We start from the raw sequence: 56,183 nt of genomic DNA, 5'->3' as shown, positions 1-56,183 counted from the left end.
AAATATTTTAAAGTATATTATTCCAAAACTACCAACTGATTATGTAAAAAAACAGCAGATAATTTTGTTTTTACACAAAACTATCTACTGTCCCAATTTATCTTAAGTTTGTTCTTTTTCAGTTATTTGATATTCATAAATAGCTTTTGATATTTGAGCAATTTTTTCTTCAGGATTGTCCAAGTCTTTTGTATAAATTATTAATATATATGGATTTTTATCCAAAACTAATCCTATGTCATGAATATATTCATTACTAGAACCAACTTTATGAGCAACTATATCATAAGGTAGGTATTTATCTATCCTACTATGACAATCTGTTGATTGCAAAACTTTAATTAAATGAGCATAGTTAATATCATCTTTATTATCATATATATGTTTTAAAATTTTAAATTCAGCATTTGGAGTAGTTACATTATCAGAATAGGATATAGGGACATCAAACATATTCCATACTTCTTTCCTTGCTTGAGCATGTCCACCAAAGTAAGAACCTACCATGTTAGTTGCAATATTATCAGAATTAATTATAGATAAATCTAATAAATCCTGAATTTTCATGTTAGGGATGTCGGTTAAATTCTGTAATACTCCAGTACCTTCTTCATAGTATTTGTCTTCATATTTAATAGTAGTATTAAGTAAATTTTTATTTTCTTTGGCTCTTTCATATGTCAGTACATTTAATGAAACTTTATATGTACTTGCAGCTACAAAAATATCATCTTCATTAAAGTTAATATATTCATCAGAATTTAAATCATAATATATAAGTCCTACATTTTCTTTGTCAGTACCTAAATATAATGATATTCTATCTTCTAAATTATATTTATTATTATGTAAAATAGATAGCTTGAACTCATTTGTTAAATCAAGATTTAATAAATCTTTATCAAGTGAAATACCTGTATTTAGTTTTTTAGGGATAAGATATTTTTTAAGAGCTTGTGTATTTATAATAGTTGAAGCAGCATCATCACGAGAATTTTCATAAACATTATTATATAACTTAGTAGTATTATCACTTTTAATACTTTTAAGCTCAGAATTTGAACGAAAAGTATAAATTAAAAGTGTTAGAAGACAAAAAAACAAAATTAGGATTATTAAAAAATGCTTTTTTGTGATTCTCATTTTTCACCCCCTACCTAAAATACTTGTTGTGAAGATTGTATGAAATATAAAAAATAATGTCAATAAGTTTTCGACATGATGGAAAATATTTTATGTAAAAGTAAGCAATATGGGATAAAAGTAATAATTATTTAATAATTAATTTATATTATTAAGTATACGTAGTATAGAAGTTATTTTTAAAAATATAATAAAATTACACTTTATTATACCTCTTGAAAATAAAAAATATAAGTTCTAATATTTACTTACAAACAATAATATTAACTTATAAGATTCAGTTGATTAGTAAATAAGAAGACCTCATTTTATTACATAAAATAATACTAATTATATAAGGAGTGATATTATGAACAGAATTTCAAGTTATTCTTTGAATTTAATTCATAAGATAAGTGAGGCAAAGGAGATTAGTTATTACGAGTTAAAAAAAATTTTTGAAAAATATGAAACTGTAGTGGAGGAGAAATATTATAATAGCTTTAACTTAGATATGGAATTAGCTAGATTAGAACAAAGTGGAGTAGTAACACAAGAAGATGGATTGATAATATTTCAAGGAGCTTAAAAAATATATTATGCTTATTTATAAAAATTATTATTATCAATACAAATGTAGATATTAATGTTAAGGAATAAATAAGAATGCATTAAATTTTCATATAAGTACAAAATACTTAATGAAAGGATGTGTTTAATATGACAAATAAAGAGGGAGCAATCAACCCAATGCAAAAAGGGGAAAGAAGACAAAGGATTCATGGAAATCAAAACAACGTAGGAAATGATAAGAATGAACCAGAATATAAAAATTTTGCAGGAGAACCAATAAAGAAATAAGGCATACTGATTTATTTCTTTATTAAATATGTTTAAATATTATATTAAAATATAAACTAATAAGGCATTGTAAAATAAATAACTAGTCAAAGATTTTTAGGATTTTTTGAACTAGACAAGAAAGTGAAGGCGGTTGATACTACTGTTATTAGCTGCCTTTACTGACACAGTATAGTTCAAAAAAGACAAGAATACTGACTAGTTATTTATTTGGAGATGCTTAAGTAAAAATAATCCATATGAATTTAAGATTTGTGTGGATTATTTTTTGTTTAAGGTATATTAAGTTTATGTATATACTAATGTTGACATTTAATCAATAAATGTTTATATTATGCATAGATATTCGTCTATATAAGGAGGTATATATGGAATCCAAATATGAAATAAATTCAAAAATATTTAAAGCGTTAGGAGATCCTAATAGACTTAAGATAATTGATTTGCTATCTTGTGGTGAAAAGTGTGCATGTGATATATTAGAAAATTTTGAATTTACTCAACCTACATTATCTCATCATATGAAGGTATTAATGGATTGTGGACTAGTTGAATGCAGAAAAGAAGGAACTTGGAATCATTATAAATTAAATACATTAAATTCTAATAAATTAGTTTTATTTTTAATGAATGTAGTTACAGAAACTGAAGATTGTATTTGCAAAGAAAAAGAGTGTATATGTAAAAATAACAGTATAAACTAATACCATTGTTAAGGACAACTGAAAAGAGTATTAGGCATTTTCAAAAAAATAACTAGTCAGCATGCTAGTTTATTTTGGGGGAGATGCCTTTTATTATGTTTAAAAATAGGGAATGTAGAGCATACTTTTAATTAAGTGATTCTTAGGTTCAGGTGGAGTTTGCTTATAAGAATTACTTATCCAGGTACGTAGCAGTGCTTATCTCCACTTTAATAGAAAAGCAGAGAACCCTTGATTTGGCGTGAATCGCTTTCATATAGTGCGATGGGAGTATTAGCAGTGGTAGAAATCGGATAAAAACTTTAGGAGGATCAAAATATGATATCAGATACATCTCGTTTAATAGGCTTTGCATTAGTAGGAGAAATAAGTTTATTATCAATAATTATAGAGATTATAATTATAAATAAAATAAAGAAATAATTTCAAAATTGATACATATTTTTCAAAAAAACATCATATGTTCCAAATATTGATTGACCTATCTATTTTATTCCAATATAGTATATATAGAACTAATAATACTTATTTTGTATAAATATATAATATAGAAGGAGGGAAAGTCATGCTAAATCAAGAAGAAATAAAAAAACTAGACAACATTTTAGCTGCTCATGATTATAGCAAGACATCAGTCATTGCTATTATGCAGGAGGTTCAAAAGGAATATCGTTATCTGCCAGAGGATGCACTATGCTATATTGCAAAGGAACTTAAGATTAGTGAAGCTAAAGTATATAGTGTAGCAACATTTTATGAAAACTTTTCATTAGAACCAAAAGGCAAATATGTAATAAAAATTTGTGATGGAACTGCCTGTCATGTCAGAAAATCAGTTCCTATTTTAGAAGAATTCAGGAAAACACTAGGGCTTTCTGAAACTAAGGTTACAACAGATGATATGATTTTCACAGTAGAAACAGTATCTTGTTTAGGTGCATGTGGACTAGCTCCAGTTTGCACTATAAATGATGTAGTATATCCGACCATGACACCGGATAAAGCAAGTGATTTAATTAAGAAGTTAAAGGAGGAGGCAGCTAATGAGAATTAATACAAGAGAAGAATTGGATTCTATGAGAGAAAAATATAAAGCATCTTTAGGCAAGCAGTACAAGCAAATCTTAATTTGTGCTGGAACCGGCTGTGTGGCAGGTGGGTCTTTGGACATTTATAAAAGACTTCAAGAAATAATAGATGAAAGAGGGCTTAAACTTTCACTGACACTAGAAGAAGAACCACATGATGAGACAGTAGGCTTGAAGAAGAGCGGATGTCATGGCTTTTGCGAGATGGGTCCATTGTTAAAAATCGAACCTATGGGTTGGCTATATATAAAAGTTAAAGTAAGTGACTGCGAAGAAATTATTGAAAAAAGCATAATTGGAGATGAAGTTGTAGAACGTCTGATTTATAAAAATGAAAATAAGAGCTACAGTAAACAGGAAGAAATCCCATTTTATGAAAAACAAACTCGTGTGGCTTTAGAACATTGTGGTCATATTAATGCGGAATCTATTGAAGAATACTTAGCTATGGATGGTTACAATGCTGTTGCTAAAGCACTTTTTGATATGACATCCCAAGATATAGTAAATGAAATATCAGAAGCCTATCTAAGAGGAAGAGGAGGCGGAGGCTTTCCAACTGGAAGGAAATGGGATCAAGTATTAAGACAGGCAGAAACTGAAAAATATATCGTATGTAACGGAGATGAAGGCGATCCAGGTGCCTTTATGGATAGAAGCATGATGGAAGGTGATCCTCACAGAGTAATTGAAGGTATGATTATTGCAGGTATTGCTACTAAGGCTCACTATGGATATATTTATGTTAGAGCAGAATATCCTCTAGCTGTTAAACGCTTACAGATAGCTATCGAACAAGCTATAAAAAAAGGACTTTTAGGCAAGAATATTTTAAATTCAGGTTTTGATTTTGAACTACATATCAACCAAGGAGCAGGAGCATTTGTATGTGGTGAAGGTAGTGCACTAACAGCTTCTATTGAAGGAAATAGAGGCATGCCTAGGGTTAAACCACCGAGAACCGTAGAACAGGGTTTATTCGGTAAACCAACAGTATTGAACAATGTTGAGACATTTTGTAATGTTACATCAATTATTAATAAAGGTGCAAAATGGTACAAGACTATGGGACCTGACAAGAATCATGGAACCAAGGCATTTGCACTTACTGGTAATGTGAATAATACTGGACTTATAGAAGTTCCTATGGGAACAAGTTTAAGAAAGGTTATATTCGATATTGGAGGTGGAGTCAAAGGCGGAGAATTTAAAGCGGTGCAAATTGGTGGACCATCTGGAGGCTGTCTTTGTATTAATGAGAACCATTTAGATTTGAATTTAGATTTTGATTCATTAAAGAAGGTTGGTGCCATGATTGGTAGTGGCGGTCTGGTTGTTATGAATGACAAGAGCTGTATGGTTGAAGTGGCTCGTTTTTTTATGAATTTTACCCAAAACGAATCTTGTGGAAAATGTATACCTTGCAGAGAGGGTACAAAAAGAATGTTAGAAATACTTGATGATATTGTAGAAGGTAGAGGTACTTTAGAACATATTGATATGTTAGAAGAGTTATCCGAGACCATTTCTGCTACCGCTCTTTGTGGACTTGGAAAGACTGCTGCCTCTCCAGTTATAAGTACTTTAAAATACTTTAGAGATGAGTATATCACCCATGTTGTGGATAAAAAATGCCCAGGAGGTGTATGTAAGGCACTAATGTCCTATGAAATTGATAAGGATAAGTGTAGAGGATGTTCAAAATGTGCCAGAATGTGTCCAGTAGGAGCTATTTCAGGAGAAATAAAGAAACCTTATACCATTGACAAATCAAAATGTATTAAATGTGGTGCTTGTATGGATGGTTGTGCTTTCAAAGCAGTCCAATTGGTTTAACAAAGTGAAATATATAAATTAAGCATTTGAATATGCCTTACTGAAAGGATGATGAAAAACTATGTCAAAATATATGATAATTGATGGTAATAGGGTAGAATTCGATAAAGAAAAGAATATTTTGGATTTAGTAAGAAAAGCAGGCATTGATTTACCTACATTTTGTTATTATTCGGATTTGTCCATTTACGGAGCCTGTAGAATGTGTGTGGTTGAAGATGAATGGGGCGGTATTATAGCTTCTTGTTCTACACCACCTAAAGATAAGATGTCAATTAAGACCAATACACCAAAACTTCACAAGCATCGTAAGATGATTTTAGAATTACTTCTAGCGTCTCATTGTAGAGATTGTACCGTATGTGAAAAAAGCGGTAAATGTAGGCTTCAAGAACTAGCAGTACGTTTTGGTTTAAAAAATATTCGATTTAAAAGCACTAATAGTGAAAAGAAATTAGATACTTCATCTAAGGCAATTATTCGTGATCCTAGTAAATGTATTTTATGTGGTGATTGCGTTAGAATGTGTAACGAAGTGCAAAATGTAGGTGCAATTGATTTTGCACACCGCGGTGCTAAGATGGTAGTAAGTCCGGCATTTGGTAAATGCTTAGGAGAAACAGATTGTGTAAACTGCGGACAGTGTGCTAGTGTATGTCCTACAGGTGCAATTATTGTAAAGAGTGATCTTAAGAATGTTTGGAAAGCATTATATAATCCAAAACAAAGAGTTGTAGCACAGGTTGCACCTGCAGTACGTGTGGCATTAGGTGAAGAATTCGGTATGAGACCAGGCGAAAATGTTATGGACAAAATCGCTGCAGCAATGAGAAGAATAGGCTTTGATGAGGTTTATGATACTTCATTAAGTGCTGATCTCACAATTGTTGAAGAATCTAAAGAATTTTTAAAAAAATTAGAAGCAATAGATGGTAAGATTCCATTATTTACTTCTTGCTGTCCGGCCTGGGTGCGATATGCAGAAACAAAACATCCGGAACTGATGTCTTATGTATCCAGTTGTAAATCGCCAATGCAGATGTTTGGAGCTGTTATTAAAGAACATTTTAAGGATAAGGATGCTTCTGATGATAAAGAAACCATATCTGTGGCTGTTATGCCATGTACGGCCAAAAAAGCAGAAGCAGCTAGAGATGAATTTGTACGAGATGGTATCAAGGATGTGGATTATGTAATTACCACAACAGAACTATGTGCGATGATTAAGGAAGTTGGTATCCAGTTTAATAAAATTGAATCAGAATCTCCGGATATGCCTTTTTCTCTATACTCAGGTGCAGGTGTGATTTTCGGTGTTACCGGTGGTGTAACAGAAGCTGTTATCCGTACTGTTGTTGAAGAGAAAACTACGAAAGTATTAAAAAGAATAGAATTTATAGGTGTTCGTGGTATGGAAGGTATAAAAGTATGCGAACTACCAGTAGGAGACAGTATCCTTCGTATTGCAGTAGTAAGTGGACTTGCAAATGCAGAAAGTTTGATTGAGAAAATCAAAAGCGGAGAAGAACATTTTGATTTCGTAGAAGTTATGGCTTGTCCTGGTGGCTGTATATCTGGAGCAGGACAACCATTCGGTTTAAAAGAAGATAAGAATGAAAGGGCAAAAGGACTTTATAAGGTGGATAAGGTTGCACAGATTAAACGAAGCGAAGAAAATCCTATGATGATGTCTTTGTATAGTGGGTTACTAAAAGGACGTTCTAAGGAATTACTTCATGTTCATTATGAACATAGTGAACACTAAAATTAGGTATTATAAATAAATAACTAGTTAAAGATTCTTAGAATTTTTTGACAGTTAGACAAGAAAGTAAAGGCAGTTAATATTATTGTTATTAGCTGTCTTTATCGATGCAGTATAGTACAAAAAGACAAGAATACTGACTAGTTATTTATTTGGAGATGCCTTAAGAAATTTTTAGTTTTAAAGTGAGCTTAAACTTCACTGAAGTTAAGAATATATAATTAAATAAACAGATGCCATATGAAATTTAAGTCATATGGCATTTTTAAATCGATTATCGCGTTTTAGAATATTAAAAGTATTGACAAATGGTATTAATCAATCTACAATGAACAGTGTTCATATAAACTTTATAATTGATTATAGGAGGTGTTATAATTGTCAAGAATAATTGAAAATCCGAAACAACTTATATTAACTAGAGCAAAAGAAATTCTATACAATGAGGGCTATGAAAAGTTTAGCATGAGAACTCTATCTAAAAAATGTGATATTGCCCTTGGTACGATATACAATTATTATCCAACAAAAAAAGAACTTATTATTGAAATGATGACGGATTATTGGAAAGAGCACTTCTATGTACTTGAAGATATAGTAAATTCGGATGATACATTATATATTAAATTGAATGAAATATTTAATAAACTAAGCATTTTTATTAAAACTTTTAAAGAAATATGGCTTAAACCTGAGTTTTACGAAAATCCTGATTACATTAAAAATAGTTTAGAAAAAGAAAATATTTATATGGAAAAATTAGTGAATATGATAGAAAATATTTTACTAAAAGAAGTAAGAAATAATAAAATTAACCTTAAGTTAGATTCCTATGAAACCGCTAAGTTTATATTGATGAATTGTATTACAATGGTGCAGATGCCGATTTTTAAGTATTCATCCTTTGAAATGTTTCTTAGAGAATTACTTTAGTATCATATGCTAATTTTGAATATTAATTTTTGAAATATTGCTTAAAGAATTTTTTTGGTCTTAAATGAACATTGTTCATAACACATTCTTTTATAGAAAAATTTATAGATTTGGAGGTATTATTATGTTAGTTTATGCAATTATGTCTATTACATCAGCACTTATATTTTATACAATCGGTGTATGGAGTGAAAAAAAACAAGGTGAATTAAAAAAATGGCATATGTTGGTATTTTACTTAGGATTAGTATTTGATACTTTAGGAACAACACTCATGAGTAAAATTGTTAAAGGCGGGTTTCAATTTAACTTCCATGGTCTAACAGGTTTATTAGCAATAATTTTAATGCTGTTACATGCACTTTGGGCAACGATCGTTTTAATTAAGAACGATGAAAAAACTAAAGCTAATTTTCACAAATTTAGTATTATTGTATGGGTTATTTGGTTAATACCTTTTATTTCAGGTGCAATTTTTGGTATGTCGCACTAAAATTAGATTTTTTGTTTTACAAGAGTAATTTATTGATACTAAATTAGTTTATTCCAATTACCTTACTTCTACGTTCCATTAAAACTACATCATGCCACATCCCATTATTCATTTTTGCTACTTTTTCTCTTATTCCAATTTCTCTAAAGTCACACTTTTTATGTAATGCTATACTTGTAATGTTTTCGATTATAATACCAGACTGTAAAGTCCAAAATCCATTTTCTTCTGATAGCTTAATTAAATTTTGAAGGAGGATTGTTCCTACACCTTGCCCTTTATATTTTTCAAATAAAGTATTGTTAAATTTTATTATCTTCCTCTAGCTTGTATTAACCAAGTTTAATTCTAACTAACCAATAAAAGTAAATTCTACTGTCCATGAACTCTATATAACAATATCAACACTGTTTTAAAAGATAGCGTAAAAAAATATTTATAAAATGCAACATTTTACCTATTTAAATTGTGTTATAGGTGAAGGGGGAATGATAATGGATAATATTTCATTATCAAGGAACAGATTCACAGTCATTAGAAAATATGACAAGGTATGGATTCAATAAAAGTATGTAATTTCTTATTACATTAGGATATTTGTACATCAATAACTATATAATAAAGCTAATATTTAGGGGGATGATTTTAATGAAAATAACAAAGAGAATTTTAGCTGCTATGTTAGGATTAACAATGCTTATTGCAATACCACAATGTGCATCAGCTAATGTAACTACAGTAGTTAATAATGAAGTAGCTCATATGTCAAAGTTTGTACAGGTATGGGGAAAAGTTGAAGAAAAAAATGATGGAAAAATTCATATTAAAAATTCAAGCAATATAAATAATGATATGATACTAAATATATCACACGAAACTATAATAATTGATGCAGTTAGTGGATTACCAGTTCCACTTAAGGACATAAATTTGAATGAAGATATTTATGCTTATATTAGTCCAGTAATGACACTAAGCTTACCACCTATGAGTAATGCCAAGGCTATTATTGTAAATATACCACAAGACTTTAAAGTTCCTAATTATATTGAGGTTCAGTCTATAAATCAAAATTATGATGGAAGTATAACTGTTAAAAGTGATGATGGACTTGTAGAGGCAACTTTAGATCGAAATACAAATGTATTTCCATATTTAACAAAAAATATTGTAACTATCGATAATATTAAAATAGGATCAACTTTATTCTTATGGGGTAAAGAAGAAAAAGGTAAAATGCAAACTATGGAAAATACTAAAAAGATAAAGGTAGAAAAGAGTTTAATTATGCCTTATGGTTATAGTGCATTAATTAAAGCGTCAGTTAATAATGTAAATATAGATGGAAAAGATATTTATTTAACATCAAAAGAAGTTCCTTTTATGCAAGAAAAAACATTAATGGTTCCTCTAAAAGTAGTTGCAGAAGCATGTGGATATAATGTTAGCTTAAATAACAAAAGAGGTGTAGCTACAATGACAAAAGAAGGATCAAAAACTTATAGTGTTACCATTAATAGTGATATGATAAATTTAGAAGATACTAATTGTTATTTAAGAAACAAAACAATATTAAAAAATAATACTATTTTTGTAAGTGCAGATTTATTTAATTTAGCTCAAAATGCAAAAGTAGTAGTGGAATAATTAAAATTAGCAAGGTATGTATGTCGCTGTTAATGCAAACATAAGAGTTGCACAAGGGGCAAAGCATAGCTTAAACAAATCACTTCAAATATCCTTTAGAGGAGGTGCGGTAACAGGTCCATCAATACATGATCTTATTAAGCTATTTAGTACAATAACATTGGTGCTTGCAACTATATTTGTTAATTATGGATTAATTAGATAATTATTTTGATAGGGGAGCTAGAGATAGCTTCTCTTTTTTTGTTATATTTTAAATATTAAATTGACAATGTATCTCTACAGTTGTAGAATGGGAATATATTCTACAACTGTAGAGAGGAGGTTTAATATGAATAAAATTCCTAAAATATCTGATTCAGAATGGGAAGTTATGAAAATTGTTTGGGATAGAGCTTCAGTCACGTCTAAGGATATTGTTAAAGAATTAAAATTATCAATGAATTGGAAAGAAACTACTATTTATACACTTATTAAAAGATTAGTTGATAAAAATATAATTGGCATTAAGAAAGATTCATCTCCCAATATCTGTTATCCGTTAGTGTCTCAAAAGGAATGTAGAATGGAAGAAAGAATGTCTTTCATAAAAAAAGTATATAATGGTTCCTTAAATTTAATGTTGGCAAACTTAATTGAGGAACAGGAATTGACTGATGAAGATATTGAAGATCTTAAATGCATTCTTGAGAAACGGAGCAATAAGAGGAGGTAACAGGATGTATGAAATTTTTGCTGTTTTTAAGTGGGTGATTGAAGCATCAATAATGGGCAGTGTATTGGTATGTGCTATTCTTCCAATTAGATGGGCTTTAAGTCGAAAATTTAATGTTAATTGGCAATATTATATATGGTTTTTATTATTGATAAGATTAATAATGCCATATGCACCACAAAGTCAATTAAGTATTTTCAATCTGCTTCCTACAACTATAGGAAGTTCTGATTATAATTCTCAAAATGATAATGGAAATAAAATTGAAAGTAGTAACAATAAAGAAAAAACTGTTTTTAATACTACATTACAGAAACAAGATACAATTGAAAATACGGAAGAGAATATAAAAACATTTAAAGGACTTTATCAGTTAATGTATAGAAATATAAACTTAAATTTTGCTATTGTAATAGCTTGGATTTTAGGTTTTTTGATATTTCTAATATGTATGATTATTTCTAATTTGCGTTTTGGGATAAGAATAAAAAAGAATTTCAAATATGCTGATAGTAACATTAATGAGTTATTTAATGAGTGTAAAGTGATTATGGAAGTTCACAGAAATATTCCTGTTTTGCTTACTAAAGAAGTATATAGTCCATGTCTTTTAGGATTTATTAGACCAAAGTTATTACTGCCATGTCACTTACAGCATAAAATTAGCAATGCGGAATTAAAATGTATACTACTTCATGAGATGGCTCATTATAAGCGAAAAGATATTTGTGTTAATTGGATTGTTGCAATAGTAAAAGCATTACACTGGTTTAATCCACTTATCTGGTATGGCTTTTATAAAATGCATCAGGATTGTGAAATTGCTTGTGATGCCTATGCGTTATCACACATAGATCCAGAAAAACGAATAGAATATGGACATACTATTATTCATTTATTAAAATTAGTTTCAGTTTATAAATTTACCCCTGGAACAACAGCAGTTGTATCAAAATATGATAAATTAGAGATTAAAAGGAGGATTATTATGATTTCAATTTTTAAAAAGACATCTTTCAAAAGTGTAGCAATAGCAGTTGCTATTATTACAGCAATAGGTTTCACAGGACTTACAAATGCTAAGAAAGTTTTGGCCACTAGCGGTGATGATTTAGAAAATTTACAGTCACAAAAAGCTTTTTTACAAAAAGATAAGGAAGATACAGTAAAATTATGGGCTGAAGCATTAGGAACAAGAGATGGATCTTTTAGATATGCAATTCTTTCAAATGATTTAAAACAAACAGAATATGAGAAATATAGTGAAATGAACTGGGTAGTTGGAGGTTCAAGTCCTTGGGTTGTGAGTTATAAAATAAATGAAAAAAATAAAATAGATGACAAAACTTATGAATATGAAATCGAGTATAGTATGAGCGATTCAACTAAAACACTATATAATAGTCATGAAAATGTAACTGTACAAGAAATTGGTGGTAATTGGTTTGTTATAAATCATGATGATTATGATTACCTACCTGAAGTAACTGAAAGTAATGATTCAAAGTTTTCAACAGTTCAACCTAGATTAGCAGAAAATTCTTTATTAACTGATGATAAACAATGTGCAGCAAAATTATGGGCTGAAGCATTAAAAGAAAGAAATGGATCTTTTAGATATTCAATTCTTTCAAATGATTTAAAACAAACAGAATATGAGAAATATAGTAAAATGAACTGGATAATTGGAGGTTCAAGTCCTTGGATTTTAAACTATAAAATAAATGAAAAAAATAAAATAGATGATAAAACTTATGAATACGAAATTGAGTATAGTATGACAGATTCTACTAAAGCCATATATATTAGTTATGAAAATATAACTGTACAAAAAAACTTTGGTAATTGGTTTGTTATAAATCATGACAATTATGAGCATATGCCAGAAGTAAATGAAAATATGAATTAATAGGATATTCATTTTTATAATTCAATACCTAAAAAACCATATTACAACTTAAATAATTTTAATGAAAAGTCTCTGTTTTAAAACCGTGTTGATATTGTTACATATTGTTCAGAGTGCTAAAGAATTGGACTTAAGAACATCTAAATGAATATAGTCCCATTCCAGCTTGTTCCAAAAACAAGTTTTGGACAAGCGATTAATGTGACAATATTCAAGGAAACTCGACTTACATTCGTTCGCTGAGTAAGTTCGAGAAACAAAATATAAAATTTTGAATCTCACTTAAGAGTTCTAAAAGTCGAATTCTAATGCACACTTCACAAAAATGTAACAATATCAACACTATATTAAAACAGAGCGAATGAAAAATTAGTAGCCTCTAATTTAGTGATACCCTCCCTTTATAGTAGACAGTTAAAATAATAAAACTGTTTCAATGAAGGGAGTATTTTTTATGGGGATAAAAGGAAAAGTTAAGAGTAATATAAATATACCGGTAGTAAAAATAGATGTACTATAAGAATGTTTTTAAATATATACCCATAATTTTCTGTATTAAGAATAATTTTACTATAAAAATTAAATGTGTTAAACTAAACCTTAATGAATGGAATTCTTATCTAAATTTTAATTTTTATAATTAATTAAATAATAATCTAATTGTACATTTACGCAATATTAGGGGGGGATTATAAATGAAAAGAAAAATTATTGCTGGATTAGTTTTAACTTTAGTTTTTTCATATTTCAGTTCTATACAGGCTTTAGCCATTGAAAAAGATTCATCATCTAATCAAACTGTAACTCAAGTAAATAAAGCTGAAGAGCCTTTATCAATGACAGAGACTATAAAGCAGCAAGCTCAATTGCTAGTTAATAAATATGGCACAACAAGTGTTCAATATGCTGTTATTGATTCAGGGAAAATTGTATTGTCAGATAATGCTGGTGTTTATAATAAGGCAGAAAATAGATCACTTACAAAGGATAATATGTATGGTATTGGTTCTATGAGTAAAATGTTTGTGGCAGCTTCGGTTATGAAATTAGTAGACGAAGGTAAAATTGATCTTGATACGCCAGTTGTTAATTATATACCAAAATTTAAGATGGCTGATGAGCGTTATAAACAAATTACTCCAAGAATGCTTATTAACCACTCTTCAGGTCTTATGGGAACAACTTTTAACAATACTTTTTTGCTTAATGATAATGATACAATAGGCTATGATAAGCTTCTTTCTGAACTCTCTACTCAAAGATTAAAAGCAGATCCAGGTGAGTTTTCTGTTTATTGCAATGATGGTTTTACACTTGCTCAATTACTTGTTGAACAAGTTAGTTGTATGGATTTTACAACCTATATACACGAAAATTTTACTAAGCCATTAGAGCTTTCTAATACAAAGACACCACGTGATACTTTTGATAGGACAAGTATATCGAAAGCTTATAATGCATCAGACAAAAAAGAACTACCTGTTGAAAATGTAAATATTATTGGTACTGGTGGTATTTATTCTACGGCAGAAGATCTTTGTCAATTTACACGTATTTTTACTGATACTAATAATAGCATTTTATCAAAAAAATCTATTGAGGCAATGGCTCAAAAAGAGTATGAAAAAGGGATATATAATAAATCAGAGGATAATATTCAAGGCTATGGACTTGGTTGGGATAGTGTGAATTGTTTTCCATTTAATCGATATGGAATAACTGCTTTAGCTAAAGGTGGAGATACATTTGCTTATCATGGTAATATGATTACCTTGCCACAATATGGTTTATCAGTTGCAGTTATCTCTTCTGGTGGATCAAGCAGTTATGATCAGGCTTTTGGTACAAGTATTTTATTACAAGTTCTAAAAGAGAAAGGTATTATTTCTAAAATACTTCCAGATGTAACACTACCAGAATCCAAAACTGCTCAGATGCCCAAAGAGCTTACTAAATATTCAGGATTATACAATGCAGGAAATATAATGGCAAATAGTACAGTTGATCCTAATGGAACCTTAACTCTTAGCATAGTAGGGACATCAAAAAGCAGTGATCAAGTTTTTACTTATACTGATGATGGATATTTCACTTCAGCAGATGGCGATTGTAAATGCAAATTTGTTGAAGAAAAAAATGGGGTTACTTATTTAGAAAGAAGAGCATATATAACTTATGATGGACTACCACAGACTGTTATTTGGGATTACAATTTACAGAAAGTAGATTCAAATCCACTTAGTGATAATTTAAAAGCAGCATGGGAATCACGCAAAAATAAAGACTACTATGTGTTAAATGAAAAATATACATCTGAAACCTATATGAAGTTTTTTAATGCTCGTCATATTACTTTAAATGATGAAGCTCCTGGTTACTTAATGGGGCATAAAATTGTAAATGAAAATGAAGCAAAAGCTATTACTAAAATACCAGGGACAATAGGTCGTGACTTATTTGATTATAATTTTTATACAGAAAATGGTGTAGAATATCTTAAAACAGGTTCTAACATTGCAGTAAGTTCTGATGCAGTTCCAGCTTTAAGTAAAGATTTAGCTACAGTTACAATTGCACAAGATGGATATGCAAAATGGTACACCGTATCATCTGAAATGGCTGATAAAACTATGAAAGTAGAACTTCCTATAAATGGTGCATTTGCTGTTTATGATGCAAATGGTTCATGTGTTAATTATAGTTATATAAGTGGTGAAAATAGTATTTCCTTAGCAGATGGATACCATGTTGTATTTATGGGAGACAAGGGTGCTGTATTTAATGTTAGTTTTAAATAAACTAAAGTAAATTTAAGAATTATTCAATATTTAAGTTTTGTGTTTAAAGTTTAGGCTATGTTTTAAAACCGTGTTGATATTGTTACATATTGTTCAGTGGGCTAAAGAATTAAACTTAAGAACATCTAAATGAGTATGGTCCCATTCCAGCTTGCTCCAAAGACAATCTTCGGACAAGCAATTAATGTGACAATACTCATTAAGAATTCTAAAAGTTAAATTCTAATGCCCACTTAACAAAAATGTAACAATATCAACACTATTCTAAAACATAGCCAAAGTTTAATATAAAGTAAAGGTGCTGTTTTAAAGCATAGCTAAAATAAAAAACACCTATACATAAGTATAGGTGTTTATATGGTTGCGGGGGCAGGACTTGAACCTACGACCTTCGGGTTATGAGCCCGACGAGCTACCAACTGCTCCACCCCGCGTTAATATATTTATAATTTTGCCTAGGGTCTTAATATACCTTAATAAACCAAAAAAGTCAAGAAATTAAACTAATTAGTTTTTAAATAGAGGTATTTAATAAAAAAAGTAATTGTAACTATGAATATGAGTTGATGTTGTAAGTGATATCATAAGGCATAATCAATTAAATAATAAGTCCATCTGTCAAGCCTATTTTTTATTAGGCTGTGTCAGCAGATTGTTCTAATAGCACCACTATGAGACCAATCTAATTCCTTGCCTAATGAAAAATAATCATGACATTTTGGACTTGTTATTTTCTTTCATATGCCTAAATGAAAAATTATACAAATTTATTAAGCGTGAATTCCCCCAAAGGGATGAAATGTAGAAAAAGAAATAAGAATAATAAATTAAAATATAGTTATAATGTTGGGTAGATAAGTATTTAGTATTATATCAAATGTTACAACTAGAATATTGAGGTAGGAGGAAATAAGTATGAATTTTAATCATATTGATTTAGATAATTGGGAACGTAAAGAGTATTTTGATTATTATATTAATATTGTTAAATGCAAATATAATCTAAATACTAATATAGACATTACTGAACTTTTATTAAAAGTAAAAAATAAAAAAATAAGATTTTATCCTACATTTATATATATAATTACTAAGGCAATAAATCAAAATAAGGAATTTAGAATAAGTTTTGATAAAGATGATATATTAGGGTATTGGGATTATATTAATCCATCTTATACTATATTTCATAATGATGATAAAACTTTCTCTGATATATGGACAGAATATAACGAAGATTTTTCTGTATTTTATAGAGCTGCTATTATGGATTTGGAAAAATACAAAGATATAAAGGGTATTAAGGCAAAACCCAATACCCCTAAAAACTTTTGTCCAATTTCTTCAATTCCTTGGCTTAGCTTTACTGGGTATGGAATTGATACTTATAGTGAGTCAAAAATGCTTTTTCCAACTATTTTATTTGGGAAGTATTTTAAGGAAAATAATAAAGTAATGCTCCCTTTTTCCATATTTGTAAATCATGCAGTGGCGGATGGTTATCATACTTGCAAGCTTATAAATGATATTCAACAGATATCGTTTAATACTGAAGAATGGATGAATATATAAGGCATATTAGGCATATTCAAAAAAATAACAAGTCAATATGATAGTCTATTTCGTGTCATGCTGCGTCAGTAGAATGGCCATTCTACTTCCTTGCCTGACGCAAAATATACATCGCATCTTGGACTTGTTATTTTCTTTCATGTGCCTTAAAATAAATACAGCATAATAAAAATTTAACGCTTTGTTTTAATATCAACACTCTGTTAAAACATAGCCAAATTAAAAAATAATTAAATTAAAATAGAGTCTTCCAAAATAGAAATTAAATCTCTATTTTAAGGAAGGTTCTTATTACATACTTTCACAATATTTTGCTATAGCATTAGCTACTTTCATCCCACTATTTACAGCTCCCTGCATCCAACCATGTGTTAGAGAAGTATGCTCTCCAGCGAAATATACGCTATTGTTATATTCAGGTTTTATCATTGCATATGAGAAAAGATTTTGTTGATTAGGCATGAAATAGCAAAATGCTCCCAAAGATCCCTTTTCATTATTCCACTCAACAGTTCTAAAATCTTTCACTATTGAATCAAGATATCCATTTGGAAGGTCATGAACAGCCTCAACCTGTCTTTTTATTTCTTCAATACGTGTTTTGTCGTCTAAATTGCCTAAACGTATTGCGTCTTGATTAAGATTGTAGGATGCTAAAAGAACTCCAGCATCATCATTTAAATTGTATTTTTTATTTTTATTAGAAATTTTCTTGTTTTCCATATGATTAGTATTAACGCGAATATTATCATTAGGATACCATATACTTGTGATTGGCAAATCTGTAAAAGAACCTCCTCCTATTATTTTATCATCTCCTTTTTCCCAGAAACGTTCATTACACATAAAAATAGTTTTTTGAGATGCTGTATAATTGACTTCTTTTATTGCCTGCATTTTTTCAGTACTAAACATAGGATATACACTTACATTACGCAAACTGGAAAAAGGAATTGTGCAAATAACAAAGTCAAAGGTTTGGTGAGAAGTTTTTGAAGAGTTTTCATTTGTATATTCAAGTGAAATTTTATTATTTTCTTTAAATATACTAGTTACTGTTTGTCCATTTTCCCAACTTACTTTTCCTACATCTTCTTTTTCAATATTATAGTATTCTTTTGGTCTTTTTGACATTAAAGAATTATAAAAAGAAAGTGGTAGGTTAACTGCTCCATCAATTATTTCATATCTATAAGCAGAATCTACGCTATAGTCTTCCTGCAAACTTTCAAAATAACTATTATAATAAAAAGAACCTAAGAAAGGAGAAACGCTTGAGATTAGTTCTATAGCTCCTTCACTTAAACCCATTTTTTCAAGTACTTCTCGTATACTTAGATTGCCAAAATATTTAATTGGCGTTGAATATTGTTTTTTAATTTGTAATAGCTCTTTTCTTATGTCTGGACTTATTTTTAATAAATTACTTCCTAGTGCATAATCAATGAGTTCTGGCCAGGGTGTATTTTTTTCCCACGATGTTAGATTAAAGTCAGGATAAATTTTTTCCATTACACTTTTACCTTCAGAATCATTTTTTGCACGCTTATTTCTTACATAGATAAATGCATTTTCATTTGTTTGAATAAAAGGTCTTGTTTTTAAATCAAAAAGATTTATATAATGCCATGTAGTTTCATGACTTATAGGTATGCGCATAGCTCCAAGCTCACCATAAAATCTTTTATCCTTATCAAAGTAATGAGTATAAACTCTACCTCCAATACGTTTTTCCTGCATTTCAAAGATTGTAATATCAAAGCCAAGTTTTCTAAGCTCAAAAGCAGAAGATAATCCTGCAAGACCACCGCCTATTATACCAACCTTAAGTCCTTTACAACTTATTGGAGAGGCAATTGTTGTAATATCCTTTGGTGGACTAAGTAGCTCTACTATATTATTAAAATCTTCAATATGATTTGCTTTTTCTAGAGCAATCTTTAACATATTATGCCTGTCTTCATCAGTTGGATTAATTGGTTGTATATATTTAATTTCTTTAGGCAAATGAATTCAACTCCTTTTGAATAAGAATGATTATAATTATGATTGCAAATTAAGTATATAATCCATAATAAGTATATTATTTAAAGCATAATAAAAGACCAGCCAAAAGAATGTCTTTTATTGGTACTCTAATTATGAGCAAATTATATTTTTCGCAAGTTTTCAATAATCACTTTCTAAGGAATATTATCAAAACAAAATTACAGAAAATATTTTCTTTGATAGCATTATATTCTATAATTGAGATATAATTTTTAAAATGTATATAAATTGTATTTATTTTAATCGGGGTCGCATTAGCTCAATTATTAAGTTTAAAGAAGCATAGGTGACAGTAACCATCGAAAGTGCATATCCCTAATTATTAAATCTAAAATTTGGAGGTTACAATGATTAAACACGAAAAAAATAACCAAGAAGTAAACTATCTTCATATAATGATGTTATTTATATTTAGTGCGATATTTATATGGTCTTTAATAAGTCCTAAAGATTTATTTACATGGTTTCTAGAAGCATTACCTGTCATTATAGGTCTAATAGTAATATTGGCTACTTACAATAGTTTTAGACTAACTAACTTAGTTTACGTTTTTATACTAGTACATGCTATTATTTTGCTTATAGGTGCACATTATACATATGCAGAAATGCCTTTTTTTAATTGGTTAAGAGATTATCTGAATCTTTCTAGAAATTATTATGATCGTTTAGGTCATTTTGCACAGGGATTTGTTCCTGCAATGATAAGTAGAGAAATATTGTTGCGTAAGTCATCACTAAAAAGAGGTAAATTATTATTTTTTCTAATTATTTGTATTTGCCTAGCAATAAGTGCATCATACGAATTAATAGAATGGGTAGTAGCAGAAGCTACTGGTAGTGCGGCAGATGCTTTTTTAGGAACCCAGGGAGATGTTTGGGATACGCAATGGGATATGTTTTTTGCTTTATTAGGTGCAATTTGTTCATTATTAGGGCTTTCAAGGCTTCATGATTCATTTTTATACAGAGCTATGCTTTAAAATAGTGTTGATATTATAAACCATTATAACTATGAATATCTATGAGAAATAATTAAGTTACATAAAAAAATAACAGACTAGTAGATTGGTCTGTTATTTTTTCATAGATTTAAATTATATTTAGCTGAATTTTATATAGTATTTGATAGAAAAGAAAGAGAAATTTCAAGTAATGTTATAAGAAAATTTATTGGATACAGAATAATATGTTATAATAGCCTATATTTGTATTAAATAAAAATGTTAATAAACAGAAAGGATGTATTTAAATTGTCTGGAGCAGGAATATCTCATAACATTATAGTTAATATGTATACTAAAAAACCTGAAATTAATGAAAATGGTGATATGGTATTTAAAAAAAATGGTTTGTTTTTACTTTGTGGAATACTTTTGGTTTTAATATTTTCGCTGTGTGCTGTCTTTATGGATTATTATGTTGTTGAAATTATGGAGGAAAATAATATAAATAAGGACATGCTAGACACCTTATATATTTGCGGCTATTCTTTAACAGCATTATTTATGCTAATTGGAATGAAACTAATTATAATGTTTTTTAAGTGTAAAATAATTGTTTCCAAAGATGCAATCACGTCAAAAAAGATATTTTCAAGCAAAACTATAAAATTACTTGATATAGAAATGATTACATTTTCTAATGCAAAAGGTCTTGTTTTTAAAAGCTGTGATTCTAAAATTGCTTTTGGGAATTTCACCATAGGATTAATTGAAATGCTAAAATTTATAGAGGCGAATACACTTAAATACAAGTGTGAAACAGCTATACTTAAAGCTAAAAAAATGTTAAGTAACAACAGAATATTTTATTAATAACCTAAGAACTAAAGGATGGATTTGACTAATGATAGGATTTATAATAACTTTTGTTTTAACAATAATAGTACTTAGTATCATATGCTTAGATATTAGTAAGAAGGTATCTTTGTTACATAAAAGTTTCATGAACATATATTTTATTTTTGCCCCACATATTGTTTTGTTAGGGTACTTTTTTAGCGAACATACTAAATTTGGACAAGATAAAGTTATATGCAAATGGATTATTTTAACTGAAATAATTCTTTTAATTTTTTATATTTGGATGAAGGTAAATATAGTTGCAAATACCCAAAAGGGAATTGTAAATCTTAGATTAAGGGTAATGATAGGTGGAAGAAGTCTTGTTCTCTATGGACTATATGTAGCATTTATTCAAAGCATAATATACATAATTATCTTTAGGGTAATACACGATAACGCTATCTTTAATAATGTTTTTGTAATAGACAGCATTATTACGGGATTAAATATTATTGTGTTACTTACAAATGGGATGCTAAGAATCTTATGTACTTCAAGAAGGCTAAATATAATAAAAAGACTTATAATAGCTTTTTGGGTTTTCATTCCGATTGTAAATATTTTCATAATGTTATATGCTTGTCATATTGCAAGAATAGAGTACGATCATGAGTGTTATAAAGTAATTAATAATGAAGCACGTGTTGATTCACAGATATGTAAAACAAAATATCCTCTTGTGTTAGTTCATGGCGTTGGATTTAGAGATTTAAAATATATTAATTATTGGGGAAGAATACCTAAGGAACTAATTCGTAATGGTGCAACGGTTTATTATGGAAACCAAGAAGCTTGGGGAACAGTTGCGTATAATGCACAGGATATTAAAAATAAAATTCTTGATATTGTAAAAGAAACAGGGGCTGAAAAAGTAAATATTATTGCACACTCAAAAGGTGGATTAGATGCACGTTATATGATTAGTAAGTTAGATATGGGGAATTATGTTGCATCGCTAACAATGATTTCATCACCACATAGAGGATGTAAATTTGTTGATATTGCTTGTAATATACCTGATAGGATTTATAAAGCTATTGCAAGGTCATTTGATAAATATTATAGAGTATTGGGTGATAAAAATCCTGATTTTTATACGGCGAGTAGGCAATTTTCCACTAATCATAGTAAAAAATTTAATAAAGAAGTAAAAGATGTAGAGCAAGTCTACTATCAAAGTTATGCAACAGTAGTAAGAAACATGTTTAGTGATTATGTAGTGACTATTCCTTATATTTTAGTGAAGTTAACAGAAGGCGAAAATGATGGCTTAGTAGCCATTGATTCTGCTAAATGGGGAGAATTCAAAGGTGTGTTGAAAAATAAGCATAGACGAGGAATCTCTCATGGAGATATTATAGATTTAAGAAGAGATGATTATAAAGGCTTTGATGTAATAGAAAAATATGTAGAGATTGTATCAGAACTTAAAAATAAAGGATACTAGATTAGATATTTTAATTTATTTAAATAAAGGCTCTGTCTTAAAAACGTGTTGATAGAGCCTAAATAAAAGATGATTCAACATGTTATAGTATAAATATAATGTTTTTATATAGTGATAAAAGGGGTGAGATTATGAAAACGATTATTAATTCAGGAATTGTAGTACAATCTTATAATAATAATATAGTTTGTGTTAGAATAGACGGGAAAGAAAAGATATTGTTTTCTAAAGGAATTGGGTTTGGTAGGAGATTTGGAGATAAGATTGAAGAAGGAACAGAGGTAGAAAGAGTATTTGTTATTGAAGATGAAGATAATTTAAAAAACTTTAAACAAGTAATCGAAAAAGTTGATGAAGACTTTTTTAATGTATGCGAAAAAATAATAACTTCAATATCAGAAGAATTAAATGAGGAGTTAAATGAAAGGATTCATATAGGATTAACAGATCATTTAAATTTTGCTGTAAAAAGAATTGCGAATAAGGAGATAATTGAAAATCCATTCCTTATGGAAATCAAAGTGCTTTATCAAACAGAATATATGTTAGCAAAAAAAGCAGCAAAGATATTAAAAGATGAGATAAATGTAATAATACCAGATGGAGAAATTGGATTGATAGCATTGCATATTCATTCTGCTAGAAACTCAGGAATGTTATCTAACACAATTAAGAATGCTTATTTAAGTAATATGATAATTGAATATGTAGAAAAAAAGCTAAAAATAAAAATAGACAAAAATTCTCTGGATTATGCAAGATTTGTGACTCATATAAGATTTGCAATTAAGAGAATGTTAATAGATTCTCCGGTTAAAAATGATTTTATATGGGAAATAAAATGTAAATATAAGTTATCGTATAGTATAGCAAAAGATGTATCTAAAGTATTAGGCGAAAGATTGGAAAAAAAAGTATCTAAAGATGAAATTGCATATTTAGCAATGCATATAGAAAGATTTAGAATGGCTACTATTAAAAAGAATTAAATAAAATCTATTTTATAACAGAAGTCAGCGTAATATAAAAAACAAGAAATTTTTAAAATAGTTATTGATTACGATTACAAAACATGGTATTATAAATATATAGAATATATAGAAAATATAGGGAATAATTAATTGGCGTGTAACCGATCAAATTCGAGCATTAGCTGAAAAGGATAACATTTATTTGTCCTTTTCAGCTTTTTTTGTGCAAAAATTTAATTAACAACTATGAAATGCATTTAAGGATATTAAAAATCCTTAAAATAAATTAAAAAAATTAAGGGGGAACTTTATTATGATGAAGTATCTACAAAAATTAGGGAAATCTTTAATGCTTCCAGTAGCTTGTTTACCAGCTGCAAGTATTTTGCTTGGTATTGGTTACTGGATGGACCCTACTGGATGGGGAGTAAATAACGTGGCTGCAGCTTTCTTAATAAAAGCTGGTAAGGCACTACTTGACCATATGGGAATTTTATTTGCAATCGGTGTAGGTGTTGGGATGTCTGATGACAACGATGGTACAGCAGGACTTGCAGGACTTGTTTCATGGCTTATGATTACAGTTTTATTAGCTCCAGACGCTGTAGCAATGTTTAAACATATTGATGTCTCAGCAGTACCAGCAGCTTTTAGTCATATTGAAACACAATTTATTGGTATTTTAGCAGGTCTCATTGGTTCTAGTTGCTATAATAAATTTAAAAATACTAAATTACCAGATGCTTTAGGATTCTTTAGTGGAAAAAGAAGTGTTGCTATAGTAACAGCAGGAGAATCACTTATTGCAGCTATAATATTATTTTTTGTATGGCCTTTTGTTTATGGAGGATTAGTAGCTTTCGGTAAATCAATTATTTCTACAGGTGCTATTGGTGCTGGTATATATGCATTCTTTAATAGATTATTAATACCAACTGGCCTTCACCATGCACTTAATTCAGTATTCTGGTTTGATGTAGCTGGAATTAATGAAATTGCTAATTTCTGGTCACCAAATGGAACAAAAGGTGTAACTGGTATGTATTTGACTGGATTCTTCCCAGTAATGATGTTTGGTTTACCAGCAGGTGCATTAGCTATGTATCATACAGCTAAAGACAAAAAGAAGAAAATAGCCTATGGTTTATTAGTATCAGTAGCAATATCTTCTTTCTTTACTGGTGTTACAGAACCATTAGAATTTGCATTTATGTTCTTAGCTCCAGGTCTATATGTAGTCCATGCTGTTTTAACAGGTATTTCTGTTGCTGTATGTGCAATGTTGCCAGTAAGGGCAGGATTTAATTTCAGTGCAGGTTTTGTAGATTGGTTATTAAGCTTTAAGGCTCCTATGGCTTTAAATGGACTTTTGATAATTCCAATTGGTTTAGCATTCGCTATTATTTATTATGTAGTATTCCGTTTTGTAATTACAAAATTTAATTTAAAGACACCAGGTAGAGAAGATGATGATGACGAAAGTGAAGAAATGAATGTAATACTTGCAAATAATGATTTTACACAAGTAGCTTCTATTATATTAAAGGGTGTTGGAGGAAAAGAAAACGTAATGTCTATTGATAATTGTGTAACTAGATTACGTTTAGAAATTAAAGATCAAGCACAAGTAAATGAAAAAGTTATTAAATCTGCAGGAATATCTGGGATAATTAGACCGGGTAAAAATAGTTTGCAAGTTATTGTGGGAACACAAGTACAATTCGTAGCAGATGAATTTAAAAAAATGTGCAAGTAAAGGAAAGTAAATGCATAGTTTAGGAACTTATATTTATATAGGAGTTGCATATAATAGAATGAATTTAGATAGATATATAGAATGTTATGATATGGAATATTGTGATGAATGGTAGCTTTTTTAAAAGTCAAAGGGGATATGTTTTTTAGATGCTTTTTGGATAAGAAGAAATAAAGAAGAGAGCTATGAAAAAAGTCATATTAGATTTACCAATTCTGTTAGAGATGACTTACTGACAAAAGAATATTTTATATTTAAGTAAAGAATAAAGGCAATAAGCATTATAAAGTAAAATGTTTATTGTCTTTTGATTTTGCCTTTAATTATTAAAATTTATAACAATAAAAAATAGAAGAGTATAAATATACAATTTAAGTTAGCCAATTAAAAGCAATTATTGATTAATCGTTATTAAATAATTATGCCATATAGATATGAAAAATTTGGCTTTTGAAAAGTTATAACTGATTATATAGATATTGAAACAAAGATATATTTGATAAGGATGATCTTTATGTTGGAGCTTGAAAGAATAAAAGAAAAAATTAGTTGCTTATGATGAATGAGAAGCTAAAAGTTTATTAATGATTATTTATATAGGACTTGACACTGCACTGAATGAAAATGGTGGACAAAAGGTTATGGAAGAAATATTAAGAGATTTATTTAGTATATATAAAGAAATTCCAGATAAAAGATAATTTAATTAACACAAATGATAATAAATTATTAATTATTGAGGAATTATATATTTATAAGTATTTAACAAAAAAAACATTATTGAATTTATCAGAATGTTAACATCTTGCCAACTATTATCGAAATATGATAAAATATTAATTAATTTGTTGTATTTTTACGATTTATCGGGAAAAATATTAATATACTAAAAAATTAGCATATTAATATATGATTTTTCAGGAATACATTAACTAAAGAGGAGGACCTTTATGAACATTTTCAAGAAAAAATCATTAGATCAAATGCTGGAAGGTGTACAAAAGACGGCTTTAAAGAAAAATCTTAAAGCTAAAGACATAGCTGCATTTGGTATTGGAGCAGTAGTAGGAGTAGGTATATTTGTTGCCACAGGAGAAGGTGCACATTTAGCAGGACCAGCAGTAATCATTTCATTCATTATAGCAGGTATAGTAGCTTGTCTTTGTGGGTTATGTTACTGTGAACTTTCAACAATGTTTCCAGTAGCAGGAAGTACGTATTCTTATTCATACATAGTATTTGGTGAAATAGTTGCAATGATAATTGGATGGTGTCTTACTTCGGAATACTTAGTTGCTTGTAGTGCTGTTGCATCAGGATGGTCAGGCACCTTTGTTGGTATATTAAAGTCAATAGGAATAACACTACCCACAGTCTTTACTGCATCACCAAGTAAAGGTGGAATAGTAGATTTACCAGCTGTACTAATAATTGCATTAATAACTTCTATTTTATGTTATGGAATGCAGGAAAGTGCAAAAATCAATAATTTAATTGTAGGCATAAAAATAGCTATAATTATTATATTTGTAGCTCTTGGAGCATCACATATAAATCCAGCTAACTATCAGCCTTTTGCTCCACTTGGATTTAAAGGTATTTTTGCAGGAACAGCTACTATATTCTTTTCTTATATAGGTTTTGATGCTATATCTACAGCAGCAGAAGAAGCTGAAAATCCTAAGAGAGATATTCCACTAGGACTTATAAGTTGTTTAATAGTAGTTACAATACTTTATATTTCTGTTGCCTTTGTACTTACAGGAATGGTTCCTTATAAAGAAATAATTTCAGAAAATGCAGTGCCAGGGGCCTTAGCAAGAGTAGGTATAAACTGGGGAGCTGCACTAGTAGGAACAGGAGCTATACTTGGAATGATTTCGACCCTAATGGTAATGCTTTATGGCCAAGTTAGAATATTCATGGTTATGTCAAGAGATGGACTTTTACCAAAATTATTTTCAAAGGTACATCCTACACATAAAACACCGTATATCTCAACAATAATAACTGGAAGTATAGCAGCAATAATAGCTGGATTTTTACCACTAGACTTTATTGTGGAATTTTTAAGTATAGGAACATTATTAGGTTTCACAGTGGTATCCGCTGCAGTTATAGTACTTAGAAAAACTATGCCAAATTTTAAAAGAATCTTCAAAACTCCTGGAGTACCATACACTCCAATAATATCCATAATATGTTGCATAGCTTTATTAAGTAGATTAAAAATAAAAACTTGGATAGGTTTTTCAGTTTGGCTTATTATAGGACTTTTAGTATACTTTTTTTATGGAAGAAAACATAGTGTGCTTCAAAATGAAGAAACCTCAGAGGATTAAAAGAAGGCTTTATAAAGTTAAAATAACAGGAGATTTGAAAACTTAATATGATTGAAAAAGATTAAGTACAAATATAATTGTTAGCAAGCACTCCTAAGTGTGCAACGATCTCTTAGGTCTAAAAATTACTAGGTACAAGTTACATAATTTAATAGATATGAAAATGTCAAAAATTTTAGCCTAAAGTAGAAATTTATTTAAAATATCTTTTCTGCTTTAGGCTTTTTGTTCAATTTCCAAAGAATATTATTTATTAACTAGTTCCCCTATTGAGTTGGCTTGAGTACATTTTTTAAGATAGTGGCCAATAAACATCTCCATCATTTATTATAATTTCTACTATACCATTCTCTTTTCCACTTTTCTTTTGTGGAGCTTTACCAGAACATCTTAATTAAAAAAAATATCTCTAGTATAGATATTAAAAATAGTTATAATCAAGGGTTTGGGAATAGACCCATTATAATTTAAGGCTTATCACTTGAGGTTTCCTCCAGGAGACTTTGAGATAGAAGAGGAATTTCAAATTAAATAAATATTATGATGGTTAAGAAAATTTAAAGGGTGGGAACTGAAGTGAAGAGGAAGGGGAGAAGGCTTCTGTATTAGATATACACACATAAATTAATATTAATATTATATATATTTAATAAGAATGCATTTTATTAAATACATGAACTTTATATACAAAGAGCTTATAATTAAGTAAAACAATTATTTTGTAATTATTGGGTATTTTGCATTGGAAAGGGGATATGATAATGGATAAAAACATTAAATTACTTTATTGCATTTTAGGAAGTACTATGCTTGCATTATTAAATAATTCTATATTTGAATATTCTAAATTAGGATTATTTTCTAGTGGATATGGAGGACATCTATTGGGTGAATTGTTAGTTGGATTAAGTAATATATTATCACTTATAGGATTTATATTAGTGGCAGTATTTTCTATTATATTAATAATAAGAAATATTGATTTAAAATAACAGAGGGGTAAAGAGTAGGAGAGATCTCTTTGTAATAAATCAAACAGTTATGCCAGCATTACTTATTGAATGTGCTTTTTGTGATAGTGAGAGCAATATGAATGGTTATGATTGTGAGAAGATGGCAGGAGCTATATTTGATGGGATATGTAAGATGTTTGATATTGATAATAATATAGAAGAGAAACTTAATGAAATAAGAGATGAAAATTTAATTTATGTTGGTCAAGATTTTAGGATAAAATAAAATTTTTTACTGCACTTACTTAATTAATTTGAGTAGGTGTTTTTTATTTATTTTAAATATTTAGTATCTAAATTTTATTTTAAACAACAAAAATGAATAAAAATACATTGATAACTAATATATAAAAACTTAAAATTAGTAATTAATATGAAGAATAGGTACTTAGTTGATATTAAAATTTTTAAAATGAAAAACAAACTTATTTCTAGTTACGCTACCGTTACACTACTTTTGATAAAATCAAAACCCCTTGAAATAATGAAACTTAGTAGTTCCAATACTTCAAGGGGTTTTCTATTTCCAAATGGTGCCGATAGTGGGACTCGAACCCACATGGTTTCCCGCATGATTTTGAGTCATGTGCGTCTGCCAGTTCCGCCATATCGGCTTAATGTCGAACAAGGATTATTCTATCACAATGTAAAAGATAATTCAAGAAGTATTTTTTATATTGTGATAAAATAACTATTGAAATATTTTTTATCCACTTTTCAGCAAAATATTTAAATAAAGGTTGTTACAAATTAAATCATTTGCTAAAATGTATATAGGATAAAGTTATCCCAGTGGGATATTTTTTAACCCAGTACAATATTAAAGAGTTATTCTAAGCTTTTTAATATTAGTATTATTTATTAATTAGGGAGGAGCAAAATTATATGATGTATTCAAAAGAAGTTGAAGAAATGTGTGTAGTTGCTAAGGGTCCTAATCATGGATCAGCACCAATTCCTGAAGAAGGAAGATGGGTTCAATCTAAAGAAGTAACAGATATATCAGGATTAACTCACGGAATAGGTTGGTGTGCACCACAACAAGGAGCTTGTAAATTAACACTAAATGTTAAGGATGGTATAATCCAAGAAGCATTAGTTGAAACAATTGGATGTTCAGGAATGACTCATTCAGCTGCTATGGCTTCAGAAATATTACCAGGAAAGACTATATTAGAAGCATTAAACACAGACTTAGTTTGTGACGCTATAAACACAGCTATGAGAGAATTATTCTTACAAATCGTTTATGGAAGAACTCAAACTGCATTCTCAGAAGGTGGACTACCTATAGGAGCAGGTCTTGAAGACTTAGGTAAGGGATTAAGATCTCAAGTTGGTACTATGTATGGAACTCTTGCAAAAGGACCAAGATACTTAGAAATGGCTGAAGGATACGTTACTGACGTTGCTCTAGATGCTGGAGATGAAATCATTGGATACAAATTCGTTCACTTAGGTAAAATGATGGAAAACATCGCTAAGGGAATGGGTGCTGATGAAGCATTAGAAAAAGCTAAGGGACAATACGGAAGAGTTAACGACGCTGTTAGATTAATGGACCCAAGACATAATTAATTATTTGTAAAGGAGGAAAAAATATTATGGCATTATTTGAAAGTTATGAAAGAAGAATTGACCAAATCACTCCAGTACTTAAGAAGTACGGAATGGAAAAGATTGAAGATGCAAAGGCAGTTTGTGATTCTATAGGAATAGATCCTTATACAATTGCTAAAGAAACTCAACCAATCGCATTTGAAAATGCTGGATGGGCTTATACTTTAGGAGCTGCTATAGCTATAAAGAAAGGTTGCAAGAAAGCTGCTGAAGCTGCTGAAGCAATCGGAGAAGGATTACAAGCATTCTGTATCCCAGGATCAGTTGCAGATGACAGAAAAGTTGGTTTAGGACACGGAAACTTAGGAGCTATGCTTTTAAGAGAAGAAACTAAATGTTTCGCATTCTTAGCAGGACACGAAAGTTTCGCTGCTGCTGAAGGTGCTATTAAAATAGCTGAAAAAGCTAACAAAGTAAGAAAAGAACCATTAAGAGTAATCTTAAACGGTCTTGGAAAAGATGCTGCATTCATAATTTCAAGAATTAATGGATTCACATATGTTCAAACTAAATTTGATTACTATACTGGTAAATTAACAGTAGTTAAAGAAACTCCATACTCAACTGGAGTTAGAGGCAAGGTTAAATGCTATGGTTGTGACGATGTTAGAGAAGGTGTTGCTATAATGCACGCTGAAGGCGTTGACGTATCAATAACTGGTAACTCAACTAACCCAACTAGATTCCAACATCCAGTTGCAGGAACATATAAGAAAGAATGTATAGAACAAGGTAAGAAGTACTTCTCAGTTGCATCAGGTGGTGGTACTGGAAGAACTCTTCACCCAGATAATATGGGTTCAGGTCCTGCTTCATATGGTATGACTGATACTATGGGAAGAATGCATTCAGATGCACAATTCGCAGGATCATCATCAGTTCCAGCTCATGTTGAAATGATGGGTCTTATCGGAATGGGTAACAACCCAATGGTAGGAGCTACTGTTGCAGTTGCTGTTGCTGTAGAAGAAGGAATGAACAAATAGTACAAATCTGTATATTTATAAAAAAGTTCTGAACGAAATAAAAAAGTTTTGAACGAAGAGCTCAATGTAAGGTTAATTTTTAACCAAGCATTGGGCTCTTTTTATTTGTTAAAGCATCTACAAATAAGAATAAAAACAGCAACCCTCAATCGAACTCCGTTAATTGAGAGCAGGAGAAGAGGCGAAGCCTCTTCAAGAGAGCAGCATTGGCGTGGGTAGCTAGAACGACCTAGCGGAGCAGGTAGATGCTTAGTCATAAATAATAAGAGCACCCCTCAATTTCACTCCGCTAATTGAGAGCAAAAAGAGGAGAATCCTCTTTAAAATAGCAGCTTTGGCCGGGGGTGGCTTAGCGGAGCAGAGCTAGAAGAGCTAGAGCTGGATTAGATTATAGATTAGCGGGAAGGGGGATTGTTCTTGCGGAGCAAGGGTTGCTCTTAATAATGCTCATGATGCGCTTGTAAATTTTATTGCTACATCTCTAGCAAAGGCTGCTTTCGCATCGGCGTGAGCCGTGTTAAAAACACAAACATTTCAAGGCGTCCATTCAGAACTTTATTATTCGAGCAAAACGCGTGAAAGTAGATATAGAGAGCAATTATAGGAAGGATTATTTTTACAAAAGTGCTTTTATAGGAAATGAAGAGGCTTTATTCAGAACTTTATTATTATTTTTGGAATAAATAGGAGTTAGAAATGAGAGAAATAAATGGATTGAAGAGGTTTTTCTCATTCAGAACTTTTTTATAATTGAGTGAATTTTTGAGAGGAAAAATAGCTAAAATGCCTGTGGATAACTAGTCAAAATGGGGCAAAAACCGTTCAGAACTTTATTTGTATGGTGAAATTTTGAATGGGGTGTGAGGAAAGTCGGGGAGAGGGTTTGAGGGGGATTTTGTTCATTCAGAACTTTTTTATTAGAGAACAAAATCACAGGCTTGAGAGAGTTTTTGAATTTCTAAAATTGTTTATTCAAATATAAAAAGTATAAATTATAGTTTTTATAAGACGTAAAATAGAGCACACGTTATTTTAATGAAAATTAGAATGACGTGTGTTTTGTTTTACCTCTTTTTTATTAAGTGAAGCAGGTAATTAGAGATTAAATATGTCCTTGTTATCATTTTAACTGCTTCTAATTTTAATTCTAATGAATAAGTTTAATTTTTTTCTTTATATTTATATATATTATTAAAAATAGAGGAATTTAAATATTTTTGTAGAAATATGGAGTATCAGAAATAAATTTAAATATTGAATATAAAATTTTAACAATATTAATATTTTGATAATATGTTTAAAGATATTTATACAAGAAAGTGTGGTGTTAAATAGGAAGATACGGTAAAAATTTTGTTTATTAAACGAAAGTACAAGTATCTATCCTATTAATTTAATGAATGAATTAGGTATATGTGGTTGGTTATCAAGAGATGGGAAGTTTTATAAATGTGGTGAGTCTAAACATAATCTTTTAGCATCAAAATTAGAAAAAGATTTAGAATTAAAAATATTTGATGAAGAAAAGTCTATTTATCTTCATGATACAGCATTATTGGAGACTTTAGGATTTGTTAAATTTACACAATCTACTTACGGATTAATAGGAGAATCTTATGATAATCAATTTGTGCTATTCTTTGGAAAAAGGTTTTCCTATGAGCAACGAAAATGGATGGAAGAAAATATATCAAAAATGTCACCTCGTCAAAAATCGGAATGTCGACAAAGATTAATATTGGGTTATTAATTGTAAAAGATGATGTTCTTGAATCTGCCGAAGTAACTACTAAAATTATGTCTAAATACTTCAGAATTGAAAAGGTAATTGACAATGAAGATATGTATTATATATCAGGTGTAAGAGAATGATATATAAGTTGTTCATATTATGAAAAATAATCTAAAAACTAGGCACACGTCTATTGGTAAAAATATCAATGGAACGTGTGTCTTTTTTTGTTTCTTTTATAGGAGGTGAAAATAATATGAAAAGAAAAATATAAACAGAATATGATATGCCATTTTATCAAGGCTTTGAAGAATTTACTGATACCTGTAAAGCTAGAAGTTTAAGATAAGATAAAAATAGAGTTTCAAGATTTATGAAAGAAAACAATGTTGAAAGCAGATTAATCTTATGTATCATATGTTACGGAATTAAATATAACAGTATAGTATGCTTTTAAATGTAGAAGATAATAAGGATATAACGATATTTACTAAAGAATAATTTTTTATATATAAATATAAATAAAGATAAATATAAGGAGGAACTAAAAATGAGTCTATTTTTAGGTAAAATACATTACTGGTTATTTAATAAGATATTATGGTTTGAAATATTAGAAAGTGAAATAATTAATCTTGCTAATAATGAAGGATTAGATATTGAAAGTTTGAGTAAGGAAATTAGTGAAAAGTATGGAGTTAAGCTTCCTAATAAGCCACTTGAAGAAATGATAGATACAAGTAATATCCATGGATGGTTACAAGAAAAAATACATTGTGCAGAAGGTAGAATGGCAGCATATACTACTAAAATTGTTGAAAATAATAAAAATGCATGTAGTAAGATAGAAAAAATATTTATAGATCAAGGAATAAAAGCAGCTAAAGAAGTGAAAAAAGATAAAGGCGTGTTTGAAAGTGCTGAAGATATATTTAATAGTATAAATGACTACATTCTAGATGGAATGCCATGTGATAGAGTAAATGAAGTTATTACTTGTAATGAAGATAATGTAGAGTGGACTAGACGAATATGTGTTCATAAGGACATATGGGATAGGGAACAAGGTGATGTGAATTACTTCTATATATTAAGAGTTTTATGGATGACAGCTTTTGTTAATGAGGTGAATAATGACTTTCAATATATAGAATGTGAAAATGGATTAAAAGTAATAAAGAGAAAATAATATTTTGACTTTGGAGGAAACACAAGATGAATGCAATAGATATAATGATGGAAGAACACAGATATATTAAACGTATGCTAAAGGTTGTAAGAAAAGCATGTTTTAAGGTATTACAAGGTGAGGAAGTCAATTATGATGATTTTTATTCAATGATAAGTTTTATTAGAAACTATGCAGATGGACATCACCACAATAAAGAAGAAATAATACTTTTTAATAAAATGATTGAAAACTTAGGAGTTTTAGGCGAGAAGACTATAAAGTATGGGATGTTAGTAGAACATGATTTAGGTAGATTACATGTTAAAGGTCTTGATGAGGCTCTTGAAAATTTAAAAAACGGTGATGAAGAAGCTAAATTAGATGTAATTGCTAATGCTATTTCTTATACCCATCTATTAGAAAGACATATTGATAAAGAAGATAATGTTATATATAAATTTGCTCAAAGAGAATTAGATAACAGTATATTGGAAAATATAGACAAAGAATGTAAAGACTATGAAGATGAAAATATGTCTGTAAGAGATGAAAATATAAATATACTAGAAAATTTAGAAAAGAAGTATTTTAATTAGAAGAAAAAACCTTATATAAATTTAAATACAAAAGGGAAAGAATTTTGCAAAAGTATTAGATCCAATATTACATGAAGATATAGTAGTAGTATATATTCCTACTCATGATTTTAATAATATTATTCAGATCATAAATAGATTAATAAATTAGCCTTATACTTAGGAAGTCACTTAGGTATAAGGATTTTTTTTAGGGGAAAAAGGGTTATGGGAAAAGGTTAAAAATATAATGCATTTTGAATTAATATTAAGTATTTGTAAATACACACGAAAATGAAAGTACGTAAGGGTTATTTCAAAAAAACACTCAAAAGTAATTTAATGAGTGTAACAAGGAGAGGGTCTTGATATGGATATTAATAGTGTAGGAAGTTTAATGAATACTTATAGTATGGGTTCTCTTTTGAATACAATGAATAATTCTGATAAGAGTACAAATATTCCTCTTATTGGTTCATTAGATTCGTATGTTCAAGATTATTATAGTGAAATGAAATTAAATGGAGTATCACAAAACCAGGAACTTCAAAATATTTTTAGTACGGTACAGCCTAGTGTGAATGTTCCAACTTCATCTAATGAATTTTCGAATTTACAAAATAGCAGTGATCAAAATTTAATTGCTCAATTAGGTTCAGGTTCTTCTGATATAGATAATAATATACTATCTGCATATACTTCAATTGAAAATGGAACTTATAAACCAAGTTCGACAAGTATTATGACTACAAGTCCTTATACTTTGTACAATAATGTAAATGCAATGCAAAATACAATTCAAGCAACTGGAAATTTTTTAAGCACAACATATTGATAAAAAGAAATAACCCTTACTTTATTAAGAAATAACCCATATTTTATGGAGGAACCAACAAATTTTTTAGCTACTATACAAGTAGGAATTACTCTTGCTGGATTTTTCTTAAGTGACTCTGCGGCTACTAGAATATCTAATGATTTTTAATATTCAGTAATACTAGTAGAAAATCATATGGAAGAAAATAATAATGGACATGATAAATATAAGGGCAGATATAGCGAAGAATAATAAAATAGTATATATTTATTATTATATAGTGAGTTAATAGCTCACTATTTTGTTATTAAGGTGGTGGTAACTTGAAGGATTTTAAAATTCTTTTAGTAGAAGATGAAAAGCAAATGTCAATGTTTATTGAAATGGAACTTACTCATGAAGGATATAATGTTGATGCAGTATATGAGGGAATAGAAGCTTTGAAAAAAGTGAAGAATGTAGAATATGATTTAATTCTTCTTGATATTATGATACCAAATATAAATGGCATTGAGGTTTGTAAACGAATAAGACAATTCTCTAATGTACCAATTATAATGTTAACTGCTAAAAGTGATACCCAAGATAAAGTTTTAGGACTTGATTCTGGGGCTAATGATTATTTAACTAAACCTTTTGCAATAGAAGAATTATTAGCAAGAATTAGAGTACATAAAAGAAAGAATTTAGTAAAAAGTAAACTTGATGAAATTAAAGTAAAAGATATTGTTATGAATAATAAAACACATCAAGTTTGGAGAGATGGTAAAGAAATTGAACTTACCAAAAAAGAATATGATCTTCTTGAAATGCTGTTAATTAATAAAAATATTGTGCTTACAAGAGAACAGTTAATTGAAGAGATATGGAGTTATGATTATGCAGGAGATACCAATGTGGTAGATGTATTTATAAGATATTTACGAAGTAAAATTGATGATGGCTTTGAAGATAAGTTTATAACCACCATAAGAGGTGTAGGATATGTTATTAAAGATAACTAATCGTGTTTTAAAGGTTATTAAAAGTGCAAAAATTTCTATAAAGCTTACAATAGTATATGCTTTTATGTTCTCATTAGTATTACTTTTGTTAAATGCCTCAATTTTATATGGTGTAAAGTATTACTTATATAATCAGGCAAATAAGCAGATAGAAGATACACAAACTATAATATTAAATAAGGTTACATCACAAAATGAACAGTTAGATTTATCAGATAATGAAGTTTTTTCTGATGTTCCTTCTAAAGAAAATATATCTATAAGGATAATAAGTGAAGATGGCAAAACAATAAATTCATCAGAAAAATTTGATTATAAGATTAAAGAGCTTCAAGATAAGATAAAAGACTTGGAGGATAAAGAAAAACACTTAGAGGATAAAGAAAAACATTTAGTATATAAAAATATTAAATTTGAAAGCAAAAAATATGGAACTGTATATATTCAAATAGTAAAAGATATGCACAACGAATATTCTTTTATGAAAATATTATTTGGGGTTATGGCTATATCTGACTTCATAGGTATTATTGTTTCCATTATATTAGGATATATAGTAAGTAAGAGAATGTTAAAGCCTATTGATTATATAACTAAAACTGCTGAAAATATAAGTATCAATAACTTAAAGGAAAGGATAGAAGTAAAAGGTCCTGATGATGAACTTAAAAGACTTGCCAATACATTTAATAAGATGATAGATAGACTTCAAGGAGCTTTTAATAGACAGGCGCAATTCGTATCAGATGCTTCACATGAACTTAGAACGCCTATTGCTGTTATCCAAGGATATGCTAATCTATTGGATAGATGGGGAAAAGATGATAGAGATGCTTTGGAAAAATCAATTTATGCAATTAAATTAGAAGCTACTAATATGGCTAATTTAATTGAAAAGTTATTGTTCCTTGCAAAAGGTGATAGTGGTACTGAGTTGATAGAAAAAAAAGAATTTTATCTTAATAAATTAATTGATGAAGTAGTCAAAGAAACTAGAATAATAGAACAAAATCAAATAATATCCAGTGATAAAAATGATACTATAAGAGTTTTTGCAGATTATAAGATGATAAAGCAAATGCTAAGAATATTTATTGATAACAGCATGAAGTTTACTCAAGAGCATGGAAAGATAGATATAAGTTCAGAAGTTCAGAACAAAATTGTAAAAATAACTGTTAGTGATACAGGTATTGGAATACCTAAAGATGAAATCGAAAATATATTTAATAGATTCTATATTGTAGATAAATCCAGGTCTAAAGAAAAAGGCGGGACAGGGCTTGGACTATCTATTGCCAAATGGATTAGTGATATGCACCAGGGAAGTATAAATGTAGAAAGTGAAGAGGGTAAGGGCACAAAAGTAACTGTTACACTAAATTTAGAATAAGTAGTATAGTAATATTTAGAACACTATAAGGTGGAAGAGATTAAATCTTTCATCTTATTAATTTTTTGTCATATTTTCTTGAGTTATAAAGTAAAAATTATTCTTTAAGATAAATATAAGAGTTTTTTAATCCAATTTTAATATTTTAAATAGATAATGTATAGAACAGGCAAGTTTCACTACGTTAAAATTTAAAGTTAACTGGAGGATAAAAAATGAAAGAAATATCATTTTTTTTACAGTACATAAAAAAACCAAGAAATATAGGGGCCATATTACCAAGCACAAAGTATCTTGGAAATAAAATGATTGAAGATATTGATTTTAAACATACTAAATGTATTATTGAGTATGGACCTGGTACAGGAGTATTCACAAAGAAATTATTGCAAAATAGAGATAAAAATACAATAATTATGATTTTTGAATGTAATTACGAGTTTTACAATTTACTAAAAGATAAGTTTAAACTTGAAGAAAATTTATTTATTATACATGATTCTTGTGAAAATGTTGATAAATACCTAATAAGATATGAAGTTAACTGTGTAGACTATGTAATATCAGGACTTCCTTTTGCAAGTTTACCAGAGCAAGTTTCTGATGAAATATTGAAAAAAACAAAAAGCATACTTAAAAAGGATGGGAAATTTATAACATTTCAATATACTTTGTTGAAGACGAAGCTTATAAAAAAATATTTTAAAAATATTGATTTAAAAAGAGAATTTAGGAATGTACCTCCAGCGTACATACTAAGTTGTATAAACTGTAATTAATATAAATTTTAATAACAAAAGGAGGAAAATATGAGCGTTATAGGAAATTTGATTGATCTAATATTGCATCTTGATAAATATTTAAATGTAATAATACAAAATTATGGAATATGGACATATGTTCTTATATTTCTAATTATATTTTGTGAGACTGGATTAGTTATTACTCCATTTTTACCAGGGGATTCTATTTTATTTGCAACAGGAGCACTTGCATCAATAGGATCACTTAATCTATTTACACTATTTGTTGTATTTTATCTATCTGCTGTAATTGGAGATACAGTTAATTATCATATAGGACAGAAAATTGGAACTAAAATTTTAGAAAAAGAAGATGTGAAGTATATCAATAAAGAATATCTTAAAAAATCACATAGTTTTTATGAAAAACATGGCTCTATGACTATAGTAGTAGGAAGATTTATACCTATAATATGTTAGGTGGATTGTTATGGGTTGTATTATTTTTAGGTGGAGGGTATTTATTTGGAGATTTACCTTTCATAAAACAGCATTTTTCATATGTTTTAATTGCTATTATAATAATATCTCTTATTCCAGGAGTAGTTGCATTTATTAGGGAAAGATCAAGTAGTGATTCTTAGAAGAACTTATCCAGGTGCGTAGCAGTGCTTATATCTAACTTTAATAGAAGATGGGAGTATTAGAAATGTAGCAATCGGATAAATGGAGGCAACAAGAAAGAAAAATAGGTTTTTCATCAAAATACATTATAGAAAGGATAACTGAAGATGAATATGGAACTTTTTAGATTAATAAATAATTTAGCAAATAAAAATAGTATTTTAGATAAGATAATGATTTTCTTCTCAAAAGATGTACCATATATATTTATGGCAGTCATTGCAATAGTATTTGTTTTAGGAATTACAAAAAAGAACTCTGATTATAGAAAAATTGCAGTTAATACTTTTGTTATTACTATAATAAATTTATTTTTAAGTTTTATTATTGGAGGTATTTATTATGTAGATAGACCTTTTGTTAATAACAAGGTAAATCTATTATATACTCACGTAAAAAATGCATCATTTCCAAGTGACCATGCAACAGGGACAATGAGCATAGCATTAGGGCTTGGAAAGTACAATAGGTTACTTAGTTTAATATTAACTATATTGTCATTGATTGTAGGATTTTCAAGAGTATATGTTGGACATCACTATCCTATGGATATTATAGGAGCATATATAATTGTTTTTGCAACAAGTCATATTTATAACTTGAAATTAAGAAGTAAGGTAGAAAATTTATATGAAGTAGTTGAGAAAAAATTAGTAGCAAGATTTGGTATTAAATAATTAGACAACAAAATTTAATAGTATATTACATAAGGGAAAATGTTAAAATGTGGTGGATTATTTTTATGTATTCATTCATAAAAAACTTCTAAATGGGATAAAAAAATTGAATATAAAGCTCAATGCAAGGCTAATTTTTAGTCAAGTATTGGGCTTTTTTGTTTTTAAAATTTATATCATATTTTTTATGAAAAACTTAGATAATGCTTGTATGAAAGCAAAATTACCTAATAATAAAACGAAGAAATATAAACTAATTTCATTTCTACAGAGTTTTTAATATATAACAATATCAACACGGTTTTAAAACAAAGCGTAATATATAAAGTTTTACTATTACCAATTCAACAGGATTGTTGAGTTATATATGTATGTGAGTTAAAATTTATATAGGCAATGTTTATAAAGAATAATAATACATTATTATACAACAATAGTGTGGAGGTAATATTAAATGTTTCAGGCAAATACATATCATGAAATACTAAATAAATCACATAACAGATGTATTGAACATGGTGTAGAAAAAAATATTCCATGTCCTTTAAGAATACTTAAGAATAAAGAATTTGATATGCTAATAAGAAAAAATAGTGAGTTAATAAAAATAGCTAGACCATTTATGGAAATACTTTATGATTTTTTGAGGGGATCAGGATTTTCGCTATATCTTACGGATAAAGATGGAGTTGTCCTTACTATTATAGGCGATGAAGATATAATAAGAGATCAGACCAAAATGGGAATTGTAGAAGGGGCAGATATGAGTGAAAAAAGTGCTGGTACTAATGGTATTGGTACTGCTATTTATGAAAACTGCTCACTTCAGATTTTAGGAGAAGAACATTTTATAAAGGTTTTTCATGTTTGGACATGCTCTTCATCTATTATTCATAGTGAAGAAGGCGATATAATTGGATGCCTTAATCTAACTGGAAGGCGTCAATTAGCACATCCTCATACTTTAGGTCTTGTGGTGGCAGCAGTAAAATCAATTGAAAATCACTTAAAGGTTGAAAAGACTCAAAAGGAGCTATTCAAAGCTCATCAATATTTAAATAAAGTTATGAATTCATTAAATTTAGGGATTTTTGCTGTAGATACTGAAGGGTTAATAAAAGCTATAAATAATAGCGCATGTGATATGTTACATATTAAAGAAGAAGAGGTTATAAATAAAAATGTAGAGACAGTTTTAGATAACTGGGAATATATACTTGGGCAATTCAAAAGTGGACAAGTATATGAAAACATGGAAATTATATACTCGGACAAAAAGAAAAGGTTTAATTTAAATGTGTATCCAATAAAGGATAAGGATAACAATATAACTGGTATGGTATGCATATTTAAGGACATGAAAAACATATACAATTTGGTTAATAAGTATACAGGCAGAACAGCTAATTATACCTTTAATGACATAATTGGTAGAAGTGAAAAAACTTTAAAATTAAAGGAACAAGCAAAAAATATAGCTAATAGTCCTTCTACGGTACTTATTCAGGGAGAAAGTGGAACAGGAAAAGAGCTTATTGCTCAGTCTATTCATAATAATAGTGATAGAAGAAGCAATAGTTTTGTAGCAATAAATTGTGGAGCAATACCTAAAAGTTTAATAGAAAGTGAACTCTTTGGATATGAGGAAGGAGCTTTTACTGGAGCAAAAAGAGGAGGATGTGCAGGAAAATTTGAACTTGCCAATGGCGGAACATTATTTTTAGATGAAATAGGTGAGATGCCACTTGATATGCAGATAAATCTTTTAAGAGTACTTCAAGAAGCTTGCATTACTAGAATAGGAGGAAATAAATATATTAATGTAAATGTAAGAATTATTGCTGCAACTAATAAAAACTTAAAAAATGAAGTAAAAAAAGGAACTTTTAGAGAGGATTTATATTATAGATTAAGTGTAATTCCAATATATGTTCCACCATTAAGAGAAAGATTTGGAGATATAGAAATTCTTATACAGCATTTTTTGCAAGTTAAAGCTGTTAAGCTAGGAAAACCTATTCCAACAATAAGGAAAAACATATATGAAAAGCTTTTAAATTACACTTGGCCAGGAAATGTTAGAGAACTAGAAAATTGCATTGAAAACATTGTAAATATGGATGGAAATACCTCTTTTAGTTTTGAAAATAAAACTTTAGGAGTAGAACAAAATAATTCTGGTAATGTGAATTTAGAATATGATATGTGTTCATTAGAAGAATTAGAAAAAAGAGCAATAATACGTTGTATAGATAATTGTGGAGGAAATGTTACTAAATCTTGTAAAATACTAGGCATAAATAGAAGTACTTTGTATGCCAAAATAAAGAAATATAATATTGAGTTTAGATAAAATTAAAGTTCCTAAACGGTGGAATTCATTTAGGCACATGAAAGAAAATAATAGATCAAAGATGCGTCGTATATTTGGTGTCATACAAGGAGGCGAATTCAGTTAATAGTGGGCTATTAGCTAAATTTACTGATGAGCAGAGAACCAAAATCTATGATTTTGTGTAAATCGCTTACTCAGCGAGCGTATGCGAGTCGAGCTTCCTATGACGCAAAATAGACAAGCATACTAGTCTATTATTTTTTTGAATGTGCCTTAATAGTGTATAAAAATACAACGGTGTTGTAAAAAACAACAATATTTATTAGAAAGTGTTGTTTTTTACAACACTTTTTTAATTCTTTAAATCAAAAATATACAATATAAATTTAATATTTATATTATATTGTAATAGAAAGAATGGGATGATACTTGACTATATATTATAAATGTAAAGCTTAAGATAAGCTTTAAAATATACTTGGCATCATAATTGCTTGTAATATATATAGTAAAACTTAAAATAAGATTAAAAAATACACTTATATTTATAAAAGATATTTTTTTAACAATGTTTTAGGGAAGTTAAATAAATTATAACTAATAGTAAATTACAAGGAGGCTTTTATTATGAAAGGTTTTGCAATGTTAAGTATTAATAATGTAGGGTGGATTGAAAAAGATAAACCAGTGGCAAGTCCATATGATGCAATTGTACGTCCGTTAGCTGTATCTCCATGTACATCAGATATTCATACTGTTTTTGAAGGTGCACTTGGAAATAGACATAATATGATTTTAGGTCATGAAGCTGTAGGAGAAATAGTTGAAATCGGAAGTGAAGTTAAGGAATTTAAAGTTGGTGATAGAGTTATAGTTCCTTGTACAACTCCAGATTGGAGATCTTTAGAAGTTCAAGCTGGTTTTCAACAACATTCAAATGGTATGCTTGCAGGATGGAAATTTTCAAACTTCAAAGATGGAGTTTTTGCAGAATATTTTCATGTAAATGATGCAGATATGAATTTGGCACTTTTACCATCAGAAATATCTTTAGAAAGTGCTGTTATGATAACAGATATGATGACTACTGGTTTTCATGGTGCAGAATTAGCTGATATAAAAATGGGCTCTAGCGTTGTAGTAATAGGTATTGGAGCAGTTGGATTAATGGGTATAGCCGGTGCTAGATTACGTGGAGCAGGTAGAATTATAGGTGTAGGAAGTAGACCAATTTGTGTTGAAACTGCTAAATTTTATGGGGCAACAGATATTGTAAATTACAAAAATGGAGATATAGTTAAACAAATTATGAAATTAACTAATGGAAAAGGTGTTGATCGTGTAATTATGGCAGGTGGCGGTCCTGAAACATTAGGACAAGCAATATCTATGGTTAAACCTGGTGGAGTAGTTTCAAATATTAACTATCATGGTAGTGGTGATACTTTACCAATACCTCGTGTGGACTGGGGATGTGGAATGGCTCATAAGACTATAAGAGGAGGACTTTGCCCTGGTGGACGTCTTAGAGCAGAAATGTTAAGAGATTTAGTAATATATGATCGTATTGACTTGAGTAGATTAGTTACACATGTATATAATGGTTTTGAACATATAGAAGAAGCCCTTTTATTAATGAAGGACAAGCCAAAGGATTTAATTAAAGCAGTAGTTATAGTATAAAATTATTCTTATATTCAAATGGAGTTTTTTTAATAATTTACCTACAGATAATTGATAACTAATACTTATCAAAAGTTATTTTAAGAAAAAATAATTTTTAAATAATACAAAATTATCTTTTAATATAAAACCATCTTTTAGTGTAAAAGGTGGTTTTTTTTATGAGTAATTATCAATAAGGTACTACAATAGAATTAAAAAAGTTAAGACTGTGAAAGAAAAGTGGCTGTCTGATAATACAAATCATTTATTTCTATTTCTTTGTTATTACTTCACTTGTTAATTCTGAGATAGCCCCTTTTTTTGAATATCTCTTATAGAAAAAATTATAATTTTATTATCAACTCGCTTAAACAATTTAGTTAGGGAGGTTGTAGGCATTGTATTTTGTACATTAAAGAGTAACTTCAAAATCATCTACTTGATTCTAATTTATAATTGACTTAATGTTCCTGAAGTGCTATTGTTTTATTATTAAATAGTACGATTATGGTATTATATTTAAGGGGGATAATATGAAGAGTAGTAAAGAAATATATAAAGATAAGTCAAAACAAACATTTAACAATCAGGCAAACATTTATGATTCAACTTATTATGGAAAGCATGCAAAGAAGTTGTATAACAGTGTAGTTGAGGAGATAAATGGTTTTAAGTGTAGAAAGATTTTGGATGTAGGGTGTGGAACAGGAACAGTACTTTCTATTTTATCTAAAAAGGATAGTATTTGTTTAGCTGGAATAGATTTATCAAAGGACATGCTAAATATAGCAAGACAAAAATTAAATAAAAATGTTGAATTAAAGATTGGAGATTCTGAACAATTACCTTGGTATAATGACATTTTTGATGCTATTATTTGTACAGATTCCTTTCATCATTATCCTGAGCCAGAAAAAGTATTAAGTGAAATGGCAAGAGTGTTAAAAGATAAAGGGCATTTGGTAATTGGAGATCCTTGGATGATTTCTCCACTTAGGCAAGTTTTTAATTTGCAATTGAAATATAGTAAAAGTGGAGACTATAGGATATATTCAAAATTGGAAATAAGTAGGATGCTGGTTAAATGCGGATTTAATTCAGTTAACTGGAATAGATTAAATTATAGTTCTTTTGTAGTAACTGCTGAAGTTAATAAATAATCTTTTGTATTAGGTTCTGTTTTAATATCAACACGGTTTTAAAATAGAGCCTTGTATTAAATTAGAGTGTAAATAGCCATTAAGAGTAGTGTAAGATTTAGAGAAGTGTTTGGAGGGGATATCAAATGGAAAAGATTAATTTGAAACTTACTGTAACTAATTGTTTTTTAATTAAAAATAAAGAAAAATATATTTTGATTGATACTGGTTATGAATATGAATGGGAACTATTTTGTAAGAGATTAAAAGAAGTTGGGGTAAGTATTTCTGAAATATCACACATTATACTTACCCACCATCATGATGATCATTGTGGATTATTAAATAAAATATTAGAAGAAAACAATGCTATTAAAGTAGTGATGTCTTATCTTGCCAAGGATTTATTGTTAAAAGGAGAAAATGATCAAAGTCATGGAGGAGGATTAATTAACAAACGTATAAAACTATTATTGTCATTGGGCTTGAAACGTTTTAAAATAATGATAACTTTAAAAAAATTCATTAATAAAAAAAGTAATTTGAAATTTACTCCATATAAGATTCGAGAAAATGATATTCTTATTACAAAAGAATCAACATTTAAAGAAATTGGAATTGATTTAAATGGTACAATTATAGAAACACCTGGTCATAGTATTGATTCTATTTCATTATTATTTGATGATGGGGATTGCATTGTTGGTGATGCTGCTGCTAATTTTATGCAATTTGCAGGGACAAAGTATTGTGTAATATATGTTTGTGATATTGATGAATATTACAATAGTTGGACAAAAATAATTTCAAGGAATGCGAAGATAATATTCCCATCACATGGTGACTCATTTATAGTTGAAAAATTAAAAGATAACATAGGAAAAAACAAGAAGGAGAATATGGTTATGAACAAATAAGTTATACATAGGTTTCGATCAAGTTTTTACATAAAATGAGATATTTGTATTAATTTATATTAATAATAAACTAGTTAATTAATAGGCATTATCATTATTGAAACTTATATATTTAAGAATTTATAGTACCCAATAAAAACTAAGGGAGTAAGAAAAAATGAACAACGAAAATATAAAGCAAATTAAAGAATTTAGTGAACTTTGGCATGCAATAATAAAAAAATCTCATTTTAGTAAAATAGAAGAACAATTTCCAAGGTTTAATGGATTAACAACTATTGAAATAGGGATAATCAGCATTGTTTCAAAAAATCCTGATGTTATTTTGCGAGAAGTTGGTACATTTTTAGATATACCAAAAAGTACACTAACAAATGCTATTGATAGACTTGAAAAGCGTAATTATATTAATAGGACAATTAGTAAAAGAGATAGAAGATCTTATGGACTTAAACTTACAGAAGAAGGTCATCTTACTCAAAAAGAGCATATTGATTTTGAAAGTATGGTTTATGGACGGTTATTAAATTCTCTTGATACTGATGAAGAAAAACAAGAATTGTTTAAATTATTAAGAAAGATTGTTAGTAATCTTGAGGAGTAAAGGTGGCTGAACTGTGATTTTTTATATATTTTATCGAGAGTATAAATAATGTAGGCATATTGGAGGAGTATCTAAAAAGGTACGCTTTCTTCTTTGCAATAAAAAGTCTTGTATTGCGTTTAGTAAATATTATAAAATTAAAGATAGATTAGGAGATATAACAATGAAAAATGTATTTTATTATAATACCAAGATTGGAAGAATTGCAATAGAAGAAAACGGCACAACAATTACAAAATTGTATTTTCTAAATGAAGGTATGGAAGAAGAAATAATAGAAAAAAATGAAACATTACTATTAAAAGAAGCTATAAAACAAATAAATGAGTATTTAGATGGAAAACGTACCTCGTTTGACCTACCATTAGCATCAGATGGAACGGAATTTCAAAAGAAAGTATGGAATGCTTTAAAAGAAATTCCTTGTGGTGAAACAAGAAGTTATGGTGAAATTGCAAAAATAATTGGAAATGAAAAGGCATCAAGAGCTGTTGGAATGGCAAATAATAAAAATCCAATTCTTATCATAGTTCCTTGCCATAGAGTAATTGGGGCTAATGGTAAATTAGTTGGTTATGCAGGTGGAATTGGGGTAAAGGAATACTTATTAAATTTGGAGAAAAAACATGTAAGAAGTTAGAACAAAATATTTTTAGTATATATGTTGCAATAAGAAGTATTCAATAAATCAGTAGCTGTTTACGGTTTTGTTGCACATTTAAATTTGCAATATATACAGTAAGAAAGATTCTGGATAGATTAAAAAAGTAAAAGTATAAAATAAAACTATAATCTAATTAACAATAGTATAAAACTAGAAATAATTATGAAGTTTAATATGATTGATTAATTATTTAAGATATCAAAAAATGGATTATTTCCATACCCAAAAGAAAATATCAGAAAATTTAAAAAACAGCTTGTAATTGATTACAAACTATTATATAATATAATCAAGATAAAGAGTTAAACAATTTATCTTAGTGTACTGACACTTAAATCCGGCAGAAGAGCATACCTAAATAGGTATGTAGTTGGTAAGGGTTAATGAAAAAATACCCGAAAGCAATGTACGACATAGGGCGTACCCAGTTGGCGGACAACATTAAAATCAGTTACTAAGAAAGAGCAAATACATTATGTGTATTTGCTCTTTTAAGTTGCTTATTAAGGCATCTTAAAAAATAGTATAGAAGTGAAAGCTACAGCTTCTAACTATATGACAAAGAAAAGAAACTGACTCAAATTTAATTTGAGCTAGCTTCTTTTTTAATATCAACACGTTTTTAAAACATAACCTTTAATTTAAATATACTATTTAATTGATCCTTGAACGATTCCTTGAATAATTTGTCTTTGTACAAAGAAGTAAAATACTACTATTGGAATAACAGCTAAAATTAATGCTGCCATTGCAAGTTCCCATTGTTTTGAAAAAGCTCCAAAGAAGTTATTCATAGCAAGTGGAATTGTATTTATCTTACCGTTAATTGTAAGATGAGGTAATAAGAAGTCATTCCAAATCCATATTCCATTTAATACTGATATTGTAACTGTAGTAGGCTTTAATAATGGAAGGATTACTTTAGTATATACTTTCCATTTGCTACAACCGTCTATAATTGCTGCTTCTTCAATTTCTTTAGGAATACTTTTTATAAATCCATGATATAAGAATATACTCATACTAGATCCAAAGCCAATATACATAAATATAAGACCATAGTGCGTTCCAAGCATGCTAAAATTAATAGAGTCAATGTTTAATAGTCCCATCCATTTTACAAGAGGTAACATTACAGCTTGGAATGGAATAATCATTGCAGCAACAAATAAGTAAAATAGAATTTTACTAGTTTTTGATTCATTACGAGCTAGTACCCAAGCTCCCATAGAGGAACATAATATTATTAAAGCTACACTTACAACACTTATTATCATAGAATTTGTGAAGGCACTAGCCATATTTGTTCTCTCTATTGCATCTGCATAGTTACTAAAATTCCATATAGATGGTAAACCAGTTGTATTAGCAAAAATTTCTCTTCTTGTTTTGAATGAGTTTATAAACATTAAGTAAAAAGGAACTAAGTATAAAATTAACAATAACCATGTTACAATTTCTAATGAACCTAATTTACGACTATAGCCATTTAAAGTGGTTAACTTTTTAATTTTTTTAGGGGGTGTATCAGTATTTAGAATAACATTGGGTTCCATTAAACTTCTACCTCCTTTTTCTTATTATAGTAAACTTGAGTTAAAGAAATAGCAGTTACAACTATGAAGAATATAATAGCTTTTGCTTGTCCAATACCCATATTGTTTGATACGAAAGCTTCTTTATAGATATTTAAAGATAACATCTCAGTAGGCTTTGCTGGTGTTAAGGAGAAGTTTAAGTCAAACATTTTAAATGAGTTAGCTAGTGTAAGGAATAGACATACTGTAATTGCAGGTCTTACCATTGGTATTGTGATATGTCTAAATGCCTGGAATCCAGTAGCACCATCAATATGACTAGCTTCTAATAAATCAGTAGGTACGTTCTCAAGAGATGCAACATAGATAACCATTATATATCCTGCGTATTGCCATGAAGCAACAATAAGCATTGCTAACATTGCTGTATTTCGATTTTGAAGTAGGGAAGTAGATAAGAATGACGAATTTAAACTTTGTCCTATTGATGTAAATACAGAGTTAAATAAGAATTGCCATATAAAACCTAAGATTAATCCACCAATTAAATTTGGCATAAAGAAACCAGTTCTTAAAAGGTTTTTACTTTTTAGATTTCTTGTAACAATGTATGCTAATCCGAAACCTATAAAATTAATAGTAATTACACTTGCAATAGTGTACAAAATTGTTATTTCGAAAGAATAACGAAATTGGGTATCTTTTAATATCTCAATATAATTTTGGAAACCAACAAATTTATATGCTGGATTAGCACCATTCCAATCTGTAAAAGTATAATATATTCCCATTATAAAAGGAATAACTACTACCATTATAAAAGAAAATAGACAAGGCGCTATAAAAAGCCAAAGATCTCTTTGTTCTTTACGATTTTTACTCATATTTTCACTCCCTTGTTATAAAAGTTAGATACATGAAAGAAAATAATACACCAAAGATGTGTCGTATATTTGGTGTGAGACAAGGAGGAAAATTCAGTTAATAGCAAGCTATTAATTGAACTTGCTGACGTAGTATGACGCCAAATAGACAAGCATACTGGTCTATTATTTTCTTGAATGTGCCTTAGTATAAAATTAAATGTAATTTGTGATATAACCTATGCAGTATGTATTATTTTTTTCATGTAACTTAAATTTAATAAACATCCATAAAAGGGGAGTTATACCCTTTTATGGATTTGAATTTTTAATATTATTTTTTAGTAATATCTTGAAGTTCTTGAATCATTTGAGTTTTATCAATTTCACCTTTGGCAAATTTTGAGAAAATAGGTCCTACTTTTTCAGTAGTAAATCCATCAGGTAGATTAGTGAATGCCCATGGAAGAGTCTTACCAGCTTTATTAAATTCAGAAATTGATTTAGATAATGGATCATCCGGTTCAGTAGTGAAGTTAGTAAATGCAGGAATCATTTTCATATCTTTAACAATAGACTCTTGTCCAGTTGTACTAGTTACCATCCAATCTAAAAATTCTTTAGCTTCTTTATTAACAGCTGAATCTTTATTAACAACCCAGTACATAGGAACTCCAACAGGAATGCTTCCACTTACTTTTGTATCATTGTTGATAGCTAATGGAACAAATCCCCTATCAAATGTACCACCTAGACGCTCTAAGTCACCAGAAATCCAGTTACCTTGTTGTATAAAGGCAGTTTTACCTAATGCAAAATTACCAACTTGCTTACTATAATCAATAGTATTTAAAGTAGCACCGCCACCATAATTACAAAGTAGTTCAACTAAGTTCATCCAATCCTTAAAACCTTGGTTATTAACGAAATCAGCTTTTCCATCTTTATAATCATTAACAAATTGAGCAGGATTTGTTTGAACTGCTAATGGAATATTAAAAGTATGGTTACCAGTAACCCAATTTTCTTTAGTTGTATAAGATACAACATTATCAATTCCTAAATCAGCTTTTTTAGCATTTAATGTTTCAAATGCTGCTTTAAGTTTATCAAAAGTATCTATTGAAGCAGGATCAATACCAGCTTTATCTAAAATTTCTTTGTTATACATTAAGCCATAACCCTCAGTTGCTGCTGGCATACCGTAAACTTTATCGTTAATAGTTACTGTATCTAGTGTACCGGGAAATGCCTTCTTACACCAAGACTCAGCAGATAAATCATCTATTTTATGTTCCCAAACTTTGTAATCTCCAGCACCTTGTATCATGAAGATATCAGGTTCAGTACCTTTTTGGAATTCAGCTTTAAGTGATGCACCGTAGTCAGCTCCACCACCTACAGAAGTAACTTCAACTTTTACCCCTTTTTCTTCTTCATATTTTTTAGCAAGTTTTTGTAAAGCATCATTAATTTCAACTTTTAATTGGAAGATTTTAATTGTTTTGTCTCCTCCAGCAGCCTTTGCAGTTTTTCCACTATTAGATGAAGAACATCCAACAACAGTTCCTAATAGAAGTGAAGCAACTAATACTGTAGATAAAGTCTTTTTCATTTTAAGTTTCATTTTTTTACCCCTCCCACAAAATATGTTTAATAATATAGTTTTTTGTTGGAAACGATTCCGAAATGCATCAAATTTAAAACATATAGAAAATTAATGTAAGAATATATATAACTTTGTATATGCTTTCTCAAATTCAATGTATCCGTTTACTATAACCATTAAAAAAAATAATTTATATTTTTTAATGTTATTATAATAAGAATGTTTCGGAAACGATTCCTGAAATCAATAACATATTGATTTCTTACTATAATCGAATTATATCATCATATAGTTTATAATTCAAGTTCTATTAATTAAAAATTGATATTTTTACTATATTGAGTAAACAAAGGCAGATAATAACAGCAGTGTTAACTGCTTTTACTTGCTTGTTTAGTTCAAAAAATCTTAAGAATATATAAAGTCGACACCCCTTTTTCTTTAGAGTAAAATACTTATAATAATAAAATATTGATAGGTAGCAAGTGATTGTACTGTAATAGGAGGACTCATAATATGAATTTTAGAAAAATAAAGATTTTTTATGAAACAGCAACTGAATTAAATATGACTAGAGTAGGGCAAAAGTTATATATAAGTCAGCCATCTATAAGTCAAGCAATACGTGAAATAGAAGAGGAACTTGAAGTTAAATTATTTGATAGAATAGGTAAAAAATTATATTTAACATATGAGGGAGAAATATATTTAAATTATACAAGAAGAATACTTAATCTTTATGAAGAATCAATAAGAGCAATTAATGATATAAATACAAATGAAAAGGGTAAAATAAAAATTGGTGCAAGTACAACAATAGGAATATACATATTGCCTGATATAATAAAAGGATTTCTTAAAGAACATAGTGGAATTGAAATATCTCTAAGTGTAGATAATACTGCTAATATAGAGAAGATGATACTTGAAAACAAAATTGACTTTGCATATATTGAAGGAAGATCTCATTCAGATGAAATAATTGAATCCAAAGTGTGGGAAGATGAACTTATATTCATTTCTAGTGCAACACATAATTGGATTAACAAAGATATATTAACTAAAGATGACATAGTTAAAGAAAAGCTGATAATGAGAGAAAATGGAAGCGGCACAAGAGAAGTTGTTGAAAGATATTTGGAAAATAAAAATATAGAATATAAAATATTTATGGAGCTAGGCAATACAGAAGCTATTAAAAAAAGTGTTGAAGCAAATCTGGGTATAAGTTGTCTTTCGCTTAGAAGTGTTCAAGAAAAGATAGAAAGTGGGGCACTAAGAGGATTTAGATTACAAGAAGGTAATATAACTAGAACATTAAGATTAATTCATCATAAAGATAAGTTTTTAAGTAAGAATATGAATAATTTTATAACTTACTCTTTAAAATAAGGCTTTGTTTTAAAACCGTGTTGATATTCATACATAATGCTCAATTTCAATGTCACTTCGCAAATATGTATAAATATCAACACTATATTAAGACAAAGCCTAAAATAATTGTATTTGTTAAATTGAAAGTATAATTACATATAGGTATTTAGTTATTAATATTATATCAAAATAAGTATTTCATTATAATAAAAAACTTTATTATAATTAACTCGAATTAACAAAAGAATTAAATTCAAAATAAATTTGAGGTGATTATATGAAAAGTAAAATTATAAATATCTTACCAGGTCTTTTTGTATGTATATTTATAGCCATATTAGGAAAAATATTAGGAAGCTTTTTACCTTCAATTGGTGGTGCAAGTTTTGCTATTATATTAGGAATTGTTTTTGGAAATACTTTATTTAATAAACAGAAATATAATGAAGGATCTAAGTTTTCAGAAAAAGATCTTTTATCATATTCTATAGTACTTATGGGTTCAACAATAAGTTTTATGCAAATAAGTTCACTTGGATTTAGAGGGGTATTGTTTATAGCAATTCAAATGAATTTAACAATATTAACTACATATTTTATAGGTAAAAAATTAGGATTTTCTAAAAAGTATTCTTTGCTTATGGCATCAGGAAATGCAGTTTGTGGATCATCTGCAATAGCTTCAGTAGCACCAATTATAAATGCAAGTGATAAAGATAAAGCAATTTCAGTAACAATTGTAAATTTAACAGGAACAATTTTAATGTTTGTAATTCCAATAATAACAGCATTCTTATATAAAAATAGTGTCACTGAAACTTCTGCAATGATAGGAGGAGTTTTACAATCAGTAGGTCAAGTTATTGCTTCAGCAAAATTTGTTAATGAAGAAGTAGTAACAGTGTCTACTATATTTAAGATAATAAGAATAATATTTTTAGTATTTGTAGTTATTGGTTTTTCAAAAGTAAAGGTTGAAGAAAATGAAGACATGTCAGAAAAAGCAATAGTTCAAAGAAAAAAGAAATCTAAATTTCAAATACCTTGGTATATTAAAGGTTTTTTTATCTTATGTATAATTAATAGTTTTGGTTTAATACCTACTTCAGTTGAAAGAATATTTAAGTTAATAAGTAATAATTTTGAAATCATTGCATTAGCTGCTATTGGTATGAGAGTTAAGTTTGTAGATTTAATCAAAGAAGGTCCAAAGTCTATGATGTATGGAATAATAGTTGGAAGTTTTCAAATAATATTTGCTCTTACATTAATTAAAACTATACTTTAGGCACATTTATTTTCTTTCATGTGCCTTAATTTTTATAAAAGCAAATTTTATAAACATATCAGAAGATAATAATATAAGTAAAATTATAAAAATTTAACAATACAAAGTTTTACTTATTATAGTTAAAATTTAAATTTGATTGTTCTGGATGAAGAATTTAAATGTATTGTTTAGTATAAGTTAATACTGTATAATACTTATAAAAATAAATTAGGTATTTATTAATAAGTGTATTGTTTTAAGTTTCTTTTAATATCTAAGATTAAGTTAGGCATATGAAAGAAAATAACAAGTCCAAAATGTCATGATTATTTTTCATTAGGCAAGGAAGTAGATTGGTTTCATAGTGGTGCTATTAGAGCAATCTGCTGACACAGCCTAATAAAAAATAGGCTTGACAGATGGACTTATTATTTAATTGATTATGCCTTATAAGGGGGCAACAAAATGACAAAAATTAAAATGTCTACTCCGTTAGTTGAAATGGATGGAGATGAAATGACAAGAATCGTTTGGGGAATGATAAAAGATGAATTATTAAATCCGTTTATTGAATTAAACACAGTATATTATGATCTTGGCCTAGAATATAGAAATAAGACAAATGACCAAGTTACAGTGGATTCTGCAGAGGCTATAAAGAAGTATAAAGTTGGAGTAAAATGTGCAACTATTACACCTAATGCAGCAAGAATGGAAGAATATAATCTTAAAGAAATGTGGAAAAGTCCTAATGGAACAATAAGAGCAATTTTAGATGGAACTGTATTTAGAGCTCCAATTATAGTAAAACCTATAAAACCATATGTGAGGACTTGGAAAAAACCAATTACGATAGCAAGGCATGCTTATGGTGATATTTATAAAGGTGTAGAAATGAAGATAGAGGGTAAAGGTAAGTGTGAACTTGTATTTACTTCAGAAAATGGGGAAGAAAAAAGAGAATTAATACATAATTATTCTGGAGATGGTGTAGTACTTGGAATGCATAATCTTAACAAATCAATAGAAAGTTTTGCAATAAGCTGTTTTAAATTTGCTTTAGATACTAAACAAGACTTGTGGTTTGCTACAAAAGATACAATTTCTAAAAAATATGATCATACTTTTAAAGATATTTTTCAAGAAATATTTGATACAGAATATAAAGCAAAATTTGAAGAGCTAGGAATTAAATATGTTTATACATTAATAGATACTGTAGTAGCAAATGTTATAAAATCAGAAGGAGGAATCATCTGGGCTTGTAAAAATTATGATGGAGATGTAATGAGTGATTTGATAGCAACTGCATTTGGTTCACTTCCTATGATGACTTCAATATTAGTTTCACCAGAAGGAAATTATGAATATGAAGCAGCTCATGGAACTGTTCAAGATAATTATTATAAACACTTAAAAGGTGAAGAAACTTCAACAAATTCAATTGCTACTATTTTTGCTTGGACTGGAGCACTTAGAAAAAGAGGAGAATTGGATGGAAATTCTGAGTTAATGAGTTTTGCAGATAAATTAGAAGAGGCTTCAATAGAAACAATAGAAGATGGAATAATGACAAAAGATTTAGCGTTAATTGCAGAACATGAAAATGTGCAAACCGTTAATACTTTTGATTTTATAAAAGCTATAAGAAAGACACTAGAAGAAATATTATAGTATTTTAATATAATATAAATAGGTTATTGAGTAAACAAAAATTAGTTATTCAACAACCTATTTATAAAATGAAGGAGCTGTATCAGATTGATATTTTAAATCAATCATGATACAGCTCTCTTTTTATAGTTTTCAATTTTATACATATATTTTTATGTAATTATTAGTAATTATATTATTTGATTGCATGACGATAAGAAGGTAAAGATACCTTCTCCATAATTTTACTATATTTCTTTATTTATGAAGCTTGCTGCTCAT

At 28.7% G+C, this 56,183-nt stretch carries 46 protein-coding genes, 2 tRNA genes and 2 pseudogenes; 42 read left to right on the top strand and 8 right to left on the bottom strand.

Translation table 11 applies throughout. From position 1 onward, the window contains the following. Positions 1–102 precede the first annotated feature (102 nt). Positions 103–1,143 carry a serine hydrolase gene (locus BM027_RS14450; RefSeq protein ID WP_090093333.1) on the bottom strand — a complete coding sequence of 347 codons (1,041 nt, stop codon included), beginning with the start codon at positions 1,141–1,143 and terminating at the stop codon, positions 103–105. 349 nt (positions 1,144–1,492) lie between these two features. Here BM027_RS14450 and BM027_RS14445 point away from each other — a divergent pair, with 349 nt between their 5' ends. The 8 genes from BM027_RS14445 to BM027_RS14415 all read left to right on the top strand — a co-directional run bounded on the left by BM027_RS14445 (position 1,493) and on the right by BM027_RS14415 (position 8,802). Beyond that, positions 1,493–1,711 carry a DEAD/DEAH box helicase gene (locus BM027_RS14445; protein WP_090093329.1) on the top strand — a complete coding sequence of 73 codons (219 nt, stop codon included), beginning with the start codon at positions 1,493–1,495 and terminating at the stop codon, positions 1,709–1,711. Positions 1,712–1,842: 131 nt separating this feature from the next. Continuing rightward, positions 1,843–1,983 carry a clostri-philic family protein gene (locus BM027_RS18280; RefSeq protein ID WP_175559999.1) on the top strand — a complete coding sequence of 47 codons (141 nt, stop codon included), beginning with the start codon at positions 1,843–1,845 and terminating at the stop codon, positions 1,981–1,983. A gap of 368 nt (positions 1,984–2,351) precedes the next feature. Beyond that, positions 2,352–2,687 (top strand): ArsR/SmtB family transcription factor, encoded by a 336-nt coding sequence (locus tag BM027_RS14440; protein WP_090093326.1) that lies wholly within the window; start codon positions 2,352–2,354, stop codon positions 2,685–2,687. Positions 2,688–3,252: 565 nt separating this feature from the next. Then, positions 3,253–3,741 carry an NADH-quinone oxidoreductase subunit NuoE family protein gene (locus tag BM027_RS14435; protein ID WP_090093324.1) on the top strand — a complete coding sequence of 163 codons (489 nt, stop codon included), beginning with the start codon at positions 3,253–3,255 and terminating at the stop codon, positions 3,739–3,741. Then, positions 3,731–5,611 carry an NADH-quinone oxidoreductase subunit NuoF gene (locus tag BM027_RS14430; protein ID WP_090093322.1) on the top strand — a complete coding sequence of 627 codons (1,881 nt, stop codon included), beginning with the start codon at positions 3,731–3,733 and terminating at the stop codon, positions 5,609–5,611. The genes BM027_RS14435 and BM027_RS14430 overlap by 11 nt, the downstream gene beginning before the upstream one ends. A 61-nt stretch (positions 5,612–5,672) precedes the next feature. Further along, on the top strand, positions 5,673–7,376 hold the full coding sequence (locus tag BM027_RS14425; RefSeq protein ID WP_090093320.1) for a [FeFe] hydrogenase, group A: 1,704 nt from the start codon (positions 5,673–5,675) through the stop codon (positions 7,374–7,376). Between the two features lie 378 nt (positions 7,377–7,754). Then, complete coding sequence (locus tag BM027_RS14420) at positions 7,755–8,309, top strand: TetR/AcrR family transcriptional regulator (protein WP_090093317.1); 555 nt, start codon at positions 7,755–7,757, stop codon at positions 8,307–8,309. Positions 8,310–8,433: 124 nt separating this feature from the next. Beyond that, entirely contained in the window at positions 8,434–8,802 is a 369-nt protein-coding gene (locus tag BM027_RS14415; RefSeq protein WP_090093315.1) for an HsmA family protein, read from the top strand. Between the two features lie 43 nt (positions 8,803–8,845). Here BM027_RS14415 and BM027_RS14410 read toward each other — a convergent pair. Further along, a pseudogene (locus BM027_RS14410) lies at positions 8,846–9,091 on the bottom strand (N-acetyltransferase family protein); the annotation flags it as partial. Between the two features lie 359 nt (positions 9,092–9,450). Between BM027_RS14410 and BM027_RS14405 the strand changes: the two are divergent. From BM027_RS14405 to BM027_RS14385, 5 genes are all read left to right on the top strand, one after another. Continuing rightward, entirely contained in the window at positions 9,451–10,449 is a 999-nt protein-coding gene (locus tag BM027_RS14405; RefSeq protein ID WP_090093313.1) for a stalk domain-containing protein, read from the top strand. Positions 10,450–10,465: 16 nt separating this feature from the next. Continuing rightward, complete coding sequence (locus BM027_RS18740; RefSeq protein WP_090093311.1) at positions 10,466–10,654, top strand: sodium/proton-translocating pyrophosphatase; 189 nt, start codon at positions 10,466–10,468, stop codon at positions 10,652–10,654. A gap of 126 nt (positions 10,655–10,780) precedes the next feature. Further along, positions 10,781–11,164 carry a BlaI/MecI/CopY family transcriptional regulator gene (locus tag BM027_RS14395; protein WP_090093309.1) on the top strand — a complete coding sequence of 128 codons (384 nt, stop codon included), beginning with the start codon at positions 10,781–10,783 and terminating at the stop codon, positions 11,162–11,164. A gap of 4 nt (positions 11,165–11,168) precedes the next feature. Then, complete coding sequence (locus BM027_RS14390; protein ID WP_175559998.1) at positions 11,169–13,073, top strand: M56 family metallopeptidase; 1,905 nt, start codon at positions 11,169–11,171, stop codon at positions 13,071–13,073. 695 nt (positions 13,074–13,768) lie between these two features. After that, positions 13,769–15,871 carry a serine hydrolase domain-containing protein gene (locus BM027_RS14385; RefSeq protein ID WP_090093303.1) on the top strand — a complete coding sequence of 701 codons (2,103 nt, stop codon included), beginning with the start codon at positions 13,769–13,771 and terminating at the stop codon, positions 15,869–15,871. A 358-nt stretch (positions 15,872–16,229) separates the two neighbouring features. Here the strand turns inward: BM027_RS14385 and BM027_RS14380 are convergent. Continuing rightward, positions 16,230–16,305, bottom strand: a tRNA-Met gene (locus BM027_RS14380). A gap of 481 nt (positions 16,306–16,786) precedes the next feature. Here BM027_RS14380 and BM027_RS14375 point away from each other — a divergent pair. Continuing rightward, the gene (locus BM027_RS14375) at positions 16,787–17,443 is read left to right on the top strand and encodes a CatA-like O-acetyltransferase (protein ID WP_090093301.1); all 657 of its coding nucleotides are present in this window, start codon (positions 16,787–16,789) and stop codon (positions 17,441–17,443) included. Positions 17,444–17,734: 291 nt separating this feature from the next. Here BM027_RS14375 and BM027_RS14370 read toward each other — a convergent pair whose 3' ends face one another. Continuing rightward, the gene (locus BM027_RS14370; RefSeq protein ID WP_423230336.1) at positions 17,735–19,390 is read right to left on the bottom strand and encodes a flavin monoamine oxidase family protein; all 1,656 of its coding nucleotides are present in this window, start codon (positions 19,388–19,390) and stop codon (positions 17,735–17,737) included. 449 nt (positions 19,391–19,839) lie between these two features. On the opposite strand from BM027_RS14370, the gene BM027_RS14365 reads away from it, so the two are divergent. The 8 genes from BM027_RS14365 (at position 19,840) to BM027_RS18830 (ending at position 29,094) form a co-directional block, all read left to right on the top strand. Then, positions 19,840–20,475, top strand: a complete 636-nt coding sequence (locus BM027_RS14365) for a DUF2238 domain-containing protein (RefSeq protein ID WP_090093294.1) — start codon at positions 19,840–19,842, stop codon at positions 20,473–20,475. Between the two features lie 270 nt (positions 20,476–20,745). After that, positions 20,746–21,309, top strand: a complete 564-nt coding sequence (locus BM027_RS14360) for a hypothetical protein (RefSeq protein ID WP_090093282.1) — start codon at positions 20,746–20,748, stop codon at positions 21,307–21,309. 31 nt (positions 21,310–21,340) lie between these two features. Then, positions 21,341–22,786, top strand: coding sequence for a lipase family alpha/beta hydrolase (locus BM027_RS14355; protein ID WP_090093279.1), 1,446 nt, complete (start codon positions 21,341–21,343; stop codon positions 22,784–22,786). A 131-nt stretch (positions 22,787–22,917) separates the two neighbouring features. Beyond that, a complete protein-coding gene (locus tag BM027_RS14350; protein WP_090093276.1) occupies positions 22,918–23,775 on the top strand; it encodes a PRD domain-containing protein in 858 nt (285 codons plus the stop codon). A gap of 295 nt (positions 23,776–24,070) precedes the next feature. After that, a complete protein-coding gene (nagE, locus tag BM027_RS14345; protein ID WP_090093274.1) occupies positions 24,071–25,513 on the top strand; it encodes an N-acetylglucosamine-specific PTS transporter subunit IIBC in 1,443 nt (480 codons plus the stop codon). A gap of 950 nt (positions 25,514–26,463) precedes the next feature. After that, positions 26,464–27,855 carry an amino acid permease gene (locus BM027_RS14335; RefSeq protein ID WP_090093272.1) on the top strand — a complete coding sequence of 464 codons (1,392 nt, stop codon included), beginning with the start codon at positions 26,464–26,466 and terminating at the stop codon, positions 27,853–27,855. A gap of 761 nt (positions 27,856–28,616) precedes the next feature. Next, the gene (locus BM027_RS14330; protein WP_090093270.1) at positions 28,617–28,847 is read left to right on the top strand and encodes a hypothetical protein; all 231 of its coding nucleotides are present in this window, start codon (positions 28,617–28,619) and stop codon (positions 28,845–28,847) included. A gap of 97 nt (positions 28,848–28,944) precedes the next feature. Beyond that, positions 28,945–29,094 carry a hypothetical protein gene (locus BM027_RS18830; RefSeq protein WP_242943343.1) on the top strand — a complete coding sequence of 50 codons (150 nt, stop codon included), beginning with the start codon at positions 28,945–28,947 and terminating at the stop codon, positions 29,092–29,094. Positions 29,095–29,399: 305 nt separating this feature from the next. Here the strand turns inward: BM027_RS18830 and BM027_RS14320 are convergent. Beyond that, positions 29,400–29,482 (bottom strand) — tRNA-Leu (locus BM027_RS14320). A 271-nt stretch (positions 29,483–29,753) separates the two neighbouring features. Between BM027_RS14320 and BM027_RS14315 the strand changes: the two genes are divergently transcribed. The 17 genes and pseudogenes from BM027_RS14315 (at position 29,754) to BM027_RS14230 (ending at position 47,570) form a co-directional block, all read left to right on the top strand. Next, positions 29,754–30,446, top strand: a complete 693-nt coding sequence (locus BM027_RS14315; protein WP_090093265.1) for an iron-sulfur cluster assembly scaffold protein — start codon at positions 29,754–29,756, stop codon at positions 30,444–30,446. A gap of 26 nt (positions 30,447–30,472) precedes the next feature. Then, positions 30,473–31,474 (top strand): GGGtGRT protein, encoded by a 1,002-nt coding sequence (locus BM027_RS14310; RefSeq protein WP_090093262.1) that lies wholly within the window; start codon positions 30,473–30,475, stop codon positions 31,472–31,474. 1,396 nt (positions 31,475–32,870) lie between these two features. Continuing rightward, the gene (locus BM027_RS14305; RefSeq protein WP_090093260.1) at positions 32,871–33,224 is read left to right on the top strand and encodes a hypothetical protein; all 354 of its coding nucleotides are present in this window, start codon (positions 32,871–32,873) and stop codon (positions 33,222–33,224) included. Between the two features lie 532 nt (positions 33,225–33,756). Beyond that, positions 33,757–34,395 carry a hypothetical protein gene (locus BM027_RS14300; protein WP_090093257.1) on the top strand — a complete coding sequence of 213 codons (639 nt, stop codon included), beginning with the start codon at positions 33,757–33,759 and terminating at the stop codon, positions 34,393–34,395. A gap of 26 nt (positions 34,396–34,421) precedes the next feature. Next, a complete protein-coding gene (locus BM027_RS14295) occupies positions 34,422–34,973 on the top strand; it encodes a hemerythrin domain-containing protein (RefSeq protein WP_090093255.1) in 552 nt (183 codons plus the stop codon). 349 nt (positions 34,974–35,322) lie between these two features. Further along, positions 35,323–35,787, top strand: a complete 465-nt coding sequence (locus BM027_RS14290; RefSeq protein ID WP_090093253.1) for a hypothetical protein — start codon at positions 35,323–35,325, stop codon at positions 35,785–35,787. Positions 35,788–36,092: 305 nt separating this feature from the next. Next, positions 36,093–36,773 carry a response regulator transcription factor gene (locus BM027_RS14285; RefSeq protein WP_090093251.1) on the top strand — a complete coding sequence of 227 codons (681 nt, stop codon included), beginning with the start codon at positions 36,093–36,095 and terminating at the stop codon, positions 36,771–36,773. Beyond that, positions 36,754–38,166: a sensor histidine kinase gene (locus tag BM027_RS14280; RefSeq protein ID WP_090093249.1), complete on the top strand. Its 1,413-nt coding sequence runs from the start codon at positions 36,754–36,756 to the stop codon at positions 38,164–38,166. Before BM027_RS14285 ends, BM027_RS14280 begins: the two co-directional genes overlap by 20 nt. 215 nt (positions 38,167–38,381) lie before the next feature. Then, positions 38,382–38,945: a class I SAM-dependent methyltransferase gene (locus tag BM027_RS14275; RefSeq protein ID WP_090093246.1), complete on the top strand. Its 564-nt coding sequence runs from the start codon at positions 38,382–38,384 to the stop codon at positions 38,943–38,945. Positions 38,946–38,975: 30 nt separating this feature from the next. Further along, a pseudogene (locus BM027_RS14270) lies at positions 38,976–39,553 on the top strand (VTT domain-containing protein). Positions 39,554–39,700: 147 nt separating this feature from the next. After that, positions 39,701–40,270 (top strand): phosphatase PAP2 family protein, encoded by a 570-nt coding sequence (locus BM027_RS14265; RefSeq protein ID WP_175559997.1) that lies wholly within the window; start codon positions 39,701–39,703, stop codon positions 40,268–40,270. Between the two features lie 454 nt (positions 40,271–40,724). Continuing rightward, a complete protein-coding gene (locus tag BM027_RS14255; RefSeq protein ID WP_090093239.1) occupies positions 40,725–42,623 on the top strand; it encodes a sigma-54-dependent Fis family transcriptional regulator in 1,899 nt (632 codons plus the stop codon). A gap of 609 nt (positions 42,624–43,232) precedes the next feature. Continuing rightward, the gene (locus BM027_RS14250; protein WP_090093236.1) at positions 43,233–44,288 is read left to right on the top strand and encodes an NAD(P)-dependent alcohol dehydrogenase; all 1,056 of its coding nucleotides are present in this window, start codon (positions 43,233–43,235) and stop codon (positions 44,286–44,288) included. A gap of 515 nt (positions 44,289–44,803) precedes the next feature. Next, positions 44,804–45,430, top strand: coding sequence for a class I SAM-dependent methyltransferase (locus BM027_RS14245; protein WP_090093234.1), 627 nt, complete (start codon positions 44,804–44,806; stop codon positions 45,428–45,430). A 125-nt stretch (positions 45,431–45,555) separates the two neighbouring features. Then, positions 45,556–46,326: an MBL fold metallo-hydrolase gene (locus BM027_RS14240; protein WP_090093231.1), complete on the top strand. Its 771-nt coding sequence runs from the start codon at positions 45,556–45,558 to the stop codon at positions 46,324–46,326. 157 nt (positions 46,327–46,483) lie between these two features. After that, entirely contained in the window at positions 46,484–46,930 is a 447-nt protein-coding gene (locus BM027_RS14235) for a MarR family winged helix-turn-helix transcriptional regulator (protein ID WP_090093229.1), read from the top strand. A gap of 163 nt (positions 46,931–47,093) precedes the next feature. Further along, the gene (locus tag BM027_RS14230; protein WP_090093227.1) at positions 47,094–47,570 is read left to right on the top strand and encodes a methylated-DNA--[protein]-cysteine S-methyltransferase; all 477 of its coding nucleotides are present in this window, start codon (positions 47,094–47,096) and stop codon (positions 47,568–47,570) included. A 674-nt stretch (positions 47,571–48,244) separates the two neighbouring features. On the opposite strand, the gene BM027_RS14225 is transcribed toward BM027_RS14230, so the two are convergent. The 3 genes from BM027_RS14225 to BM027_RS14215 all read right to left on the bottom strand — a co-directional run bounded on the left by BM027_RS14225 (position 48,245) and on the right by BM027_RS14215 (position 51,622). Next, entirely contained in the window at positions 48,245–49,150 is a 906-nt protein-coding gene (locus BM027_RS14225; RefSeq protein WP_090093225.1) for a carbohydrate ABC transporter permease, read from the bottom strand. Next, positions 49,150–50,016, bottom strand: coding sequence for a carbohydrate ABC transporter permease (locus BM027_RS14220; protein ID WP_090093223.1), 867 nt, complete (start codon positions 50,014–50,016; stop codon positions 49,150–49,152). The genes BM027_RS14225 and BM027_RS14220 overlap by 1 nt, the downstream gene beginning before the upstream one ends. Positions 50,017–50,329: 313 nt before the next feature. Then, positions 50,330–51,622 (bottom strand): ABC transporter substrate-binding protein, encoded by a 1,293-nt coding sequence (locus tag BM027_RS14215; RefSeq protein WP_090093221.1) that lies wholly within the window; start codon positions 51,620–51,622, stop codon positions 50,330–50,332. Positions 51,623–52,120: 498 nt separating this feature from the next. On the opposite strand from BM027_RS14215, the gene BM027_RS14210 reads away from it, so the two are divergent. From BM027_RS14210 to BM027_RS14200, 3 genes are all read left to right on the top strand, one after another. Then, a complete protein-coding gene (locus BM027_RS14210) occupies positions 52,121–52,996 on the top strand; it encodes a LysR family transcriptional regulator (RefSeq protein ID WP_090093216.1) in 876 nt (291 codons plus the stop codon). Between the two features lie 259 nt (positions 52,997–53,255). Continuing rightward, positions 53,256–54,266, top strand: a complete 1,011-nt coding sequence (locus tag BM027_RS14205) for a YeiH family protein (protein WP_090093214.1) — start codon at positions 53,256–53,258, stop codon at positions 54,264–54,266. Positions 54,267–54,713: 447 nt separating this feature from the next. Continuing rightward, entirely contained in the window at positions 54,714–55,922 is a 1,209-nt protein-coding gene (locus tag BM027_RS14200; RefSeq protein WP_090093213.1) for an NADP-dependent isocitrate dehydrogenase, read from the top strand. Positions 55,923–56,183 lie beyond the last annotated feature (261 nt).

This window comes from Clostridium uliginosum (assembly GCF_900112485.1).
GTDB classification, from domain to species: domain Bacteria; phylum Bacillota; class Clostridia; order Clostridiales; family Clostridiaceae; genus Clostridium; species Clostridium uliginosum.
Note: the sequence above shows the minus strand (reverse complement) of the source record. Positions and strands in the feature narration are given on the sequence as shown.

What these genes read in the sequence shown, in the direction of transcription:
- BM027_RS14450 (WP_090093333.1), bottom strand. Translation starts at nt 1,143, where the DNA reads ATGAGAATCACAAAAAAGCATTTTTTAATAATCCTAATTTTGTTTTTT.
- BM027_RS14445 (WP_090093329.1), top strand. Translation starts at nt 1,493, where the DNA reads ATGAACAGAATTTCAAGTTATTCTTTGAATTTAATTCATAAGATAAGT.
- BM027_RS18280 (WP_175559999.1), top strand. Translation starts at nt 1,843, where the DNA reads ATGACAAATAAAGAGGGAGCAATCAACCCAATGCAAAAAGGGGAAAGA.
- BM027_RS14440 (WP_090093326.1), top strand. Translation starts at nt 2,352, where the DNA reads ATGGAATCCAAATATGAAATAAATTCAAAAATATTTAAAGCGTTAGGA.
- BM027_RS14435 (WP_090093324.1), top strand. Translation starts at nt 3,253, where the DNA reads ATGCTAAATCAAGAAGAAATAAAAAAACTAGACAACATTTTAGCTGCT.
- BM027_RS14430 (WP_090093322.1), top strand. Translation starts at nt 3,731, where the DNA reads ATGAGAATTAATACAAGAGAAGAATTGGATTCTATGAGAGAAAAATAT.
- BM027_RS14425 (WP_090093320.1), top strand. Translation starts at nt 5,673, where the DNA reads ATGTCAAAATATATGATAATTGATGGTAATAGGGTAGAATTCGATAAA.
- BM027_RS14415 (WP_090093315.1), top strand. Translation starts at nt 8,434, where the DNA reads ATGTTAGTTTATGCAATTATGTCTATTACATCAGCACTTATATTTTAT.
- BM027_RS14405 (WP_090093313.1), top strand. Translation starts at nt 9,451, where the DNA reads ATGAAAATAACAAAGAGAATTTTAGCTGCTATGTTAGGATTAACAATG.
- BM027_RS18740 (WP_090093311.1), top strand. Translation starts at nt 10,466, where the DNA reads ATGTATGTCGCTGTTAATGCAAACATAAGAGTTGCACAAGGGGCAAAG.
- BM027_RS14395 (WP_090093309.1), top strand. Translation starts at nt 10,781, where the DNA reads ATGAATAAAATTCCTAAAATATCTGATTCAGAATGGGAAGTTATGAAA.
- BM027_RS14390 (WP_175559998.1), top strand. Translation starts at nt 11,169, where the DNA reads ATGTATGAAATTTTTGCTGTTTTTAAGTGGGTGATTGAAGCATCAATA.
- BM027_RS14385 (WP_090093303.1), top strand. Translation starts at nt 13,769, where the DNA reads ATGAAAAGAAAAATTATTGCTGGATTAGTTTTAACTTTAGTTTTTTCA.
- BM027_RS14375 (WP_090093301.1), top strand. Translation starts at nt 16,787, where the DNA reads ATGAATTTTAATCATATTGATTTAGATAATTGGGAACGTAAAGAGTAT.
- BM027_RS14370 (WP_423230336.1), bottom strand. Translation starts at nt 19,390, where the DNA reads ATGTTAAAGATTGCTCTAGAAAAAGCAAATCATATTGAAGATTTTAAT.
- BM027_RS14365 (WP_090093294.1), top strand. Translation starts at nt 19,840, where the DNA reads ATGATTAAACACGAAAAAAATAACCAAGAAGTAAACTATCTTCATATA.
- BM027_RS14355 (WP_090093279.1), top strand. Translation starts at nt 21,341, where the DNA reads ATGATAGGATTTATAATAACTTTTGTTTTAACAATAATAGTACTTAGT.
- BM027_RS14350 (WP_090093276.1), top strand. Translation starts at nt 22,918, where the DNA reads ATGAAAACGATTATTAATTCAGGAATTGTAGTACAATCTTATAATAAT.
- nagE (WP_090093274.1), top strand. Translation starts at nt 24,071, where the DNA reads ATGATGAAGTATCTACAAAAATTAGGGAAATCTTTAATGCTTCCAGTA.
- BM027_RS14335 (WP_090093272.1), top strand. Translation starts at nt 26,464, where the DNA reads ATGAACATTTTCAAGAAAAAATCATTAGATCAAATGCTGGAAGGTGTA.
- BM027_RS14330 (WP_090093270.1), top strand. Translation starts at nt 28,617, where the DNA reads ATGGATAAAAACATTAAATTACTTTATTGCATTTTAGGAAGTACTATG.
- BM027_RS18830 (WP_242943343.1), top strand. Translation starts at nt 28,945, where the DNA reads ATGAATGGTTATGATTGTGAGAAGATGGCAGGAGCTATATTTGATGGG.
- BM027_RS14315 (WP_090093265.1), top strand. Translation starts at nt 29,754, where the DNA reads ATGATGTATTCAAAAGAAGTTGAAGAAATGTGTGTAGTTGCTAAGGGT.
- BM027_RS14310 (WP_090093262.1), top strand. Translation starts at nt 30,473, where the DNA reads ATGGCATTATTTGAAAGTTATGAAAGAAGAATTGACCAAATCACTCCA.
- BM027_RS14305 (WP_090093260.1), top strand. Translation starts at nt 32,871, where the DNA reads ATGAATGAATTAGGTATATGTGGTTGGTTATCAAGAGATGGGAAGTTT.
- BM027_RS14300 (WP_090093257.1), top strand. Translation starts at nt 33,757, where the DNA reads ATGAGTCTATTTTTAGGTAAAATACATTACTGGTTATTTAATAAGATA.
- BM027_RS14295 (WP_090093255.1), top strand. Translation starts at nt 34,422, where the DNA reads ATGAATGCAATAGATATAATGATGGAAGAACACAGATATATTAAACGT.
- BM027_RS14290 (WP_090093253.1), top strand. Translation starts at nt 35,323, where the DNA reads ATGGATATTAATAGTGTAGGAAGTTTAATGAATACTTATAGTATGGGT.
- BM027_RS14280 (WP_090093249.1), top strand. Translation starts at nt 36,754, where the DNA reads ATGTTATTAAAGATAACTAATCGTGTTTTAAAGGTTATTAAAAGTGCA.
- BM027_RS14275 (WP_090093246.1), top strand. Translation starts at nt 38,382, where the DNA reads ATGAAAGAAATATCATTTTTTTTACAGTACATAAAAAAACCAAGAAAT.
- BM027_RS14265 (WP_175559997.1), top strand. Translation starts at nt 39,701, where the DNA reads ATGAATATGGAACTTTTTAGATTAATAAATAATTTAGCAAATAAAAAT.
- BM027_RS14255 (WP_090093239.1), top strand. Translation starts at nt 40,725, where the DNA reads ATGTTTCAGGCAAATACATATCATGAAATACTAAATAAATCACATAAC.
- BM027_RS14250 (WP_090093236.1), top strand. Translation starts at nt 43,233, where the DNA reads ATGAAAGGTTTTGCAATGTTAAGTATTAATAATGTAGGGTGGATTGAA.
- BM027_RS14245 (WP_090093234.1), top strand. Translation starts at nt 44,804, where the DNA reads ATGAAGAGTAGTAAAGAAATATATAAAGATAAGTCAAAACAAACATTT.
- BM027_RS14240 (WP_090093231.1), top strand. Translation starts at nt 45,556, where the DNA reads ATGGAAAAGATTAATTTGAAACTTACTGTAACTAATTGTTTTTTAATT.
- BM027_RS14235 (WP_090093229.1), top strand. Translation starts at nt 46,484, where the DNA reads ATGAACAACGAAAATATAAAGCAAATTAAAGAATTTAGTGAACTTTGG.
- BM027_RS14230 (WP_090093227.1), top strand. Translation starts at nt 47,094, where the DNA reads ATGAAAAATGTATTTTATTATAATACCAAGATTGGAAGAATTGCAATA.
- BM027_RS14225 (WP_090093225.1), bottom strand. Translation starts at nt 49,150, where the DNA reads ATGGAACCCAATGTTATTCTAAATACTGATACACCCCCTAAAAAAATT.
- BM027_RS14220 (WP_090093223.1), bottom strand. Translation starts at nt 50,016, where the DNA reads ATGAGTAAAAATCGTAAAGAACAAAGAGATCTTTGGCTTTTTATAGCG.
- BM027_RS14215 (WP_090093221.1), bottom strand. Translation starts at nt 51,622, where the DNA reads ATGAAACTTAAAATGAAAAAGACTTTATCTACAGTATTAGTTGCTTCA.
- BM027_RS14210 (WP_090093216.1), top strand. Translation starts at nt 52,121, where the DNA reads ATGAATTTTAGAAAAATAAAGATTTTTTATGAAACAGCAACTGAATTA.
- BM027_RS14205 (WP_090093214.1), top strand. Translation starts at nt 53,256, where the DNA reads ATGAAAAGTAAAATTATAAATATCTTACCAGGTCTTTTTGTATGTATA.
- BM027_RS14200 (WP_090093213.1), top strand. Translation starts at nt 54,714, where the DNA reads ATGACAAAAATTAAAATGTCTACTCCGTTAGTTGAAATGGATGGAGAT.